49 protein-coding genes, 1 tRNA gene and 1 pseudogene (1 of these 51 only partly in view) are annotated in these 57,671 nt (G+C 54.5%); 30 read left to right on the forward strand and 21 right to left on the reverse strand.

The window, feature by feature from the left end:
* Positions 1–429: 429 nt before the first annotated feature.
* Together OSC10802_RS41240 and OSC10802_RS56635 are read right to left on the reverse strand one after the other, a co-directional pair.
* The gene (locus OSC10802_RS41240; RefSeq protein WP_232731725.1) at positions 430–2,037 is read right to left on the reverse strand and encodes a pentapeptide repeat-containing protein; all 1,608 of its coding nucleotides are present in this window, start codon (positions 2,035–2,037) and stop codon (positions 430–432) included.
* Between the two features lie 7 nt (positions 2,038–2,044).
* Positions 2,045–2,167: pseudogene (locus OSC10802_RS56635) on the reverse strand (pentapeptide repeat-containing protein); the annotation flags it as partial.
* A gap of 383 nt (positions 2,168–2,550) precedes the next feature.
* On the opposite strand from OSC10802_RS56635, the gene OSC10802_RS41245 reads away from it, so the two are divergent.
* Entirely contained in the window at positions 2,551–3,714 is a 1,164-nt protein-coding gene (locus OSC10802_RS41245) for a tetratricopeptide repeat protein (protein ID WP_017718998.1), read from the forward strand.
* An 84-nt stretch (positions 3,715–3,798) separates the two neighbouring features.
* Here OSC10802_RS41245 and OSC10802_RS0122355 read toward each other — a convergent pair whose 3' ends face one another.
* Positions 3,799–5,313, reverse strand: a complete 1,515-nt coding sequence (locus OSC10802_RS0122355) for an Ig-like domain-containing domain (protein WP_017718999.1) — start codon at positions 5,311–5,313, stop codon at positions 3,799–3,801.
* Between the two features lie 267 nt (positions 5,314–5,580).
* Here OSC10802_RS0122355 and OSC10802_RS0122360 point away from each other — a divergent pair, with 267 nt between their 5' ends.
* On the forward strand, positions 5,581–6,165 hold the full coding sequence (locus OSC10802_RS0122360; protein ID WP_017719000.1) for a prolyl hydroxylase family protein: 585 nt from the start codon (positions 5,581–5,583) through the stop codon (positions 6,163–6,165).
* 311 nt (positions 6,166–6,476) lie between these two features.
* On the opposite strand, the gene OSC10802_RS0122365 is transcribed toward OSC10802_RS0122360, so the two are convergent.
* From OSC10802_RS0122365 to OSC10802_RS50655, 4 genes are all read right to left on the reverse strand, one after another.
* Positions 6,477–7,259: a TIGR03943 family putative permease subunit gene (locus OSC10802_RS0122365; RefSeq protein ID WP_017719001.1), complete on the reverse strand. Its 783-nt coding sequence runs from the start codon at positions 7,257–7,259 to the stop codon at positions 6,477–6,479.
* A 413-nt stretch (positions 7,260–7,672) separates the two neighbouring features.
* Positions 7,673–8,704 carry a permease gene (locus OSC10802_RS0122375; protein WP_017719003.1) on the reverse strand — a complete coding sequence of 344 codons (1,032 nt, stop codon included), beginning with the start codon at positions 8,702–8,704 and terminating at the stop codon, positions 7,673–7,675.
* A gap of 91 nt (positions 8,705–8,795) precedes the next feature.
* A complete protein-coding gene (locus OSC10802_RS55785) occupies positions 8,796–8,921 on the reverse strand; it encodes a hypothetical protein (protein ID WP_255349162.1) in 126 nt (41 codons plus the stop codon).
* Between the two features lie 568 nt (positions 8,922–9,489).
* Positions 9,490–9,669: a hypothetical protein gene (locus tag OSC10802_RS50655; RefSeq protein ID WP_155968215.1), complete on the reverse strand. Its 180-nt coding sequence runs from the start codon at positions 9,667–9,669 to the stop codon at positions 9,490–9,492.
* A gap of 346 nt (positions 9,670–10,015) precedes the next feature.
* Between OSC10802_RS50655 and OSC10802_RS0122380 the strand changes: the two genes are divergently transcribed.
* The 4 genes from OSC10802_RS0122380 (at position 10,016) to OSC10802_RS44670 (ending at position 15,848) form a co-directional block, all read left to right on the forward strand.
* Positions 10,016–10,957, forward strand: coding sequence for a GGDEF domain-containing protein (locus tag OSC10802_RS0122380; protein ID WP_232731726.1), 942 nt, complete (start codon positions 10,016–10,018; stop codon positions 10,955–10,957).
* Positions 10,958–11,208: 251 nt separating this feature from the next.
* Positions 11,209–12,582: a sensor histidine kinase gene (locus tag OSC10802_RS0122385; RefSeq protein ID WP_232731727.1), complete on the forward strand. Its 1,374-nt coding sequence runs from the start codon at positions 11,209–11,211 to the stop codon at positions 12,580–12,582.
* Positions 12,583–13,116: 534 nt separating this feature from the next.
* Positions 13,117–14,625, forward strand: coding sequence for a sensor histidine kinase (locus OSC10802_RS0122395; RefSeq protein ID WP_017719007.1), 1,509 nt, complete (start codon positions 13,117–13,119; stop codon positions 14,623–14,625).
* Positions 14,626–15,299: 674 nt separating this feature from the next.
* The gene (locus tag OSC10802_RS44670) at positions 15,300–15,848 is read left to right on the forward strand and encodes a hypothetical protein (RefSeq protein ID WP_017719009.1); all 549 of its coding nucleotides are present in this window, start codon (positions 15,300–15,302) and stop codon (positions 15,846–15,848) included.
* A 417-nt stretch (positions 15,849–16,265) separates the two neighbouring features.
* On the opposite strand, the gene OSC10802_RS0122410 is transcribed toward OSC10802_RS44670, so the two are convergent.
* The 4 genes from OSC10802_RS0122410 to OSC10802_RS0122430 form a co-directional block, all read right to left on the reverse strand.
* Positions 16,266–16,583: a Mo-dependent nitrogenase C-terminal domain-containing protein gene (locus tag OSC10802_RS0122410; RefSeq protein ID WP_017719010.1), complete on the reverse strand. Its 318-nt coding sequence runs from the start codon at positions 16,581–16,583 to the stop codon at positions 16,266–16,268.
* A gap of 496 nt (positions 16,584–17,079) precedes the next feature.
* Positions 17,080–17,706, reverse strand: a complete 627-nt coding sequence (gene rimM / locus OSC10802_RS0122415) for a ribosome maturation factor RimM (RefSeq protein ID WP_017719011.1) — start codon at positions 17,704–17,706, stop codon at positions 17,080–17,082.
* A gap of 966 nt (positions 17,707–18,672) precedes the next feature.
* Complete coding sequence (locus OSC10802_RS41260; RefSeq protein WP_017719013.1) at positions 18,673–19,227, reverse strand: GUN4 domain-containing protein; 555 nt, start codon at positions 19,225–19,227, stop codon at positions 18,673–18,675.
* 232 nt (positions 19,228–19,459) lie between these two features.
* Positions 19,460–20,743, reverse strand: coding sequence for a valine--pyruvate transaminase (locus OSC10802_RS0122430; RefSeq protein ID WP_017719014.1), 1,284 nt, complete (start codon positions 20,741–20,743; stop codon positions 19,460–19,462).
* Between the two features lie 589 nt (positions 20,744–21,332).
* Here OSC10802_RS0122430 and glgP point away from each other — a divergent pair.
* The 6 genes from glgP (at position 21,333) to OSC10802_RS41280 (ending at position 30,253) form a co-directional block, all read left to right on the forward strand.
* The gene (gene glgP, locus OSC10802_RS0122435; RefSeq protein WP_017719015.1) at positions 21,333–23,546 is read left to right on the forward strand and encodes an alpha-glucan family phosphorylase; all 2,214 of its coding nucleotides are present in this window, start codon (positions 21,333–21,335) and stop codon (positions 23,544–23,546) included.
* 710 nt (positions 23,547–24,256) lie between these two features.
* Positions 24,257–24,400: a hypothetical protein gene (locus tag OSC10802_RS53180; protein ID WP_017719016.1), complete on the forward strand. Its 144-nt coding sequence runs from the start codon at positions 24,257–24,259 to the stop codon at positions 24,398–24,400.
* Positions 24,401–24,406: 6 nt separating this feature from the next.
* Positions 24,407–25,720 carry a DUF1565 domain-containing protein gene (locus tag OSC10802_RS53185; protein ID WP_255349198.1) on the forward strand — a complete coding sequence of 438 codons (1,314 nt, stop codon included), beginning with the start codon at positions 24,407–24,409 and terminating at the stop codon, positions 25,718–25,720.
* A gap of 241 nt (positions 25,721–25,961) precedes the next feature.
* Positions 25,962–26,840 (forward strand): S1 family peptidase, encoded by an 879-nt coding sequence (locus OSC10802_RS41275; RefSeq protein ID WP_198525165.1) that lies wholly within the window; start codon positions 25,962–25,964, stop codon positions 26,838–26,840.
* Positions 26,841–28,000: 1,160 nt separating this feature from the next.
* Complete coding sequence (locus tag OSC10802_RS0122455) at positions 28,001–28,870, forward strand: Tab2/Atab2 family RNA-binding protein (RefSeq protein WP_017719019.1); 870 nt, start codon at positions 28,001–28,003, stop codon at positions 28,868–28,870.
* 12 nt (positions 28,871–28,882) lie between these two features.
* Positions 28,883–30,253, forward strand: a complete 1,371-nt coding sequence (locus OSC10802_RS41280) for an SGNH/GDSL hydrolase family protein (RefSeq protein WP_017719020.1) — start codon at positions 28,883–28,885, stop codon at positions 30,251–30,253.
* A gap of 389 nt (positions 30,254–30,642) precedes the next feature.
* Here OSC10802_RS41280 and OSC10802_RS0122465 read toward each other — a convergent pair whose 3' ends face one another.
* Complete coding sequence (locus OSC10802_RS0122465) at positions 30,643–30,846, reverse strand: hypothetical protein (protein ID WP_017719021.1); 204 nt, start codon at positions 30,844–30,846, stop codon at positions 30,643–30,645.
* Positions 30,847–31,122: 276 nt separating this feature from the next.
* Here OSC10802_RS0122465 and OSC10802_RS0122470 point away from each other — a divergent pair, with 276 nt between their 5' ends.
* Positions 31,123–31,995 (forward strand): S-methyl-5'-thioadenosine phosphorylase, encoded by an 873-nt coding sequence (locus OSC10802_RS0122470; protein ID WP_017719022.1) that lies wholly within the window; start codon positions 31,123–31,125, stop codon positions 31,993–31,995.
* A 525-nt stretch (positions 31,996–32,520) separates the two neighbouring features.
* Entirely contained in the window at positions 32,521–33,006 is a 486-nt protein-coding gene (locus OSC10802_RS0122475; RefSeq protein WP_017719023.1) for a hypothetical protein, read from the forward strand.
* Positions 33,007–33,188: 182 nt separating this feature from the next.
* Here the strand turns inward: OSC10802_RS0122475 and OSC10802_RS44680 are convergent, their stop codons facing one another.
* The 3 genes from OSC10802_RS44680 to OSC10802_RS50665 form a co-directional block, all read right to left on the reverse strand.
* On the reverse strand, positions 33,189–34,178 hold the full coding sequence (locus OSC10802_RS44680) for a tetratricopeptide repeat protein (protein ID WP_017719025.1): 990 nt from the start codon (positions 34,176–34,178) through the stop codon (positions 33,189–33,191).
* A 49-nt stretch (positions 34,179–34,227) separates the two neighbouring features.
* The gene (locus OSC10802_RS53190; protein ID WP_198525166.1) at positions 34,228–34,497 is read right to left on the reverse strand and encodes a hypothetical protein; all 270 of its coding nucleotides are present in this window, start codon (positions 34,495–34,497) and stop codon (positions 34,228–34,230) included.
* Positions 34,498–35,133: 636 nt separating this feature from the next.
* Positions 35,134–35,277: a hypothetical protein gene (locus OSC10802_RS50665; protein ID WP_017719026.1), complete on the reverse strand. Its 144-nt coding sequence runs from the start codon at positions 35,275–35,277 to the stop codon at positions 35,134–35,136.
* Positions 35,278–35,979: 702 nt separating this feature from the next.
* Between OSC10802_RS50665 and OSC10802_RS41290 the strand changes: the two genes are divergently transcribed.
* The 9 genes from OSC10802_RS41290 to OSC10802_RS41320 all read left to right on the forward strand — a co-directional run bounded on the left by OSC10802_RS41290 (position 35,980) and on the right by OSC10802_RS41320 (position 46,450).
* The gene (locus OSC10802_RS41290; RefSeq protein WP_017719027.1) at positions 35,980–36,501 is read left to right on the forward strand and encodes a COP23 domain-containing protein; all 522 of its coding nucleotides are present in this window, start codon (positions 35,980–35,982) and stop codon (positions 36,499–36,501) included.
* 254 nt (positions 36,502–36,755) lie between these two features.
* Complete coding sequence (locus OSC10802_RS41295; protein WP_063711964.1) at positions 36,756–38,036, forward strand: tetratricopeptide repeat-containing S1 family peptidase; 1,281 nt, start codon at positions 36,756–36,758, stop codon at positions 38,034–38,036.
* A 337-nt stretch (positions 38,037–38,373) separates the two neighbouring features.
* Complete coding sequence (locus OSC10802_RS44685) at positions 38,374–40,365, forward strand: S-layer homology domain-containing protein (RefSeq protein WP_017719028.1); 1,992 nt, start codon at positions 38,374–38,376, stop codon at positions 40,363–40,365.
* A gap of 132 nt (positions 40,366–40,497) precedes the next feature.
* Positions 40,498–41,124, forward strand: coding sequence for a hypothetical protein (locus tag OSC10802_RS0122510; protein ID WP_017719029.1), 627 nt, complete (start codon positions 40,498–40,500; stop codon positions 41,122–41,124).
* A 407-nt stretch (positions 41,125–41,531) separates the two neighbouring features.
* Positions 41,532–42,191 carry a COP23 domain-containing protein gene (locus tag OSC10802_RS41305; RefSeq protein ID WP_017719031.1) on the forward strand — a complete coding sequence of 220 codons (660 nt, stop codon included), beginning with the start codon at positions 41,532–41,534 and terminating at the stop codon, positions 42,189–42,191.
* 120 nt (positions 42,192–42,311) lie between these two features.
* Positions 42,312–43,490, forward strand: coding sequence for a S1 family peptidase (locus tag OSC10802_RS45445; RefSeq protein ID WP_017719032.1), 1,179 nt, complete (start codon positions 42,312–42,314; stop codon positions 43,488–43,490).
* A gap of 24 nt (positions 43,491–43,514) precedes the next feature.
* Positions 43,515–44,702: a S1 family peptidase gene (locus OSC10802_RS41315; RefSeq protein WP_017719033.1), complete on the forward strand. Its 1,188-nt coding sequence runs from the start codon at positions 43,515–43,517 to the stop codon at positions 44,700–44,702.
* A gap of 15 nt (positions 44,703–44,717) precedes the next feature.
* On the forward strand, positions 44,718–45,401 hold the full coding sequence (locus OSC10802_RS0122535; protein ID WP_017719034.1) for a tetratricopeptide repeat protein: 684 nt from the start codon (positions 44,718–44,720) through the stop codon (positions 45,399–45,401).
* A complete protein-coding gene (locus OSC10802_RS41320) occupies positions 45,401–46,450 on the forward strand; it encodes a hypothetical protein (protein ID WP_017719035.1) in 1,050 nt (349 codons plus the stop codon). The genes OSC10802_RS0122535 and OSC10802_RS41320 overlap by 1 nt, the downstream gene beginning before the upstream one ends.
* A gap of 240 nt (positions 46,451–46,690) precedes the next feature.
* Here OSC10802_RS41320 and OSC10802_RS50670 read toward each other — a convergent pair whose 3' ends face one another.
* The gene (locus OSC10802_RS50670) at positions 46,691–47,131 is read right to left on the reverse strand and encodes a hypothetical protein (protein WP_052334325.1); all 441 of its coding nucleotides are present in this window, start codon (positions 47,129–47,131) and stop codon (positions 46,691–46,693) included.
* Positions 47,132–47,184: 53 nt separating this feature from the next.
* Here OSC10802_RS50670 and OSC10802_RS41330 point away from each other — a divergent pair, with 53 nt between their 5' ends.
* Positions 47,185–47,577 (forward strand): hypothetical protein, encoded by a 393-nt coding sequence (locus OSC10802_RS41330; RefSeq protein WP_017719036.1) that lies wholly within the window; start codon positions 47,185–47,187, stop codon positions 47,575–47,577.
* Positions 47,578–47,871: 294 nt separating this feature from the next.
* On the forward strand, positions 47,872–48,444 hold the full coding sequence (locus OSC10802_RS0122555; protein WP_017719037.1) for a Uma2 family endonuclease: 573 nt from the start codon (positions 47,872–47,874) through the stop codon (positions 48,442–48,444).
* Positions 48,445–48,705: 261 nt separating this feature from the next.
* Here OSC10802_RS0122555 and OSC10802_RS0122560 read toward each other — a convergent pair whose 3' ends face one another.
* From OSC10802_RS0122560 to OSC10802_RS50675, 3 genes are all read right to left on the reverse strand, one after another.
* The gene (locus tag OSC10802_RS0122560; RefSeq protein ID WP_017719038.1) at positions 48,706–49,170 is read right to left on the reverse strand and encodes a hypothetical protein; all 465 of its coding nucleotides are present in this window, start codon (positions 49,168–49,170) and stop codon (positions 48,706–48,708) included.
* 521 nt (positions 49,171–49,691) lie between these two features.
* Complete coding sequence (locus OSC10802_RS0122570) at positions 49,692–49,901, reverse strand: hypothetical protein (RefSeq protein WP_017719040.1); 210 nt, start codon at positions 49,899–49,901, stop codon at positions 49,692–49,694.
* A 316-nt stretch (positions 49,902–50,217) separates the two neighbouring features.
* Entirely contained in the window at positions 50,218–50,481 is a 264-nt protein-coding gene (locus tag OSC10802_RS50675) for a hypothetical protein (RefSeq protein WP_155968219.1), read from the reverse strand.
* Positions 50,482–50,728: 247 nt separating this feature from the next.
* On the opposite strand from OSC10802_RS50675, the gene OSC10802_RS0122580 reads away from it, so the two are divergent.
* The 4 genes from OSC10802_RS0122580 to fba all read left to right on the forward strand — a co-directional run bounded on the left by OSC10802_RS0122580 (position 50,729) and on the right by fba (position 55,180).
* The gene (locus OSC10802_RS0122580) at positions 50,729–52,657 is read left to right on the forward strand and encodes a CapA family protein (RefSeq protein ID WP_026098712.1); all 1,929 of its coding nucleotides are present in this window, start codon (positions 50,729–50,731) and stop codon (positions 52,655–52,657) included.
* A 162-nt stretch (positions 52,658–52,819) separates the two neighbouring features.
* A complete protein-coding gene (locus OSC10802_RS0122585) occupies positions 52,820–53,689 on the forward strand; it encodes an aldose epimerase family protein (protein WP_017719043.1) in 870 nt (289 codons plus the stop codon).
* 68 nt (positions 53,690–53,757) lie between these two features.
* A tRNA-Lys gene (locus OSC10802_RS0122590) sits at positions 53,758–53,829 on the forward strand.
* A 268-nt stretch (positions 53,830–54,097) separates the two neighbouring features.
* A complete protein-coding gene (gene fba, locus OSC10802_RS0122595) occupies positions 54,098–55,180 on the forward strand; it encodes a class II fructose-bisphosphate aldolase (RefSeq protein ID WP_026098713.1) in 1,083 nt (360 codons plus the stop codon).
* A 375-nt stretch (positions 55,181–55,555) separates the two neighbouring features.
* On the opposite strand, the gene OSC10802_RS0122605 is transcribed toward fba, so the two are convergent.
* Together OSC10802_RS0122605 and OSC10802_RS0122610 are read right to left on the reverse strand one after the other, a co-directional pair.
* Complete coding sequence (locus tag OSC10802_RS0122605; RefSeq protein WP_017719045.1) at positions 55,556–56,449, reverse strand: ABC transporter ATP-binding protein; 894 nt, start codon at positions 56,447–56,449, stop codon at positions 55,556–55,558.
* A 208-nt stretch (positions 56,450–56,657) separates the two neighbouring features.
* Positions 56,658–57,431 carry an ABC transporter permease gene (locus OSC10802_RS0122610; RefSeq protein ID WP_017719046.1) on the reverse strand — a complete coding sequence of 258 codons (774 nt, stop codon included), beginning with the start codon at positions 57,429–57,431 and terminating at the stop codon, positions 56,658–56,660.
* Positions 57,432–57,457: 26 nt separating this feature from the next.
* On the opposite strand from OSC10802_RS0122610, the gene OSC10802_RS0122615 reads away from it, so the two are divergent.
* Positions 57,458–57,671 carry the 5' portion of an FAD-dependent oxidoreductase gene (locus OSC10802_RS0122615; protein ID WP_026098714.1) on the forward strand. Its footprint extends 1,766 nt past the window's final position, so only the first 214 of its 1,980 coding nucleotides appear in the window; it begins with the start codon at positions 57,458–57,460; its stop codon lies beyond the right edge, outside the window.

The raw sequence follows: 57,671 nt of genomic DNA on the forward strand, positions 1-57,671 counted from the left end.
AGCCCTTTTGGATTTTGGATTTTGGATTTTGGATTTTGGATTTTGGATTTGGCATTAAAAACCCGGGCATCAAGGGGTTTTCGTCGGGCGAAAAAATACTATCTCCTTCAACTTTGTATTATAGCAGTATGCACTTAGGTTAAAACATTAGACCTTCAGGGGGGCGGGACGCCTGCCCTACGTCTATATCCCAGTAGTAATATGGGTTAGGACAATAGGAGCCGGAGTGCGGGAGTGCAAAAGAGGCCGAAATGTACGAACCTAAGTGGCTGCTGCTATATATTGTTCTAACCAATATGACTGCTGCTATATAGCACTAGGAAGTTAGGTTAGGGATTCCGGCTAGAATGTTCGCTTCCTTACCCCCTAAACCCTAAACCCTAACCCCTAACCCCTAACCCCTAACCCCTAATCCCTAATCCCTAACCCCTAATCCTGCAGTGTGAGCGCTAGCCAAATTGCTTTCCCCACCATTGATAAGCGAGCAGATTGTGTGGCTGTTTTCTGCCACCGCACCAGATTTTCTCCGAAAGTCCGATCTTGCTTCGCCCTGTGGGCAATCACTTGAACAATCGCCTTTTGCTGCAGTTCTTCGGTGGAAATTCCCTGGCTTTTCAGGTAATCCAGCAACCGCTGCACGCTCTCTACAAATTGCTCTGGCGCTTGGTTGGCGAGGATATATTGAATCTGGCGCACCACCTCTTGATACACCTGCTGCCGCTTTCCCGATGTCGGTTGCTCTCGCGACGGTGGGAAGGGGGGTGGCTGCGGGGCGGACGCTGATGAGGGCGCGGAATAGTTCAGCAGCGCCGTGATGTTGAGCAGGCGAAAGATGTCGGCGCGGCGGGCGTTTAAGCGCCGCAGCATCTCCGGGTAAAGCTGCAAAATCCGCCCCGCCACAAGTTTGGCGCTGACAAAATGGTTGGCTTTCAACTTCAGCAAATAGCCATCCTCCCGGGATTCAAACGACTGCACCGTCAGGGTGAGTTCGTGGCTTTCCAGCTCCACTTGAGCCAGCGCAAACACTAAAGCCTGCCAGTTGGGAGGTTGTGGGAAGGAAACTTCCACCACTGACTCCTTGACTTGCCGGTGCTGGCCCAACTCTCCGGGATCAAAATCCCGACCGGCTGGGTAGCGCTCCTTGGGGCTTTTGGTGGCGTAGTTGAAGTCCGTAAAGATGTACCGGCAGTCCACCTTGGAGAAATCGACGAATTCCAGGTGCCAGTTGTGGGTGCAGCAGCCAGTCATTTTCGCGCCATCGAGATTGGTGGGGATCAGCCGGCTCTCCAGCAGGTAGGCGTCTCTCAAATCCGCTTCGCTCAAGGTGGCGTCTTTCAGATACGCCCCACTCAAGTCCGCCCGCCGCAAATCGGCTCCCCGCAAAGACGCCTCACTTAAGTCTGAGCGCAACAGGTAGGCGTCTTGCAGGTTGGCTCGCAGTAAGTGGGAGTTTTTGAAGCTGGTTTTCAGCAGGTAGGCTCCCGTGAGGTTGGCTCGGCTCAAGTCAGCGCTGTCTAGCGTCGCTTCGCTCAAGTCCGCGCCGGTGAGAACCACCCGGTGCAAGTCCGCCTGAGTGAGATTTGCCAGACGCAGATTGACAGCGCTGAGGTTGGCTTCAATCAGGTTGGCTCCAATTAAGAGCGCTTCTCGCATGGAAGCTTCTTCCATGTGGCTCTCCCGCAGATTGGCACCCGTCAGGTTGGCACCGGTGAGGCTGGCTCGCCGCAAATTGGCTTCCATCAATTCCGCCCGCAACAGCTGGGCACCATTGAGTTTCGCCCTTTCCAGATTGATTTGGTCGAGCTTGGAGTCGGTGAGATCGCAGCCGGTGAGGTCGGCTTCTTGCAGGACGGCCCAGTTGAGGTCGGCTTCCTGCAGGGAAGCCATCCGCAGATCCACTTTGCTGAGATTTGCGCCACTCAATATGGCTTGGTTGAGATTGCTGCCGGTGAGCGCTGCGCTGCGGAGATCGGCGCGGCGCTTTCCTTGCGCCGGTGAGCTGGCTGTGCGTAATCGACGCCCAGCTGAGGTTGGCACCGCACAGATCTGAGCCGGTCAGGTCGATATTGCGCAGATTCGCCCCGCTCAGGCTGGCACCGGCGAGGTCAATGTGCGAAAAATTCCGCTCTCCCTGTTGGTAGCGATCTAGAAGCTCCTTGACTTGCATTTTGGCCCTTAGGGCAGTTAGCGATAGCGGATAGCTCTGACAGAACTCAGGCAAAATTAAGCGCCGGCAGCAAGCTGCGGGGAGCGCTGACAGGGCACCCTGCTGTGTGAGTTGGGGACACGCTGTGAGGGCAGTGCCGGTGGCGGCTGCGGTAAGTTTCAATCCCGTTTCCGGGATTCAGCTGGCCAAAGTTCTTGTCCTCCTACCCCCTGCTGAAATCATTGTCGCATTGAAATGGGCAACGCTTGCACAACTGGGATGCTCCGTAGAACCTTGAACCTTACTGCCACCCTTAGCCGCGCTCGGAACGGAAACAAGGGGATATCGCCAAAGTTGACCCACTGTTACAATTGCGGTGGCACTGACTCTATAGATATAGTCCTATGAAGCGCACTCTCAAATGGCTCTCTATTATTACTGCCGCTGTTAGCATTGGCGTTCAAGTGCCCGTTTGGGCTGAGGGCAATGACCCCGCAGCGCAGGCTAAGCCAGAGCCGGCGGCTTCAGACAAACCGGCACCGGCTCAGAGTGCCCCAGAAACGCCGGCGAAACCCGAGCCGGCGGCTTCAGACAAACCGGCACCGGCTCAGAGTGCCCCAGAAACGCCGGCGAAACCCGAGCCGGCGGCTTCAGACAAACCGGCACCGTCTCACAATACCCCAGACACTCCCAAAAAGCCAGAGCCCGCAGCCCCCGACAGACCGGCACCGGCTCAGAATACCCCAGAAACCCCCAAAAAGCCCGAGCCGGCGGCTCCCGACAAGCCGGCACCGGCTCAGAATACCCCAGAAACCCCCAAAAAGCCCGAGCCGGCGGCTCCCGACAAGCCGGCAGCTTCAGAGTCGGGGGATGTGCTGCAGTTGCTGAACCGAGGGCGGTATCTGGCGAGCAGGAAACAGTACGAACAAGCGCTGGCCATTTACGAGCAGGCGCTGAGCCTCAAGCCCGATTCAGCCGCCGCACTGGCAGGCAAAGGGGCGATGCTCGCACAGTTGAGCCGGTATGACGCCGCGATAGCCGCTTTGCAGAAAGCTACGGATCTCAAGGGCGATTACTCTCTGGCTTGGTTCGAGCGCGGCGTGGTGCTCAGGGACATGAACCGCAACGAAGAAGCGGTGCAGGCGTTTGACAGGGCGATTCAAGTCAATAATCAGTGGGGCGGCGAAACGCTTGAAGCAGCTTGGAGTCACAAAGGTTCGGCGCTGTGGAAGCTGGGGCGCAAAGAAGAAGCGCTGGCAGCTTTTGACAGAGCGACTGGCATCAATCCCCAATTTGCCCTGGCCTGGTACAATCGCGCTACAGCTTTATTGCAGTTACAGCAGTACGAAAATGCGATAGAAGCTTATGACAGAGCCTTGCAAAGCAGGGGGGAGTGGGGAATGGATACCAGCCCTTCTAATGCGTGGTACAATCGGGGCGTGGCGCTAGAACAGCTGAAGCGCTACGAAGACGCCATCAATTCTTATGACCGAGCGCTGAGAGTTACTCCCAATCACCTGAAGGCGAGACAGCGGCTGGCTGCTTTGCGCCGGCAGTTAGGGCGCTAGGCTTATTGTGCATTTTAGATGGTGTTTTGGGGGTGCGGCAGGCGTCTCGCCTGTGCTCTCGCCTCTATATCGCTCTGGCGCTGATTAAGGCAGCCAGCGAGGGCGGACACCGATAAAGGGCAGCTGTTCTGGCTGCGTGGGGGTGCCGGCAGTTTCCCCGAGCGGTATAACAGGCAGCAGCCACATGCGACTGGTTTTCACCGTTTCCCCCGCAGACGTGCGCGGACCGATAGTTTGCGACTTGTTTTGCCGGTCGATGACCAGCTGGTCGAACAAAATCGCCAAACCGTCGGGTGCCAGACTCATTTGTATGTCCCGCTGCTGCGGGAGAACAACCAGCGGCGTCACTTTAGCGCTCTTGAGGTCAATCGCCGCGATATAAGGTTCTTCCTGGTACTGCTCACCTTTGAGCAACTGCGTCAGCAAGCAATAGACCGTTGCGCCATCAGGGGCGAACTGGGCGCTGATAATCGAGCCGGTGGTGCGCAGGAGTTCTTTCTGCACGCCCCGGTTAGTCACCAAAAACAGCGAGCGGGTGTAATCCGGGTTAAATTGCACCATTGCCGCCGCAGAATTATCCCTGGCAAAGCTGAGCAACCGGCCAAACTTCGGCAGAAAATCAATCGGTTTTGCCTGCGATTCCTCCTGCGGTTGCAGCGGCACAATCGCCACCCCTTGTCCTTGGGCAATCGCCATAGAATTATTATCCGGCGCAATCAGAAACTCGCCCCCCGGTTGAGTTTCCAAACGTCTCGGCGCGGCGGGCGGCTGAATTATCCAGATGCCAAAATCTTTGCCCGGATTTTTCCGGCTCACCCGCTGCACGGCGATGGTCTTGCCATCCGGCGACAGGTCAAATCTCAGGTTCTGGTAGTCGGAGCTGTCTAAAATCCGCTCAATTTTGCCAGCCTTTTCGGAGCGCGAGCCGGATTTTTCCGGGGAGTTCGGGTGAATGCCGGTGGTCACCGTGTACAGCTGCGCGTCAAAGGAGCCTTTAGCAAACTCCGAGCGGTTTTCAGCAGAAAATAGAATCCGGTCTCCATCGGGATAGGGCTCAAAGTCCATAACCACCTGCTCTGGTGGCGTCAGGGGAACCGGTTTCTGGCCTTGTGTGACATTCACCAGCATTAACCTTCCCGCTTCTTTCTCCTCAACCCCGAGATAGACAAAGGCGCGGTCGCGGCTGCGAAACTGGCCGGTGAAAGGCTCAATTTGCACTTTCTTGCCCGTGTCTTTGCTGTAAATATCTAGCGCCTTTTGCAACTCTAGCTTGTAGGCGGTGCCATAGGCCGGCGGCGCAGTCAGCGTATAGGCCATCCGACGCCCAGCCCAGCTGATCTTACCGGGCAGGGGCGGCTCTATGCGCAGGTTCTCTTCCACACTGGTGCGATCCATCGGGCGGCTGAAGGTGAGGATGAAGCGCGTATCCGAGGCTCCCACTTGTTTATTTCCCCAGCTGAAGTCCCTCACGCGGGGGACAGTCTGGTCTCCTTGCCACAAAAGCAGCCCAATCAGCACGCTCAGCACCAGCATCAGCAAAATGGCCGCGCGGTCGATCGGTTGGAAAAACTGCTTGGAAGTTACATCTGAGCTTGACATCGGCTTGAAAGCTTAAAATTTTGGTACTGTTTTATTAGCCTAGCGGACAGCGCTAGCATTTGACCAGGCGATCCCCTCCCGCCCGTGAACTGTCCTGTGTTACGCTGTTTCTCGGTTTGACTTGCCAGTCAATTCAACGGCTACCTCGCCAGGGGTTGCTCAGCATTCATTCTTCAATGAGTTGCCAAGAGCGGGACTCTCTAATCTATTATACATTCGCACACCCCTCTAAAATCGAATTTTTCACTTCTCAAATCGCTCTCACTCATGGTACAACCCTCTCTGACACATTTAGGTAATGAAATCTTTCTAGTTGAGCGACTGCTCAATCCCTCCCTGTGTGACCATATCATCCAGATTGCCGAGTGCGCCCAGTTTGGCCAAGCCGGAATTGCGCTGGAAATCTCAGACCCACAGCTTCGCAATAATGATCAGCTGCGGCTAGAGGGCAGCTCCCTTCTGGACTCCACCAATGAGCTGTTGCTTGGCGCGGTTGCCATCATTCAAAACCTGCTTTACCAGCACTACGGTATCCTCTTTGCCCACGTCGAGACTTGCTCCATCCTCCGCTATCAAAAAGGACAGTTCTACAAGCGCCATATTGATAACTTACTGCTGCCCAGCCGGCTTGAAGAAGCCGCCAACGGTATCCCAATCAGGGATATCAGTGTTGTCGGCTACCTGACAGAGTATTTTGAAGGAGGAGAGACTTTCTTTGACCGGCAAAATTTGAAAGTAAAGCCCGAAATGGGAAGTGTCTTAGTGTTTCCAGCTTACTACACCCACCCTCATCAATCCCTGCCGGTAAGCGAAGGGAAAAAATATTGCTTTACCACTTGGCTATTTCATTAACTATTGCCTCTCGTTTCCTCTCGTGACCTGGCTCCTGCCCAGTCCCTACAGGGATCTTTTTGTTCAAAGTTTGTAGTTGGGCTAAAGCCCAAAGTTCGTAGTTGGGCTTTAGCCCAAAGTTTGTAGTTGGGCTAAAGCCCAAAAGTTCGTAGTTGGGCTTTAGCCCAAAAGTTCGTAGTTGGGCTTTAGCCCAAAAGTTCGTAGTTGGGCTTCAGCCCAAAAGTTCGTAGTTGGGCTTTAGCCCAAAAGTTCGTAGTTGGGCTTTAGCCCAAAGGTTCGTAGTTGGGCTTTAGCCCAACCGGCTTGAAACACTAATACTCGTAGGGATTCTTGGGTTTTGGAATCTGCTTGAGCGAACTGGCTTCGATAGTGAGCTGGCGCTTGTTTGCTAGCGTTTCGGTAATCATCTGACCTTCGATTTCCAGCCAGGTGTCTGGAGGATAAGCAGTGCGGCTTTGCGGCAACTTCACCGGCAGCCCCACCGGATAAGCGTCTGCAGCGCAGCAGGTGAGGACAAACCGAGCCACCAGCAGGTACTGTTCGGGTAAGTTGGGAGGATGGATGACAAATCCCTGCACTTTCACTTTTTCGCCGGTGTGGTCGTCTGGTTCGGGATAGACATTTAATGTCCGCACCCAGTCAATGAGCGAGCGCTCCTCAGGGCGGGTGGCGGTGCGAAACGTTGGCGGTTGCGGTCGCGTCACAGATAAAATGTCCGTCACTCCCCGGTCAAGTGCGGTTTCGCTGGCAAAAACCTGGGGCGTAATCGCTATCCCGAGAATCGCCGTGACGAGCAGCAAAATACTGCCCAAACCGGGGGGGAACAAACTGATATGCCCGCCGGTGGGACTGACCGGCGCTGAGGAAAATTTGCCCAGTCGCCGCAAGAGTTGCAGCGCCCTCAAAGTGCTGATGCCTATCAAGATAGCACCTGCAGCGACCACCAGCCAAAAATAATTCGGGTGAATCAGCAGGTATAACTTGTCCGTGAGCCAGTATTTCACCAGTAAAATTCCCCAGGCTCCCAGGGCAAAAACATCCAGCCAGGGCAATAAATGGTTATTCGCTTTGTTTGAGCTTTCAGTCGGTTTCATCAGCGTCCACAGGTTCTATATTTACTCTCGCACTCTCTTTCCTTTACACTTTGTAGGGTGCGTTCCGTATCCCCCTCGCACTCTGTATGGTGCTTCTCCTGAAGCGGAACGCACCCTACGAATTCAGTACCGTGGTTCTCCTGAAGCAGAACGCCCCCTATTTTGCACTCTGTAGCGTTCGCATCCCCTAAAACTTTGTGCTGCGGTTCTCCTTCAGCGGAGCGCACCCTACTTCTTTCATCGGGAGCATCCCGTTTTTGCAAAGATGTTACCCTCACCCCCCTAACCCCCCTCTCCCAGGGCGGGAGAGGGGGGAAAAACTAAGAATTCTCCCCTCTCCCCTTGTGGGAGAGGGGTTGGGGGTGAGGGGGATTACAAAAATGGGATGCTCCCCTTTCATCTCGCTCACCCACTTAACTGAAATGCAAATTGAGAGCCAGGGTCAGCAAAAAAGTCAGCTGAGCGGCAAGAGCGAACAAGTAAAACACAGCCTTTCTCTTGAAAACCATCAGCATCAGCCCAACGCCTTTGAGGTCAATCATCGGCCCAAACACTAAGAAAGCCAGCAGGGAACCGCTGGTAAAGGTGGAAGCAAAAGAAAGCGCGAAAAATGAATCCACCGTCGAACAGATGGAGACGACTGCTGCCAGCACCAGCATAGCAACAATAGAAGTCACCGGCCCCTGGCCCAGGGAGAGGATCAGGTCACGGGGAGCAGCGACTTGAAGGATGGCGGCGATGGCGCTCCCCATCACTAACACCGCGCCCAACTCCCTAAGCTCCTGCACTGTATTGTCCAGCAACAGCCGCAGCTTGTCTGGCAGGGGTTTCTTGGCAGTGCTGTAGGCGAGCGAAGATGCCTGCAGCACCGATGGGTCCAGGCGCACCGGCGCTCCAGGCTCGCCCAGCAAAAACGTACCCGACTGCAACAGCAGCGACGGCGGCTCAGCCCCACCGGCAGGCTCGGGTTTGGGCGGGGAATACCTGGGAATGGCGCGAGCCACAGCCGGTTGCAGCAGGGGGCGCAAGTCAGCCTGAGCGCTGAACACCCAGCCAATGATAGTGGCTATGGCCAGGGAAAATACAACCCGCAGCACCACGATCTCCGGCTGGTCCCGAAACGCAGTCCAGGTTGACCAAATCACTATCGGGTTGATTGTCGGCGCAGCCAGTAAAAACCCAACCGCCACGGATGCCGGCACCCCCTGCATCAGCAACCGCCGCGCCACCGGCACGTTGCCGCACTCGCACACCGGAAACAAAAAGCCCACCGAACTGCCGACTAAAGCCCCCAGCAGCGGGTTGCGGGGCAGCTTTTGGATCAGGAAGCCCTCATCGACAAACAGCAGCAGCAAACCTGAAAACACAACCCCCAGCAGCAGGAAGGGGATCGCTTCCACTAACAAACTTAAGAAGATAGTAAAAGCCTGGTTGAGTTGATTCATGCGGGTTAGTGTGAGGAGCCTTACTTGGATGCTCTGTCTAGCCATTTGCCATAACAGCAGCTTACAGAAAATCCGCCCCAAATCCCACCCCTCAGGGTTGGCTGCAGATTGTCCGCCCCATATTCTCGCCGCCACGGCACTCAACGGTGCGGCGGGGGAGTTCTGTCCTTTGGCCCAGTCGCCTCCCGCACGGAGCGCCGGCTATAGCAGTATGCACTTAGGTTAGAACATTAGACCTTCAGGGGGGGCGGACGCCTGCCCTACGTCTATATAGCAGTAAGCATTTAGGAAACCTACATTCCGGCCTCCCTTGCTCCAGAGCTCCCGAAGCTTCTATTGTTCTAACCAATATGACTGCTGCTATATCAACTGCCGGTGTCCCTCCGGCGCTCCTCTAAATCGAGAAGCACAGGGGGTTCCGGGGAAAGGGCGCTTGTGAGCGCCCCCGGCGCTCTTCTTTCGCAAAAAAACTCCCCTGCCGCCTCCCGAAATTTACTGAACCCGCCTGCAGTTGCCTCTACAGCTCCCAGTATAATTTCTTAATAAACAGAACCTCTCACCGCTAGCCCGGACACAGGCCGTTACATGTGGCCCTGCGGCAAATTTTTGTTACCGGCACCTGGCGTTCTCTTAAAGCACCTGTCTGAAAGGCGTTTAGGGTTAACAAAAAGTTAAAATTATCTTAATATTAAATTAGGTTTGAAGAAATAAAAGTTTAAAAAACTTTACAGAACAAAAGAGTAGCTATATCGATGACAGAGCGCCATTTTCAAAAGCAATTCAAATCATTGTGCTAACATCATTAGGAGGATAGGGCGCGCACCTATTTGGAAGTAATAGCGGATCGAGGTGCCGGCATTCTGCCTCTCCCTCACCCCGCTCTGCCGCCAGCGATCTTTTACGCCGGCGTTTCGGGTTTTCCGCCGGCTCAAACGAGCTGGTTTGGGAACAAGCTCGCTCGCCATAGCATTGGAACTCGCAGACTCTCTGCTGCGAGAGAGCCGCAAGATTTTTTGCGGATAGAAGCTTCCCTGAAGATAGCCAGTGTGCTTTTCGAGCAGAATAACGTAAACTTCCGTTACTGTTTATGGTATGCAGCCAACTCTTCAAACCCCCTTACTGTTTATGTTCAATGGGCCGCGCTCCGATTTTACAGCTCCACCTGTCTTAGTGGGCTGCCCTCAAAACCTCCATTTAGAGTCCACCCTTCAAGAACTGCCCCTTTTCGACTGTCAGGTTGAATCTTACCATCCAGGTAGGGAAGTCGCTCGCAGATTTAAAGAAAATCCGCTGCTGTGTGGCGTGATTCTCATGAAACAGGGAGAATTTGCCGGCATGATTTCCCGGCGGCGCTTTTTGGAACACCTCAGCCGCCCCTACGGCCTAGAACTGTTTTTGCAAAGACCCCTGACCTCCCTGTATCGCTTTGCCCAGACTGAGATTTTGATTTTCCCCAAAGATACTTTAATCGTCGAGGCGGCGCGGCAATCTCTGCACCGGCCCGCTGAGTTGCTCTACGAGCCGGTTGTCGTTGAAATGGCACCTCGGGACTACAAATTACTGGACGCACACCAGTTGCTGGTGGCTCAGTCACACATTCACCAACTGGCCACAACCTTGCTCAAAGACCTCTACCAGCAGCTGGAGACAGCCAACCAAGAACTGCAGCGCCTGGCCACCTCCGATGGCCTCACCGGGGTGGCCAACCGGCGCAAATTCGATCAGTACATCGAGCAAGAGTGGCGGCGGCTGAGGCGCGAGGGAGAACCGCTGTCCCTGATTCTCTGCGATGTGGACTTTTTCAAGCGCTACAACGACACTTACGGTCATGTTGCCGGTGACGAGTGTTTGCGGCGGGTTGCCGGCGCTATCAGCTCTGCCGTCAGGCGTCCAGCCGATTTAGTCGCCCGCTACGGAGGCGAAGAATTTGCCGCGATTCTCCCCAACACCGGCGCTCACAGTGGCCTCTATGTGGCCGAAACCATCCGCTCGGCAGTCCGAGCGCTGCAGCTCCCTCACCCCAAATCACTGGCAGCCGGCACCGTCACCGTGAGTTTGGGCGTCTCCTGCATCACTCCCGACTGCGACACCTCACCGGCTCAGCTGATTGCGGCAGCCGATCTGGCCCTGTATCAGGCCAAGCTAGACGGGCGCGATTGCCTGCGCTACGCCAGCGCCACAGCACCTTCCTCCAGCTCTGTGCTGCAACCCGCTGTAGACTGGCAACTGTGGGACACTTCCCCCACTTCTTAACCCTGGAAGCCGGCAGCCCTATTTGTGCCCGATGTAGCCGGTACTACACCATCGGGGAGCAGAGAAATGATACCTTTTTACTTGACAGCTCTCCCCAACAAACAGTTAATTTGGGGTTAAGTTCTAGTTAGGCTGGCCTTAAAGAGTAAAGAATTATTACAGTCAACTTAAATCTCCTTTAAAATGAAAATAATAAAATACCCTTAGAGACAGGGAAAACAAAAAGAAAGGGGTTAGCAGTCATGTTAGCAATGAATCAACTTTCAGGCGAGCTATCAGTCATGGAGGGGAGTCTCAATGCTGGAACTCAAGAGTTACGCTTGGAGTCAACGCTCCAAGAGCTGAAGCTGCACGACTTTCAGGTTGAGTCAGAGCATCTGGGGAAAGAACTGGCTAAGGCTTTTACAGAAAATCCGCTGCTGCCAGGAGTTATCTTGATGGATCGGGGTCAGTTAGCCGGCATGATTTCCCGCCGGCGATTTTTGGAACATCTCAGCCGCCCTTACGGAGTGGAACTGTTTACGAGGAGACCGATTAAAACTTTATATCGCTTTGCCGAAATCGATATTTTGGTTTTTCCCGCTCACACCTTAATTGTAATGGCCGCTCGCCGGTCTTTGCAGCGAGAGCCGGAATCGCTCTACGAACCCATCGTGGTCGAGTTTGAAAATCAGGGTTACAAACTCTTGGACGCCCATCAATTGCTGGTGGCGCAGTCCCACATCCACGAACTGACCTCTCGGTTGCTGAACGAGCAAACCAAAGCCCAGATGATTCAAACCGAAAAAATGGCCAGCTTGGGGCGGATGGTGGCTGGGGTGGCTCACGAGATCAGGAATCCAGTCAACTGCATTGGGGGCAATATTGGATTCCTGTCAAACTACTGTCAAGACCTGATTGAACTCCTGTCAGTTTACCAAGAAGAAGTTGCCGATGAATCTCTGAGTATTTCTCAAAGAAAAGAAGAAATAGAATTAGACTATGTGCGGGGAGATTTGCCGAAAGTGGTGGAAAGTATCCGGGTGAGCGCCGAGCGATTAACCCAGATTGTCAGCAGCCTGCAAAACTTCTCGCACATGGATGAGACAAATCGCAAACCCGCTGACCTCCATCAATGCCTTGACAGCACCCTGTTGATCCTGCGCAACCGGCTCAAATACAGCATTGCAGTCGTGAAAAACTATGGGGATCTGCCGCCGGTGAGGTGCTATTCCGGGCAGCTGAGCCAGGTATTTATGAACCTGCTCAGCAATGCGATTGACGCCTTAATGGAGAAAGCCGAGTCGCAACCGGCAGGCTCGACTTGGAAACCCCAGATTGACATAGCCACGCAAGTGTGCTCCCCACCGGCAGGTGTGACAGCAGGTTCGGATGAACGCTGGGTGTCTATCCGGATTGCCGATAATGGCCCGGGCATCCCGCCTGAAATTCAGCAGCGCATTTTTGACATGTTCTTCACCACCAAGCCGGTCGGCAAGGGCACCGGTTTGGGATTGGCCATCAGCCATCAAATCGTCACCGAAAAACATGCCGGTTTCTTGAATCTGCGCTCGATAGCGGACTCGCAACTAGCCACCGGCACCGAGTTTGAAATTCTCCTGCCAATTTCAGCCGGTTTACCCTGAGCCCTTGGCTTTCTCGCTCAAGCGTGCCGGAAAATCCATTATCCCCGGCAACCCGCAGCAGCCGGCTGCTACTTCAAAGCAACGAGCCAGGGTGACGGATTGGCGAGCGCCCGAATAAATTATCTGAATTCCGCTTGTAGAGTTTTTCACGGTCAGGCGTCTGGCAAAATTCACTGCCGGTTCTCAGCGGGCCGGCACACATCAATGGAACATCCAGAAATAGCATTAAGAAACCATCAAGAAACCGGGTTTCTTTAAGAAGCCCGGTTTCTGGCCAGGTTTATGGCCCGTGACGCCGCCCGCCCGCAACTCCCCTCCGCCAGCAAAATTCCATCGTACCTGCAAGCAGATATAATATTCGGATATAATACCGCGCTCGCCGGTCGCACCCCACACGCGCCCCGCTCTCCGGCGAGCCGGCTGACAGGCATTTCCCAGCTGTCGGGTGCGGCAGGGGGCCCATTGTGCCGGCCTGAGGCACCAGAGAAAAGAAATGGTAGGCTTAGTGAGTAGCTGAAGTGTTGCTGATGCCCTGTGCCAAAGGAATTTGGTTCTGCCTTACCGCAGCCGTCTCTATCCGAGGGGAGCAATCAAGACCTCCGTTTGGAGTCAACCCTCCAGGAACTGCCCCTGTACGATTTTCAGGTCGAGTTAAGCTGTCGGGGCGCTGACGTCGCCCGAGTGTTTGAAAAATATCCCCTGCTCCCCGGAGCCATCCTGGTGGAGCGAGGAGAGTTTGCCGGCGCGATCTCGCGCCAGCGACTGCTAGAATACTTGCTGCGCCCCCGCGGGCTGGAGCTGTTTTTGAATGAACCGCTGAGCGTTCTGTACAGCTACGCTCGCACTGAGATTTTAGTGCTTCCCGAAAGCACGCCAATCGTAGCGGCGGCGCGACAGGCGCTCAGGCGCTCCCCGGAACTGTTGGGGGAACCCATCGTCGTCTTAAAGGAGCCCCAGACTTATCAATTATTAAACCTCCACGAGTTGAACATTGCTTACTGGCAAATCCGAGGCATCGAAACACAGGTGCGGCTGGAGCACATGCAAGCCCAGATGATTCAAAGCGAGAAAATGGCCAGTTTGGGGCGTCTGGTAGACGGCGTGGCTCACGAAATTTTAGACCCAGTGGGTTTTATCTGGGGCAACCTCACTTACGTCTCAACCTATAGCGAGGGTTTGGTGCAGTTGGTGGAAGCTTACGAAAAACTCCTGCCCGCTGTGCCGGCAGAGATTGCAGAACTCAAAGAAGAGATTGAATTTGATTTCTTGCAGCAAGACTTGCCCCGCACCCTCGCCAGTATCCGCACGGGAGCGGAGCGGTTAAAAAAATTTGTCACCAGCCTGCAAAACTTCTGCCATATCGATGAAGTCTATCCCAAGCCGGCGGACTTGCACGCCTGCATTGACAGTGTTCTGATGCTGCTCAAAAGCCGCCTCAGCGGCGAAATTGAAATTGTAAAAAATTACGGCCACCTGCCGCCGGTGACTTGCTACGCTAGCCAGCTCAGCCAAGTGTTTATGAATATCCTCAGCAATGCCATTGATGCCTTAATTAACCAGTCCCTCAATCAAAAATTTGCCGCAGAGTTCAGGGATACAGGACAGAGCTATTCGCCACTCGAAAGGACGCAAAAGCCTCGCATTGAAATCACTACCCGAGTTTGCTCTCTGGGCACCGCCGCACCAGATGGGCTTAAGTCTCGCGCCGTCTCGATTCGGATTGCAGACAACGGTCCTGGCATGTCTCCCCAGCAGCAGCAGCAGATTTTGGCGTCTTTCTCCACACAGAGACGGGCGGAGAAGGAAACCAGTCTGGCGCTGAGTTACTGGATCGTCACCGCCAAGCACGGGGGGCAGTTTTATTTGCGCTCCCGCAGCGTCTTTGAAGCCGGTTCGCGCACCTCTTTCCCGGGAGCGGACTCCCTGTCGCGACACCCCTCAAGAACCCTAACTCGCAGCGTAACCGAAGGAAATACCGCCAGAGCAGGAGAGCCGCAACCCCCCACCGGCACGGAATTTGAGATTTTGCTGCCCTTGGTCTAGGACTCCACCGGTTAGGGGGCGCGGGGTTAGGAGTCAGCCTTTAGGAGTTACATATACCACCTAACACCTAAAACCTAAAATCTAAGACCTAAGGATAGGGATCAGGAGTTGGGAGTTAGATATATAGCAGTAGCCACTTAGGTTAGGACGTAGGACAGGCGTCTCGCCTGTCCCAAAGACCTAGAGGCCCGGCGAACGCCGTACCTACGTCTATACTTCGTATCGAGCGTGTCCTAAACTGACTGTTTATTGCTATACCATCGAAAACCTAACACCTAACACCTAACACCTCAGGTTAGGGGTTGGGGGAAAGCCAATGCCCAATCCAAAATCCCCAATCCAAAATCCAAAATCCAAAATCCAAAATGCCCATGCCCCATGCCCCATGCCCCATGCCCCATGCCCCATGCCCCATGCCCTGCCCCCCACACCCCATCTCCTAGCTTGTCCTTTACATTTCTTAGCAAGTCCTCCGCCGGCATCCCCTCTCTATCCCACAGGCGGCTTTTCTCCGAAAGTTCCTCCTTCTGTCCGGACTGAGTGTAAAATTTGTGTAAAAATACAGATGTCAGCCTTAAAGAATTGCTATTAACCCCGAAACCATATTGACACGGATTGTAGAAGGGTTTAAGGTAGCAATATCTACGTGAAAATACTTAAATGGGGCTTTTGCAGTGTCTTTTATAGAATCCATATCTATTCCGAATAGCCTGTCAGCTCCCGCGTCTGACTTAATCCGGGACTTTGGTTTCGCAGAAGGCTTCCACCAGATGCCGCCGGCGCAGCCGGCATTAATCCAGCTTGATTTTGAGAACTTAAAGGGTTTTGAGCAGCTGAGCGACCAGTACGCTAGCTCGGGCGTGCGGTTTGAGGGTGCGATTGCCCTGCAGCCATCCAACCCCGCTTTTGCGCCCTCTGATGCCTCTCAGGTGCTGATGCCGCTCGTCAACCAGACCGGCATCACAGCCTATTTTCGCCGCCCCGCCAGCAGTGCCGGTGCCTTCGTGATTGGCACCAAACCCGTCGTGCTAGCCGCTTTTGACGCAGATGGGAACCGGCTTCGAGAGATGAACACCGGCGCAAACTACGTTATCTCACCCGCCGGTGAGCTGCCCAAACTCCTGCCCCATCACCGCCTAGAAGTGACCGGCACCGCCATCGCTAAGGTTGTCTTTTACTCCAACGCCCCCTTTATTCTGGATGATTTTTTCTTCTCCCACTGAGCCGGTAAGCCAGAAAACAGGCCCGGTTTGGCCACTAGCCATCCAGTTTTGACAGGAAAGCATCAAATCCGCCGGCAGGCCGAAAAATTACCGATTTACTATATTTCATTTATAGCAGTAGCCACTTAGATTAGGACATTAGACCTTCGGGGCAGGCGGGACGCCTGCCCTACGTCTATAGAGCAGTAAGCATTTAGGAAACCTACATTCCGGCCTCCCTTGCTCCAGAGCTCCCGAAGCTTCTATTGTTCTAACCAATATGACTGCTGCTATACAATACGACCGCAAAACCAGGGGCTAAATGCATCTAATTTGCTTATCTTGCGATAGGCGATCCGCCAGTCAGTCGGGTCGGCAGCGCGTCCCTTCCCAGAAACCAGGTTCAACCTGGTTTCTGGCCGGGCGCTCCGGCTCAAATTACCTGCAGTAGGCGGAGATATCTTCCCCACACTCATCAGCTAGGAAAGACAGCGCCCGAAAGCGCAATCCCACGAATTGCTCGTACAGAGGATTCAGCTTACATAGTGGTGGAATCTGGAAAAGCGTGCGCCCAAACAGCTGAATATCTCGCTCAAAGGGACAGTGGGCTGGGATGATTTTGCACAGCAAACGAGCTAGTTTGGGGCTGTCAATTTCTAGGGCGTCAAGCCACCGGCGCACCCGATGCAGCAGATCGCTCTCACTTCTGTGGGGAGGAGCAATTACAAAAGAATTCTGAAGGCCAGAGAGGGTCATAGAAATCAGCCTTTTTAGAAGAGATTCGGCGGACACTGAACACTCTTGCTTAAGCCGGCAAAAAGCACCCCCGTCTAACCGCCGGTGCGCTGCAAGCGCAACGCCCGATGCCTCCGCACAGCCGGGATGCAATTCCTAGCTCAATGGTTTCAATGTCTGCCCGCTCCAAATTATTTCTCTAGCTACTGGAATTTCGTATATTTAGATACAAAAAACCCCGATTGATGCTAATTCCAGATTCGCCCAATCCGATTTGAGAATCCCTTGACAAAAAAACACTTTATTAGTATAATATTATACCAGAAGTGAGAACTCCAGCCCTCACCCCACCGGCGGGGTAAGGGCTTTGGGAGCATCCCGGTTGTGCAAAGAAACCCAAATGAATGCGACAGTGATTTCAGCAGGGGGTAGGAGGAGAAGATTTTTGGCCAGCGAATCAAAGGAAACGGGATTGAAACAGGACTTTAGTCGTTACGGCCAGCAATTAGGCAGTGGGCTAGCCAGACGCCACCTCCAGCAAACCGGCAGGCGGCGCAACCTCAACCCGACCGGCTGACAAATCCACCACCGGCACAATCTCCTTGACAAACGGAATCAGCACCGTTGCCGGTGCGGCTGGTTTTGGCTTGGGTTTGCCTTTTTTACCCGCCGGTGCCGGTGGGTCCTCCTCCGCAGCAGCGGCAACCGCCTGGGGTGACTCCTTAAGCTTCACCTCCAGCAAATCATTGCCGGCGGGGATAACATCCACCACCGTCCCGATGAATTGGCCGGTCAGCTGGTTGAACACCTGCAAACCCAGCAAATCCCGGACGTGATACTCATCTTCCTCCAAAACAGGGCGGTCGGTTTCTGGCACCAGCAGGACGGCACCCGCCAGCGCCTCTGCCTGGTTGCGGTCCTCAATGCCGGCCAGTTGCAGCACATATAACCCCTTCCCAGGGATATACCGCCCGCCCAGCAACTCAACCGGCTGCGGTTCCCCAGCGCCGGTGCGCCGCAACCACCGGCGTCCGGGCTCCAAAAACCGTTCCGGAAAATCAGAACTGGGATAAACCCGCACCTCACCGTCCAAACCTTGAGGTGCCACAATTTTGCCAATTTCTAGCCAATTGTCATTTGTCATATCATGTACGAGCGCATCAATTATATATATAAAAGTGTTGTAGGGGCGGGTTCACCCGAAACAGTTGTGGCACAACGAAGCGTTGTAATAAACCCGCCCCCGCCCCCGCTCACGGCCAATAAAATCCTATCTCATCTTTTTGAACAGTCCCAATTCAGCATCACCGCCAACCCTTACCTCTCCATGTGAGAGGGAGCGCGGGCGAGGAATTTTATTGGTTGTGATTAACCGGGCGTTGCGCATCAAAAGCATGAAACTGTACGCGCTTTTCTCTTGCCAGGTTGCCCCTAAACGATGACAGGGCAGTCTCCGTGCGGTCCCCGCCCTACAGAGATCACCATCCCGCAATTTTGCAACGCCATTAACCGTATAAAAAAAATAGTGTCCGCCTTTAAAATATTAGCCCGCGCAGGCGGGCTTTGTTTGTATAGCGGCAGAATTCATTCTGCCGCTATACAAGCACACAGCCGGATATTATCCGAGCTAACCGCTAACAGCTGACTGCAGGTAAACTTGCTCGACAACCTTTGCCAAGCGCTGCATGCCGGTTTCAATTTCCCCGTCGGGGGTAATCAGGACGTTGCGCTCGGTTAAATTCAACCCGTAGCGGCGATTAAAAGATGGTGTTGGCGAATGCGTGAGGGGTTAGACCTACAGCTAGTTCCTAGGCGATTATCCAGGTTCCTGGCGATTGAAATCGCGGCTATACAGACGAAGCCCGCCTTCGCGGGCTAAGAGTAGAGCGAGACTCTCACAAGCTGCGCGGTTTTTCCTCCTCCGGGCTTGAGCTGGGAACGAGGAAACTTGGGGGTGGGGTCTTACCCCACATCAATTCGCCAACAGCATCTTAAAATCCCCGACAATAGCGTCAATCAGCGGCTGGTATCCCTGAGACGACCCGTACCGGCAAACCATCTCCCCATACTCGGAGCTGGCCAGAAGCCTGAAGTGCTTATATGCTACAGGTTACAAGTCTCTGCGCGAGAGAAGAGACCAACCCCAGCCGCCGACATCCAAAACCCAGCCAGCCCCCTCCACCAGCCACACCCCCTTACCCACATTCCACCTCCCTCCGCTCCAGGTGTAGTGACAAATAGGGTCACAAGGGAGATGTCCTTTTTTACTATCCTTCAGATTAAATATCAGGTCTTTTTCGTACAACCAATCCAAAAAAAAGAATACCTCCTCTTTTTGTACAAAATCTCCTCCTCTCCTCCAGTCTATTGTATCACAAAACTTCTTGTAAGTATCATAATCAGCGTCCCACCGGCCACCTACACGTAACCAGATTTGCTTTTGAACGGAAAACCCAAAGTGGCCATTTGAATAATGCACCCATAACTGGTCTATCGTTTTCAGGTCCGTGCTGGTAAATTTCAGCCAATCATCACCATCGAGATATTCTTTCTTTTCACAATTAGCAGCCTTGAGGACGAGCAAGCGAGTTTCCTTATCAGCTTCGTGCCATTGACCAGCTGCTAGGAGGTCACGCAGGTGGGTATAGTCTAACACAACTGTCATAAATCCTTCCTCGAAAAATAAGTGTAGGCCCTCGGAATGGGTGACACGGCATCATCGCCGGCGGAGCCAGCGAGCCAATGCCGGTGCCGGCAGAGGACTGTATAGGGTGTGATTGACCGTATAAAAAATAGTGTCCGCAAAAAAAATATTAGCCCGCGCAGGCGGGCTTTGTTGGTATAGCGCCCGAATTCATTCTGCCGTCTGACAAGCATACAGCCGGATATTATCCGGGCTAACAGCTAACCGCTGACTGCTGGTAAACCTGCTCGACAACCTTTGCCAAACGCTGCATGCCGGTTTCAATGTCCCCGTCGCTAGCCGTGAGGCTGATGCGGACGCACTGGTGCTTGTGGGGCCAATCTTCGCGCAAACCGGGGAAGAAAGAACTGCCGGGAACCACAATCACCCCCACCTGCTTGAGCTGCTGGTAGAATTCCCAGTCGCTGACCGGCAGATCCTGCAGCCACAGCCAAGCAAAGATCGCCCCTTCGCCGCGATGCAGCAACCAGGGAAGGTTCTGGGGCATCGCTCGGTCGAGAGTGCTCTCCACAACAGTAAACTTGCTCTGGTAGTAGGGGCGAATCACCCGCTCGGCAATGTCAGCCAGAGCGCCAGAGGCAATGGCGCGGGCGGCGATCGCTTGTCCGTAGCGCGGCGAGTGAATGCACAAATTGGTCTGGAAAGATTCCAGCACCTGAATTAGCCGCTCGTGCCCGATGGCAATGCCAATCCGCTCTCCGGGGAGGCCAGCCTTGGACAAGCTGATGCCGTGGATGATATTGCCGCCGAACACCGGCGTCATCTCCGTGAAGTTGAGCGCCGGGAAGGGAGGGGCGTAGGCGGAGTCAACGATCACCGGCACGTCGTATGGGGCAGCGAGAGCGGCAATTTTTTTCACCTCATCGTCAGTGAGGACATTGCCGGTGGGGTTGCAGGGGCGAGAGAAAATCACGCAGCCGGTGTTTTCATCAATCGCCAGCTGGCTGAAGTCGGGGCGATATTTAAAGCGGTGGTTGGGCGCGTCGGTGTCCAGGGCGGGTTTGTAGGCGAACAGCGCCTCTGGCACCAGGGTGACGCCGCCGTAGCCGGTGTAGTCCGGACTGAGGGGGAGGACAATTTGTTTGAGCTGGCCGCTGCCGGTGTACCCTCCAAAGGCATTAGCGGCGTAGAAGTAGAGGGCTTGACTGCCGGGGGCGATCAGGACGTTGCGGTCGGTTAGGTTCAACCCGTAGCGGCGGTTGAAATCCGCTACAATAGCGTCAATCAGCGGCTGGTATCCCTGAGACGACCCGTACCGGCAAACCACCTCGCCGTACTCCGAGCTGGCCAGGAGTTCTGCCGTGCAATCCCGCCACAGCCCCTCCACCTCGGGCAAAATTACCGGGTTGCCGGCACTCAAATTGATAAACTCCTGCCCGCTACCGGAGCGCAGGGTTTCAATAATGTCTTTCATGATCGCCCGCACCCCGGTCAGGTGGGACATCTGAGTGCCGAATTGTGACAGGGCAGGATTCATAGGAGTCCAGGTTCTAACAGCGCCGATTTTTGAGTAGCTCTACAAAATTATGGCTCACCGGCAGCGCCATTTGCCAGCCCCCCGGCGGAGACGCCGGCAGCGAGTGCGTGCCGCTCTCACGGGCCCAAAGTGCCCCCAGGCTCCTGGAATGGGGGGGGTTGAGCGCTTCACAGCTAGAGCGCGTACCCACTCCGGCTAAGGACAATCTCAGCCGCTAACATCCCTGCGGGCGCGGGCATCCGTGCCGCGCCGCACCTTTAGAGGGGGGAATAGAGGGGGGAAACGCTCCATGCAGGACAACCTGTGCCGCCCCCGAAGGCTGAGTTTTAGCGGGCCGTTAGGAAAAATAGTAATAATTGTTACTAGAGCTTAACACAGGTGAGAGCGGAAAGCTTGAAAGAATGTAAAAAAATCCCGCGACCGCCTTTAGATCCTGTAAATCTGAAATTTAGTCAGCTGGATTGGGTTTTCTGAAGGCGCTGAAGAGCCGGCGACCCGTGCTGGGCGCTTGCGCTCAGTCCGGGCGCGTCTTGCCTGTGCCTTCACCGAAATCAGTGAACAGCCAAAGTATTGAGAAGGATTTCGTCCTATGACAAAAGAGCGTGTGATCGCAGCTGCCGAAAAGCTGGCCCAGAAATTGCCGCTTCCCTTAAAGCGATTGGCAGACTTGGCATACAACTATTGGTGGAGCTGGACAACCGACCATGTTTCGCTGTTCCGGCAGATTAATCCTGATGAGTGGGATCGCTGCGACCACAACCCAGTGGCTATTCTGAAGTCGGCTTCTAGCGAGCGCTTGACCCAGCTGACGGAAGACCCCTTCTATATCAAGCAGGTGAGAGCTCTCGCGGTCAAGTTTGACAGCTACATGTCGTCGGGCGCGACTTGGGCGAGTGGTGTCGCGCCCGAGATTACTCGGGAACACCCGGTCGCCTATTTCTGCGCGGAATTTGGCATCCACGAATCGCTGCCGGTGTACTCTGGCGGTTTGGGGATTTTGGCCGGCGACCACCTGAAGTCTGCCTCCGATCTGGGCGTGCCGATGGTGGGCGTGGGGCTGCTGTACCGCCAGGGTTACTTCCGCCAGCGCCTCAACCGCGCCGGCTGGCAGGAGGAATTCTATCTCGACAATTATTTCGAGAACATGCCCCTGGAGCTGATCTGCGACGAGAAAGGGGAACCCCTGACTGTGGAGTTGCAAATCCGCCAGCGGCAGGTGAAGGTGCAAATCTGGCGGGCGCAGGTGGGTCGCGTGCCGCTCTACCTGATGGATACAGACCGCTCGGACAATGACCCGATCGACCGCTGGCTGACGGGACACCTCTACGGCGGCAACCAAGAAACCCGCATCGCTCAGGAAGTGGTGCTCGGGATTGGCGGCGTGCGCGCCCTGCAAGCGCTGGGGATTGAGCCTTCTGTCTATCACCTCAATGAAGGCCACGCGGCATTTTCCACCCTGGAAGTGGCCCGAAACGACATTGCCAAGACCGGCAAGTCTTTCTACGATATTGAAGCCGGCGTGCGCTCCCGCTGCGCCTTCACCACCCACACGCCGGTGCCTGCCGGTCACGACGTTTTCTCGTCTGACCTGATGGACTCGTTCTTCGCCCACTACTGGCCGCAACTGGGCCTGTCTCGCGAGCAGTTCCTGGCTCTGGGTGCCCGCCGGCTCGGCGACCCCTGGGAGCCCTTCGGCATGACGGTTTTGGCCCTGCGCCTCTGCCGGACAGCCAACGGCGTCAGCGAACTGCACGGTCAGGTGTCCCGCAAGATGTGGACTATCCTCTATCCAGACCGGCCCGAAAACAAAGTGCCCATTGGCCACATCACCAATGGCGTCCACGCCCCGACATGGACTGCTCCCCTGCTCAGCGACCTCTACACCGAATACCTGGGGGCGGACTGGCAAAGCCATCTCGCTGACCCGAAAATGTGGGCCAAGGTAGATGAGATTCCCGATCGGGAAATCTGGTGGCGTCACCAAGTTCTCAAGGAGCGGCTAATAGCATACACCCGCGCTAAAGTCAAGCTGGCGCGGCAGCGTCGCGGCGAATCGCAAGACTTCGCCGACGCCGCACAGGAACTGCTAGACCCGAATGCGCTCACCATTGGGTTTGCGCGGCGCTTCAGCCCTTACAAGCGCGGACACCTGCTGATCCGGGATGCGGAGCGGGCTTTGCGGATTTTCGGCAATGCCGGTCGTCCGGTGCAAATTATCTTCGCCGGCAAGTCTCACCCCCGCGATGAAGAGGGCAAGCGGATTATTCAGCGGCTGATGGAGTGGTGCAAGCACCCGTCGATTCTCAAGCGGGTGGCGTTTATTGAAGATTACGATATCTACACCGCCCAAAAACTGGTGCAAGGTGTGGATGTCTGGCTGAATAACCCCCGCCGCCCTCTGGAAGCTTCCGGAACCAGCGGTGAGAAAGTCTGTTTTAATGGCGGTCTGAATTGCAGCGTTCTCGACGGCTGGTGGTGCGAGGGCTATAAGACAGATGCCTTGGGCAAGGCTCTCAATGGCTGGGCAATCGGCGAAGACGCCCACACTAGCGATCAGGAGCTGCAAGATCGCATTGATGCGGAATCTCTCTACCGGCTGCTCGAAGAGGAGATCGTCCCCCTCTTCTATGACCGAGATGAGAATGGCATTCCCGCCGGCTGGATTAAGATGATGAAGGAGTCGATTAAGACGAATTCGCCCCTGTTCAATACTGACCGGATGATTGCGGATTATGTGGTTCAAGTGTACGCCCCCGGCACCGCAACCACTCTCAAACCTGTCCTAGCCGCCATGCCGGTGTAGGTCTGGAAACCCGGTTTCTCAAATAAACCGGGTTTCTTGCCCTTTGCCGGTGCCCTGGGGTGCACTCCCCCCGCTCCCAAAGCGTGCCGGTGCAATCGTTCCTAAATATCGGGATTTTTTAACAGGGCAGGTTTAAGACCTGCCCTTTTCCCTTCAAGCCTGCTGGCACAGCCGGCTATATAGCAGTAGCCACTTAGATTAGGACATTAAACCTTCAGGCCCGGCGGACGCCGTACCTACGTCTATATCCCAGCAGTAATATGGGTTAGAACAATAGGAGCCGGAGTGCGGGGGTGCAAAAGAGGCCGAAATGTACGAACCTAAGTGCATACTGCTCTAGCAGCAGTCCTATTGGTTAGGACATCAGTGGCCTAGGGATAAAAGGCTTAGGACAGGCGTTCCCTCCGAGCCTACTGTCCTAACCTAAATGAATCCTGCTATATAAAAAGATATAAATTCCGTTAAATTGCTTGTTTTAATCACCCCGCTCCCACAGGCGGCAAGACGCGATTCCAGGTCTGCAAGAGTTCCTCCGCTGTCAGAAGTGATTGGACGCGATAATGTCAGGGATAACAAGACGCGATTCCGCCTTCTATAAGAGATCCTCCGCTGATGGTTGCCGCAGCTAGCAGCCGGAGTTGTAAAGTTTTGTAAAAATTTAGTCCCCTTCGGACAGGGCAATTTATAATAGCAATATCCAGGCAAATATTATGGTGACAGCCATGAAATACGCTTATATTTATCGAATTTTAGCAGCCACTTTGGCTTTTTCTGGCGCTGCCTTGCTGGGAGAGCGAGCCAGTGTGGCGGTGGGTGAGGGAGCGGTTAAACACCAGATTGATATTTTCCCGTAACAGGCGATCGCGCAGCAACGTACTGTTTATGTTAACCCGCAGTCGGGGGCAGACTCAGCGGGTGCCGGCCAAAGTGAGGGAAGTGCCTTTCGCACCATTAGTTACGCCCTGCAACAGGCCAATTCTGGGACGGCGATCCAGCTCGCTCCAGGGCAGTACACAACCGAGACATTTCCGATTCAGCTCAAATCTGGAGTGATTCTCAAGGGGAACGAAAGTCAAAAAGGTCAGGGAGTTGAGATTGTCGGCGGCGGCGATTATCGCAGCCCCGTCTTTTCCATGCAGAGTGCCACAATCGTGGCAGCGCCGAACAGTCAAATTCTCGGAGTTACGATTACCAATCCCAACACCCGAGGCACCGGCATTTGGGTGGAAGACGGCAATCCGGCGATTCGGGAGAGTAGCTTTATCAGCAATAACCGGGAAGGGGTTTTTGTTGCGGGGACTGCAGCCCCCCGAATTGAGAAGAATATCTTTCGCAATAACACCGGCAACGGCATTGCCGTAGCGGGGCAAGCTCAAGGGGAAATCCGGGAGAACAGTTTCGAGAATACGGGGTTCGGTCTGGCCATTGGCGGCAGATCGGCTCCTGTCGTGGAGAACAACCAGATTCGCGGCAACCGGTCGGGCGTGGTGGTGACCCAGAAAGCCCGTCCAGTTTTGCGGGGGAATACTATCGAAAACAACAGTGACTATGGGATAGTGTCTTTGGGTCAAGCGCAGCCGGATGTGGGAAACAATACTGTGGCAAGCAATGGACGCAAAGATCAGCAAACAGTCACAGTAGCCCAGGGCACGGCTGCCAATCCAAAGGCACCGTACTTTAGCTGCGTCAAGGCAGAGGGGAGTAGCTTCGCAACGGTCGCTTTTCGGGAGAGTAATACCAGCCCGCAGCCTTTGGTTAATTGGAGCCGCGTCATAGAAACGAGCGGAGAAACATTTACGCCAGAGAGGCGCTGTCAAGAGGTTACGGAGCGCTTGAACAACATGATAGTTGCTAACGGGATCAGCTCTTGGGCGGACTTGAAGTTCACCGTCGGAACGGTAAACAGTGCCAATGTGGTGTGTTTGGTGAGCGGAGCGGAAACTTGCAGCAATAATAATATGGTCTTAACCCTCACCGGCGACAACGCCAAGAATCCGCAGATGGCGCTCAAAGCTGTGCTCAGCTTTGGTACTGCCAGTGCTGGCGGAGGGCAAGGGCCACTTCTGGAATCTTCTGATGATGGCGGCGGAGAAGCTTCCGTCTCGCTGGCAGAGGTAGAGCAAAAATTGCAGCCCGACTCGGCTTTATGGTTTGTGGAAGGGGGCAGTCAGTAAAAATCAGTGTCTGGCTTTTGCGAACTCCCACCCAGCCGAACTGCGGTTGGGGGTGAATTCTTTTGGGAAGGCGGAAGACAGAAGACTGATTCTGGCTTTCTTCTTTCCTGCGGAGGAATCGCTTTTGGGGGAGAGGGGGAGAGTTTTCCTCCGTCTTAACTTAATAGACGGTAGCCCCAAAAGGACTATAAAATCGAAAAAAACCAATCCAGCCCTTTCTCCTTGATTTCCATTGATTTCCATGTGGTTTTGCTCACTATTAACTGTAACGCTTCTTGTGGGCGGGGAATCGCTAGCCGCAACGCCCAGCTCCGCCCCAGCTGAGATGCCGGTCGCACCGGCATGCGAACCGGCAGCGGGGCGAGAGTGCGCGATGCCGGTGGGGGAGTTGGTGCCAGAAATTGCCCGCCAAATGACGGTGCGGATTTTAACGAATTCTGGTGCCGGTTCTGGGGTGATTGTGGAGCGTCAGGGTCAAATTTCTACAGTGCTGACCAATCATCATGTCGTGGAGAGCAGCCCGGACAGTCGCTATGTAGTTTTGACCGAAGATGGGAAAGAATATCCGGGCAAATTGCTGCCCTCCGAGCATTTTGGAGATCTAGATTTAGCGCTGGTGCAATTTAGCAGCGACTTGTCTTATCGCGTCGCCCAGATGGGAGATTCTCAGGCGCTTTCTGTGGGCGAGCGAGTGTATGCGGCGGGGTTCCCGAATTGGCAATGGATTAATTCGGCGACGGTCGAGAACACCAGAGACTGGGGGCTGAAGGCTTTTCGACTGACTGCCGGTCAGGTAGAAATGCTGTCGGAGCGAGCCCTGTCTGGAGGATACCGGCTTGGCTACACCAACGACATTGAAAATGGCATGAGCGGCGGGCCTATTTTAGATAAAAATGGCCGGCTGATTGGCGTTAATGGGCGGTTGAAAAACCCCTTGCAAGGTATTAAAGTGTTCGTCTTTGCAGATGGCACTCAACCCTCGCCAGAACTGTTCGAGCGGATGAAATCCTTGAGTTGGGGGATTCCTCTGGTCGGGTGCGCTGCGGACAGTCCAGGCACCCCCGGGGTGCGGGAATGCTTCCAAATGGGTCATTGGCAGGCGGGCGGTGAGGGCCAGTAGGGCCATCCCAAGGGAGACTCTCCCTGCTGCGGTTCACCGGGCTCAGAGAGCCAGGGGAATGGATATGCTGTTACGCTTTTATAGCAGCAGTCATATTGGGCATGGACATCAGTGGCCTAGGGATAAAAGGCGTAGGTACGGCGTAGCGCTTACGCGCCGCTGCGCTAACGCCGGGCCTCTTAATATAATGTCCGCGCCCTAACTGGCTAGTGCTATAATATGCTTATTGAAAAAAGGAGGCAGAGCCTCCAGAGGCGCGTTCCCAAGCTCTGCCTGGGAACGAGGGATAGAGATGGATAGCATAAATTAAATGCGCAATAGCTTGTGCCAGAACGGCCACCGGCAGCCTGCAAAAACTCACCCATCCTGCCGCACCGGCAGGAAGACCGGCGGGTGTGTGATTGGAATGGCGGTTGAAAAATATGCCTGAACATGTAGGGGGATTCTAGAAAGCAGCTGTGTTAAAGAAACCAAGTTGCTTCTGAACCCCGCTCCTATTCATATAATTTGGGAGAAAAATATGCCTGCCAGTGCAAGGGGATTGAGTGCCGCACTAAGCTCTACAAGTAGGGAGCTGTGCTAGAAGGAAGGCACCCTACTGCTTTTGTGTCTATATTCGGGCGATTTAAACTCTCGCAAGGGCTTTTCTTTCTCTCGCCGGCGCGGGCGTGCGGAACCAGGCGTTAGCGAGCTTCTTTAGCTAAGTGGCACAATCGCGTTTCTAAACAGCTAGAGTACCGGTTCAACTGTTCCCTAAATTCCAGGCGAAGATTTTGAGCGGTTGAGTGCGGTCGGCCCGCTTGAACCGGGACGGTTGGTTCTATCTGGATCTTCTGCCCCTGTCCCCCTCTGCCTCTCAAAGCAGGGCAGAGCCTGTTAAGGTGAAAGTGTCCCCCCAGGGGTGCCGGCGGGCTTTTTTCTGATCTGCTAGAGTTTCATCTGATATAAGATAGATTTTGGAAAATGTCATGCAGCGCTCGCGCTCGCCGGGAAAAGCTCGTCAAGGCGAGAACTGCCGGCAGAGAAATGTGAAGAGATCTATCAACGGGTGCGGATTTTACGGAGAGCAACTGACAGGTGGCGCTCCTGCCTGGGCGGGGAGAGCCGGTGGCATGTGAGCCGTCCTATCGTAGGCTGAGGGAAGGTCTAGGTACGACAAGATGCGCGTTTGGCAAGCAGATTTTTACCGGCGTCCTCTCAAGGACGAAGCGGCAGGGCAGTTGTGGGAGTTGCTGATCTGCGACTCCACCGGCACGTTCAGGTACAGCGCCCTGTGCCCGCAGTCGCAAGCCAATCCCGGCTGGCTGGCAACTCAGCTGCAGCAAGCTGCCGGTGCGGCTTTCCCCCCACAGGCGGAGGGGGCTGGCAGTCAAAACCTGCCCGATGCGATCCAGGTATTCCGCCCCCAGTCGCTGAGTTTAATCGAGGCGGCGGGGAAAAGACTGGACGTGCCGGTGCAGCCGCAGCGGCGCACCGGCACCCTCAAGCAGTGGTTGCGGCAGCGGGCGCAGGACTATCAGAGCATGAGCGAATATACTGGGGAAAGTTACGATCCCCTGGCCATTGACAGAGCGCCGCCGGTGCCCCTGCCCGAAAAACTGTGGGGGGAACGCTGGCGCTTTGCCACACTGAAAGCCGGCGAGATTGAGGGGGCGTTTGCCGGTCGCCCCATCCCGGTGCTGGAAATGCCAGACTCTCTTTTGCCGCTGAATTTGGGGCTGGCATCAGCCGTGCCGGTGCCCGGAGTGGTGATAGATGGCGGGCGTCAGTCGATGCGACTGGCTAGATGGCAGCAGGACGTCCGCCCTGCGGCGCTCAATTATATTGCCGGTGCTCCCGACGGGCTGGTATTGGAAGCCGGACTGGCCGACCGCTGGGTTGTGGCCACCTTTGAGGATAGGGAAGTAGCGGCGGCAGCAGCGAGTTACGAACAGCGCAAGCAGCTGAGTCAGGGATTGCACTTTTTGCTGGTGCAGCCGGATGAGTCGGGAATGACGTACAGTGGTTTTTGGTTGTTGTGTGAGGATTGAGCAGTACAGCCAATGAACAGATGGGCATTCTGTTTAGCGCTTCTCCCTGCGTGGATTGCAGTCATTAAGCTGACTGGTGCTGAGCTGCACGAGCTGCAGCCCAACACACCGGCAGTTGGGACTTTACTTGCGTCCGAGGGTGGCGGCGCGCCAATATTTTCTTACCCCACTTTTGGGAGCACCCTGCTAGACAAACAACTGGAGCTGTACCTGCGGTATTTGGAAGTGTACGGGCCACCAGATATCCTGATTGTGGGCAGTTCTAGGTCTTTGCAGGGCGTAGATCCGGTCGTTTTGCGGGACGGTTTGGCGTCTAGCGGATATGCGGATCTGAAAATCTTTAACTTTGGCATTAATGGGGCGACAGCTCAAGTCATCGATCTGCTGCTGCGGGAAATCTTGAGGCCCGAACAGCTGCCGAGAATGATTGTGTGGGCGGATGGGGTGCGCGCCTTTAACAGCGGACGAGCAGACCGAACTTATAACGCCATCGTCGCTTCCCCCGGCTACCAGCGCTTGTCCGGGGGAATTCGTCCCGCCCTGCAGCCGCCAGGCAGCAGCATAGCGCCGGCAGTCCCTGCCCGCCCCGCAGCGGCACCCCCAGCCACCCTCGTCGAGCCGCTTCCCGCAGCCAGCCCCGAGCCGGCAGTCCCAGCCAGCCCCGAGCCGGCAGTCCCAGCCAGTCCCGAACCCGGTCGCCCGATAATTGACCCGATCAATTTCCGCCCGCAAGTGCCGGCAGGACCGGGCAACTCCGCCACCGGCACCGCTCGCATCTCTCTGCTGGCCAACTATCAGCCGGCCCGGGACAGCGCCACATCTTTGCCGATAGATTTCTCTTCATTTTCTCCGGGCCCGTTTTCTGGGGGGAGCTTCGCTGACGGAATAGCGGTTGGGGGACAGCCCGATGCGAAGCCGGCAGCGGCAAAAATCGGCCTGTCTGAGAGGGACGTGGCGCTGACTGGGTTTAACCCCATCTCCACTCGCTTCAATCCCGCGACTTACTACGATCGCTTTCCCAGAGTTCCGGGCGAGTACGACGGCGACTATGCCTCTTTCAACCTGGAAGGGGAGCAATTTACTGCCCTGCTCTCTGTCGTGGATGTGGCCAAGGCCCAAAAGATTCCCCTGGTTGTGGTTAACCTGCCCCTGACTAAGGAGTATTTAGATCCGCTGCGGCTCAAATGTGAGCGAGAATTCCAGGATCGCATGCAGCGCCTCGCCCAGCAAGAGGGATTTCTCTTCCGCGACCTGTCGGGCCGGTGGCTCAGCCAGAATGACTATTTTGCTGACCCCAGCCATCTCAACCGTTTTGGGGCAGAAGCTGTCGCCAGGCAGCTCGCCCAAGACCGGACACTTCCCTGGCCCACCCCAAAGCGCTAAAAAGTTTGGCATTTAAAATGCATAATTACTGCGCAGTGATAGAGCTTTTGGCGAAACGCTGCGCCTTGTTTTGCGGGTTAATAAGGCAATTTTAATGTAAAATAGAATTGCAGTTTTTTCCGCTATGTCCTAGGTGAGGGATCGGTAAGCCCACATAATTTAACATCGCATGGCCCCGCTCAGAAACCAGGTTTCTCCTGCGAAACCTGGTTTTTTGACGTTTCGTTTTGTCCGCCGATTTATCCTGGTCGCTAACATCGCAGGCGCTCCCGGCGGGCATACCCTCAATCTGTGGTGCGGCGAGGGGTGTTAGGAATCCTGCCCCCAGAGTGAGGTCAGTATTTTTTGATACAAAAAGTGCCGGTGGCGAGTGGCGTTCGCCTCTGGACTCAATCTACAATCCTAATCAGTCCCCGTTGCAGCCGGTCGAACATCACGTTAATTTGGCTGTGCTCATTTTCGTTAAAGGAGTCCTTAGAGAGCAGTGCCGCCATGAGCAAGCGCTGGTCAATGCGCGTGATTTGGCGAAATGCCAAGATTCGCTCAACGATTGTTTCGACTGAGAGTTTGGGTAAAGTGGCCTGAGCTTGCATGGGTCTCTAAAAACTCAAATGGTATAACAGAACGCCTTGTTTCTATTATTTAAACTTCTGTAAAGCTCAGAAGTGATTGCCGGCAGAGAGGGAGTGTGACATTTTTTTACCCCGACAGCGATCCTTGTCATTGACACAGGAGCGAACTTCTAGATACAATGGGGCCATCCTTTGAACCACAACTTCTGCCCGAGGGCAGATTCCCCACAGCACCAGATGCTGCGTGATTTCCCGCTACAATAGCTTGGCGCAAGACCAAGCTAGAAGGTAGAAAGAATGGCTCAAGTAAAGATTGGCATCATCGGTGGCAGCGGACTCTACAAGATGGACGCCCTCAAGGATGTGGAAGAAGTGCGAGTTGACACGCCTTTTGGCCCGCCTTCGGACAACTTGATTTTGGGAACTTTGGAGGGGACGCAGGTGGCTTTCCTGGCCCGCCACGGGCGCAACCACGCTTTTCTGCCAACGGAGTTGCCGTTTCGGGCGAATATCTACGCCATGAAGAGTCTGGGGGTGGAGTATTTAATCTCGGCATCTGCGGTCGGATCTCTCAAGGAAGAGGTAAAGCCTCTGGACATGGTGGTGCCCGATCAGTTTATTGACCGCACCAAAAATCGGGTTTCCACCTTTTTCGGGGATGGGATTGTGGCTCACATTGCTTTTGGCGACCCCGTGTGCCACCGGCTGGCCGGCTTGCTGGCGGAGGCGGTGGAGAGTTTGCAGCTGCCAGAAATCACCCTGCACCGAGGCGGCACCTATGTCTGCATGGAAGGACCGGCATTTTCTACTAAGGCGGAGTCCAACCTTTATCGCAGCTGGGGCGCATCAGTGATTGGCATGACGAATTTGACGGAGGCAAAGCTAGCCCGGGAGGCGGAAATTGCTTACGCCACCTTAGCTTTGGTGACGGATTACGACTGCTGGCACCCAGATCATGACAGCGTGACCGTGGATATGGTGCTGGCCAACTTGCAGCGCAATGGGGTGAACGCTCAAAAGGTGATTCAGGAAACAGTGCGGCGTCTGAATCAGAACCCACCGGCTTCCGACGCCCATTCGGCGCTCAAGTATGCGATTCTCACGTCTTTGGATAAAGTGCCGGTGGCGACCAAGGAAAAGTTGGCTTTGCTGTTGCGCAAGTATTCGTGATCGCTGCTGCCGTGCCGGCAGGATGAGTCCCCCACAAGGGGTAGGGGTGCGGCTGCGCCGCGCCCTTTTTGATAGAAAAAACGGGAGCGCGACACAAAGCGATGAGCGTCACCCCCAGGGGAAGAATACTTACAGACCACGCGCAAGAGAGCCTGTAGCGTCACGGCTTTAAAGAGCCATTCGATTGAGTGGACGATATGATGGAAAACTGTACGCACCAGACCGAACAAAGGGATGGAGCTACAGTGTACATCCAGCGGACACCGGGAATAACGAGAAGGTATAGCAGTAGTCATATTGGTTAGGACACTAATGGCAAGGCGTCAGGGGCATGGCGCATAGGGCATGGCGCATGGGGAAGACTCACAGCAATGCCCAATGCGATGATGCCCAATGCGATGATGCCCAATCCCCAATCCCCAATCCCCAATGCCCATGTCCTAATCTAAGTGCATACTGCTATATATAACTGGGTAATGTTTACCCCTCACCGAACGCTAACAAGAACATGCAGGAGGAGAAAAAATGAGCGGGCAGTGCTTTATTGAAACCGACGGATATCAAATTTGGTTCGATTTGAAAAGCGTGGACTCCCAAAAAAAATATATTGATGCGGTTGTCGAATTCCGCTCAGATCCGCGCCTTTGCGAAGTATCCGTGAAGTCCGTACCAACGTTTCTTGCTGTCAGCGATTTGCCAGAACTTGTAAGGTATTTCAACCGGCACATCGCCCGTTTGCAAACCGATCCGGATAGCGAATCTGATACGTTTCTAACTTGGGAGCTCGGCTTTCAGGTTCAGGCTATATCAGGAGAGGTGCGCTCGCCAACCGACGGAGAGTTTGGCCTTCGGTTTATGGTCAATTTAGGGATGAGCCATGAAGAAGCTACTCGAACTTATTTTGGCGGTGAAGCAGAGGTCACTCTCGAACAGGTTAAAAGTTTCACATCATCCCTTCAGGCGGCGCTGGCAGAACTCGGCTGTGGGGAGCTAGAGCGTCAAAGTAGGTGAAAAATAAATAATGGGCATGGGGCATGGCGCATGGCGCATGGGGGAATATTTACGCGCTGCGCTGGCGCGCCCGCACGGAACGGCGAGCAATCAGCAGTGCCCAATGCCCAATGCCCGGCAACCGCCGCCATGCCCAATTGCCCAATTTTTCACCCAACTTGCCGGCATTTAAACCGCTGCGGTCATTTGGCAGATTCAGCCATTAGCTCTTGGAACCACTCATTGTCGTGAATCCCGTCAAAATCAGAGGTTGTTTTGGCAATTTCTCTTTTTTGAGGGTTGATTTTGATGGCCCTTTTCAGGTTCTCTACTGCGGACTCAATATTGCCTTGCACTGCGTAGCAGCGAGCCTTTTCATACCAAGCGTCAGCGTAGTCAGAATTAATGCGCAGGGCTTGATTAAAAGCCTGGATTGCTTCGTCAAAGCGCTTCATCTTTGTGAGAACAACCCCTTTGGCACAACAAGACTTAAAGTCTTCAGGATCGGATTGAATCGCTCTGTTATAAAACTCAATCGCATCCTCATAACGCCCTTCCAGCAAAAACTCGTTTCCTTGCTGGGAATACTGCTCAAAAACATTTTTCAGCAGGTCGCCTGTTTTAGTTTGAGCGTTCAGGGACTCTTCCAGGGTGTGGCGAGCCTCTGAGATGACATTTTGAGCGGCCATAGCCATTGAGATCAGCTCTTTTAATTGGGCAATATTTTCCCCTGACATGCTTGGCTGTGGCGGATGAGGGACCTCTGCCCCGCTTGGCAGTCCTGGCCCGATTGCTTTCTGGATCTCTGTTTTTATCTCGGGGACGAGTTCTTGTTTCACCTCCCCCTTGATCTGAGTGGCCAAACTCCGCCGCAACAGCCAAAGGCTGATAATTCCTGCTATGGGAAACAGGATCAGGAGAAACAGCAGGGCGTTCAAAAGGCCGGTCGTGAAGCCAAAGGAGCGGTTCACTTCCTTTTGCACTTCCTCTCGAATCCGGTCGTTTTGTCGTCGGTTTTGCAGTTCCCGGCGTTCCGGCTGCGACAGGGGTGGGTTGGCAGAGGGCGTGGCTTTGGGCGACGCCGCTGCTGGAGGACGGGCGGTTGGCGCATTAGACTGCGCTTGCACTGTAGCCGCTCCCACAGACAGCAGCACGGTTGAGAGTGCGAAGGCAACTTGATTCTTTATCTTCATGGAACTTTGACCTGTGCCTCTAGAGAATTGAAAAGCTGATTTTCTCGAATCACATCCAAATCTGAGTCCGTTTTGGCGCGCTCCCGACCGGCGACTGCACCTGTGCCGACCGGGCGCTGCCGGTTTCAATGGCCAGCTCGACATGAGCGGGCGCAGCGCATGCCTTGTTATACCAAACATCGGGACCAGCGGGCGGACGCCTGTCCCAGCGGGACATCGCTCCGTCACACCGGCACCCCACGCATACCTGTGGCCGGCACCAGCCACGAGAGCGCCTGATAGCAGCCGGCTTGTCAGCCCCCGCACCGCTTTCCGCCATGCCACTGCCGAGATTATTCCAGATTGGCAGACCCTCTGGCTTGAATTCAACTGCTTTTTCATAAGATTTCCCCGCCTCTTGCTATCGCTGCCATTTTTCCAGGGCTGTGCCTCCATTGAGCGCCCATACAGTCTGGTTTCTGTCCACCTGGCTGGAGGCTCTCTCCTATTTTATATAAACTCCGTTTAATTCATCTTTTTTGTAGAACTGCGTTTACTTCTGCCGAGCTATTCATTATATTAACTAATAAAACGTAAATAATAGCGCTTCTCAGTGTGAGGCGGCACCGCTGTATCCCCTAGAAGGCCACCTCTGCCGAGGTCAGCCACAGGGGCGGCCCCTACGCCAATGCCCATGTTAGGGGTTAGGGGTTAGGGGTTAGGGATTAGGGATTAGAGGAAAGCCAATGCCCCATGCCCCATGCCCCATGCCCAATCTCCAATCCAAAATCCAGGCATCCAAAATCCGGGCATCCCATGCCCAATGCCTAATTCCCCATGCCCAATGCCCAGTTGGTTGTTCCGCTTTCGTCGTGAACGCGCCGTGTGTCTGCCGAGATGCAGCCAAAGAGAATGGCAACCCGCTGCCGGTGAGTATCGGGTCTTTTGACGTATTATCTTCAAATTCTGGTCGCTGTCAGTGACACAAATCACCGCACAGAGCGATCGCTGTTACAGCACCCCGATTTGTTCCATCCCGCAGGTTTTCCGGCAAACATTTCACGCGCTCCGCAGCGCCCCAAGGCTCGCCAACCCTGCCACTGCCGCTGGCAAGTAGCATGATATTCGTTGGATTGCTTTTAATTTATTGTTCTGGCCGCACCGGCGGGACACTTTCGCCGGCAACCCGCACCCCCTCCCCAGGGGCAAGGGCGAGCTTGGCGCGGAAACCGATAAATGATAGCGATTTAACCAAAATTTAGATTAAAGCCCGCTTCTGCTGCCGGCTAGGCACAGCCAGAGTGTCCCGGGTGGCGGCTTCCCTTGGGCACCGGCAGCAGCGGAACGGCGCTCTGCTACAGCGCCTTTCCGGCGCAAAGAATCTCTAGCAAAGAATCTCTACCGGCACTCCGTGCTGGCACAGAGTGCCGGCAGGCCGCACCCCCGCCCTCTCAAAGTTCCACCGGCAAGGCAACTATGGCAATGGACAGTAAGTTTAGGACATTAGGACAGGCGAGACGCCTGTCCTACGTCCTGCGGGTCTTTTTCCCGGCCTTTTCCTGCAGGATTGCCCTCAGAAGAGTAACAAAGCTTTACTAAAATTTACTAAAAACTGTTGCCAACTTTTTCCCGGCACTTTTGAGGGGAAGTTAGGATTAAAGAGGAGAAGATTTCTTTTTTCGCACACAGTTTCACGGCTATAAAACTCAATAATACTATGAAACTGCGGTAACAGACAGCTATTCTGGCGGCAGTCGGGCTGGCCCTAGGGGCGACCGCCAGCCTCCCCCCGCCCAGTTGGGCGCAAGCCAAGCCTAAGTTTGTGTGGGAGCCCAACGGTGCCGGCACCCCAACCACCTATGCCATTCTCCAGCGCTACGGGCGTCTGGTGCGGGTTCGTGCGATCGTGTGGTTTTTCCGGGAGGCGGAAAAAACCCCCTGTCAGCGCTGTTGGGAGACGAGTGCCAATTTCCAAGAAGCATACCGGCTGGGGATTCTCAACTGCATCAACGCCGGCACTGTATATGGGCAACCCGTCATCTGCACCACCAGCACCTTGGGGGGCGACTGCCAGATCGCCTTATTTACCCTCCGGTATCAGCAGGATGCCGCCCAAGTCCTGCAACGCCTGCGCGGCGTCCGCAAAGGAGCTGCCGGTCCGCTGCTGGAAAGTTCAGCAGATGAGCCAGAAAGCGGTGCTGTCGATATGAACCTGTTCCTGAAAACAGCACCCGCCGAGGAAGTACCTTACCCCACCCCCCAACAGGCCGGTGCCACACGAGGGCCAGATTTGCCTCCCTCACCGCCCAACTCACCGCCAAGCAATAGCGACTGGCTGTTTTAACCGGGCGAGAGGAAATTCGGCCCTCACCAAACAGCCGGTGCCGGTGAGGAAACTCGGTCAAAATTAAAAGCACAACGCCTCTACTTTTGAGAATCTGTGTTATAATAGTATATCGTTGAAAACCCAGACCTTGAGATTTGATCCCAAGGCGGCTGAAAGGGCAATGCTCTTTGAGTGGCGAAGGAAAGCTGTTTTCCCCGCACAGCGCCGGGGCGTTGCTGACTGTAGCGTTCAGTCTCTTAGAGGAGTAGATAATGAGATTCTATTATGGACTGCCGGCAGCGCTCATCGGAGCGGCAATCGTGATAGTGCAGCCTCAAGTGGCTGCAGCATTTAATCCAGATGAAGCCAAGGAAATTGCCAAAGAAATTACCGTTCTAATTCCTGAGACATTGGCTGACGGCAAGGAGGCGAACGGCTCTGGGTCAATTATTGCAAGAGAGGGTAACACTTACACTGTCCTCACAGCCTATCATGTGGTGTGTAAAGACCAAAATGACCAGTGCCAGAAGCCTCGCAATCAACTGAGGGCTGTCACTCCAGACGGTGAAGAGTATCCGCTAAATTTCAGTACGGTAAGAAAAATCCCTGGTGTGGACTTGGCGGTTTTTCAATTCACCAGCAACAAAAATTACAGAGTTGCAATACTGGGCAATTACGAGTTGACAGGAGATCAGTTTATTTTTGCTTCGGGATGGCCAGATCCAAAATTAAGCGGCGATAGCCAGCGCAAGCGCCATTTCAACATTGGGAAAGTTATCCCCCAGGAAATCGTACCTTTGCTAAAGATATTTGAAGCTTCTCTGGGATACGACCTGCTTTATACCAGCATCACTTATGGGGGCATGAGCGGCGGGCCGGTGTTAGATACCGAGGGGCGAGTGATTGGTGTTCACGGACAGAATGAGGGAGAGCGAGTGGACGACGAACAGTCTGGGGGGGGGAAGGTTCGGCTGCCGATTGGATTTAGTGCCGCTATTCCTGTCCGCACTTTTGTGAGTCTAGCCCCGCAGGCAGGAATTCAGGGTAGCTTTAGAGTAGAAACGTCTCCTCCAACTCCCGTATCGCTGGAAAAAATTGGGGAAGAATATTATGACAATTTGGATTTTCCAGATCCCGACGAAAAAAATGCCTTAGTCTGGGCTAACCAAGCCAATAAAATGTGGAGGTTAGGACAGTTAGCGCTCGCCTACGGTTCCTATGAAAAAGCGCTGGAAATCAAGCAGAACTTTTATCAAGCTTGGTATGGCAAAGGTTTGGTGCTCACCTACTGGAAAAAGTTTCCAGAAGCGCTGCAAGCTTATGAAGAAGCCCTGAAAATCGCTCCCAACTCCAACGCTCGGCAGTTGCGAGACAAACTGAAGCAGTACCTGGATGGGACAGCCTCCCAAAGCCAGCCACCGGCACCGGCTCCAGGAACCGCCCTCCCAGAATCCTCAGCGCCGGCCACCACTCCCTTGCCGGCGCAACCGCCACAGCCCCAGCCGGTTCCCCCTCCCCAGCAACAGCCACCGGCACAGGAGCCGCTTTGGTGATCGGGGAAGAGGTGGGGTGCGTTCCCTCTCAGGAAAGGCACCTCAATCGGGAAGAGTGAGATAGGGAACGCACCCTACGAGTTACTGCGCCCAAGATAGGTATAAACGGTGTGCGGGGAGGGGGAGCCACCCTCGTTTCAGGCGGATGCGCAACAGCCGGGGGTAGGGTGCGTTCCCTCTCAGGGAAGGCACCTGAATCGGGAAGAGTGGGATAGGGAACGCACCCTACGAATTACTGCGCCCAAGATAGGTATAAACGTGACAAATTGGTTTACTATAAAATAAATTTTCAGAATTTGCCCAATCTCCGTGTGAGGAATGAGATGTGAGTGGAGCCATGAAACACGCCAAAACCAGAGCCTGCCTCCTGATTAGTTCCCTGTTAAGCAGCGCTGTCTTATACAATACAGCTAGCTACGCCACCCCTGAAACTGCTGTCACGCCCAGACCCCAAATGGGTGAGACACCCCCCCCAGAAGCACCGGCACCCGCTATAGCCGGTGTGGCACCCAGAACGACGGAAATTTCCCCGCAGCCGGCACCCAGTACCGCGCCGGCTGAGGCGAGCCCGTTTCCTAGCTGGCTGCCGGCAGCAGCTGAATTGCAACCTGCTTCCGCCCCCGCACCGGCAGTTCTTGCCGCCGAAATAGCACCGGCTCCAACCGGCTCGGACCCCCCAGCAGCAACGGATTCGCCGGCATTTCAGACATCCCCACCGGCACAGGCGCAGCCCGCTGACACCGGCACGGCTGAATTGCCGGCTGCACAGATTAACCAACAGCCCGCCGAATTGGGAAAACTTTCTTTGGAGCCGGCACCGGCTCCCACAGCAGCACAGTCAGCGCTGCTGCTACAAATACAAAAAAGCGCGCACTCCGCTAACTCTATTTTACCGCAACCGGCACCAGAAATAGCACAAGGAATTGTATTTCCTGACGTGAGGGGGCACTGGGCGCAAAGCTTCATCGAAGCTCTAGCAGCGCGGGATATTATTCGCGGATTTCCCGACGGCACCTTCCGCCCTGACGAACCAGTAACGCGGGCGCAGTTTGCGGCAATGGTTCGCAAAGCTTTTCCGAGAAATCCCATTCGCAGCGCCGTTGAATTCGTCGATGTGCCCAGCTTTTACTGGGGGCACACCGCCATTCAGGAAGCCTACAGTATCGGGTTCTTAGAAGGCTATCCGAACCGGGTTTTCCAGCCGGATCAAAATATCCCTCGCGGTCAAGTTCTAGTTTCTCTGGGAAACGGGCTGAATTTGACAGCAAAAGCTGACCCGAGAGCGATTTTAACCGCTTCTTTTCAGGATGCCGGTCAAATTGCCAGTTACGCCATCAACAGCATCGCCGCCGCCACCGAAAATCGCCTGGTTGTGAATTATCCGAGTGTCGCGTTTCTCAATCCGAACCAGATAGCCAGCCGGGCGGAAGTGGCAGCATTTATCTACCAAGCCTTAGTCAGCGCGGGAACAGCGCCGGCACTTCCAGCCTCAGACATTGCCACCCAGTATATTGTCGGCTACCAGCCGCCGGTGGCGCAACAGCCACAACCCCCGATACCGCCCAGACCGCAACCCACAGAAACGGCTGAAGTCTTGCGCCAGCGGTTTCGCCTCCGAGAGCCGGCAACCCTGCAAGCGCCAACCGTTAGCGCTGTCTCCACACCGGGTTCCAGTTCCGGTTCCCCCACAGCTTTCGGCGCGAGTTGGGGTCGGGGTTTTCTGGGAGCTGGCTTTCAAGAAAGAACGCGCTATACTAACGACGCAGATGGCAGCATTTCCCTGGGGATTGGGTTGGGAGACGCCAAAAAAACAGTGGGGGTGGAAGTCACTGCTGGGGTTTACAGTCTGTTTGGCGACGATTCTTTCCAGCGCGGAGGCATCAGCTTCAAGGCGCACCGCTTGCTCCCGCAAAACTTTGCGGTTGCTGTGGGGGTGGAAAACGCGATTATCTGGGGCAGTACGGATGCCGGCAGCAGCGTTTACGGTGTGGTAAGCAAAATTTTCCAGCTGCGAGAGAACCCAAGAGAACCCTTCAGCCAGCTTACCGCATCTGTGGGCTTGGGAGGCGGTCGTTTCCGCTCGGAAAATGACATTAACAATGGTGAAGACTCTGTTAATGTATTTGGGAGTGTCGGTTTGCGCGTCGCTGAGCCGGTGTCTCTGATTGCCGACTGGACGGGTCAAGATTTGACCATAGGCGCTTCTATTGTACCCTTCCGGAATGTTCCGCTGGTTATCACGCCAGCTGTTGCCGACATTACCGACAATGCCGGTGATGGTGCCCGTTTTATTCTCGGTGTCGGGTATAACTTTACCTTTGGGCGATAACTTCTCCCACCTGCGCTAGTAGGGTGCGTCTCCGGGAACGCACTTTATGTTTAGGAAGGAGGCAGCTCCTCCTACTTTCGTTCCCAGGCGGAGCCTGGGAACGAGAGCAAACGAGAGCAATTTGTCAGTTTAATGAAGGAGAAAAAAGTGGTCAAATATTTTTCCGCTCATTTGAATGCCGGGCTGGCTTTAGGGGCTTTCCTGATGGTTTTGCAGACGGCATCCCCCGCACCGGCTCAAAATGGCAACCAGTCAGATGGTACCAACCCAATTCCCACAACGAGCGATATTGCCGGTGGGGCTTTCACCACAACAACAGGAGCGGGGGAAACCCAAACTGTATTTACAGGTGGCGCTACCGCCCAAACAAGTGTTAACCAAGCCGCTGCCACTGTCAGCACCCAGCTGAGTGCCGGCAGCATAAGTGCGGTTTCAGGCGGCTCTATTTCCGCATCCGCACAGACTGCTGTCTACAATATCCTGACGGCAAATGCTGATGTGGGCGCTAGCCTTAGCACCGTGGCAAATGCTCTCACTTCTGCGCCCGGAGCACCGCCGGCTAGTGCTGTGCAAGCTTTGTTGGACGGTTTGCGAGGTTTGTTGAGGGGCGGCAAGGTAACGCCGGCTAAGTTATTATCGGCAATTCGAGCTTATAATGCTACAATTGACGCTAGCAATGCAGCGTTTTTGTCTAGCCCTCCCGCTGAATTGCTCGCGATTCAGGCGGCGCTGTCTAAATTGATTGCGGCGGCTGGGTGATATAGCAGTAGGGTGCGTTCCTTATCCCACCGGCATCGATAGAGGTGCGTTCCCGTTCGAGGGAACGCAGCCTACCCCTGGGGATTTGTGTGTAAACCGCAGCTCCCGGGACTGGGGGCGGGCACAATGGACCACCCACCGGCAACTGCCCCCACGGTGTCCCGCTCCCTCTCTCCCCGCTCCCAATCCCAGTAAAATTCATCTGTTTTGTCGCTAATTACACTGCCTGTGGGAAGGTGCGTGTTGGCCAGGTTCAGCAGGTTGACCCTCAATATTACAAAATATTAAATTTTTCAAAAAAAAAATTTTTCCCCGGCGTATCGAGTTTAACTCGATACGCCGGGGAAATTTACAGGCTGTCAGCCAGAAATTGACCCTCTTCTTATTTACTGGGACAGTATTCTGCCATGAAATTGCAATCCCTAACAACCATTTTAACAGCAGCCGCGCTGGCCATCGGTGCGGCAGCCTCCTTGCAGCGACCCAGCCAAGCTCAAAATACCACTTTCCAATGCGGTGTTTGGGTGAATGGCCCTAATGCGGGCGTGCCAGTGACCTACGCCAGCACGCCACGGGGAGTGGTTCCAATCATCAACTGGGTTTCCGATCATTTCAACGATTCGGGCTACACGCCGATGCGACGCTGCCTGGAAGTAACCAGCCGGTTCCAGAGCGCCTATAACAACGGCACCTTGAATTATATCACCACAGGGGTAAAAAATGGCCAGCCGGTGGTGTGCGTTACCAGCGCCAGCAACGGGCCCTGCAGCAGTATTTTATTCACCCTCAAGCCGGGAACGGATGCCAGTCGAACCTTGCAAGCGATCTTTGACATCCAGAATATGGGTGCGGCGGCGGCTCCCCTGTATGAATCCGATTCAACCTATATTGACATGAAGGCTGTCCTCAGCTCAGGTCGAACGGTGGAAGGAAATCAGATAAATGCGGCAGGAGACAGCAGCGCCCCTAGCGCCCCCGTGGCTCAGCCAGCTGCACCGGCAGCTGCGCCGAGCGTGACATCGCCTGCAGCACAGCCGAGCAATCCCGGGAGCGGCAGAACGTGGTAGGCACGCTCGCGTCCTCCCCGACACTCTCGTTGAGGGCGGGCCAAAGGCCCGCCCCCTTGGCGGGGGAGCGAAGAGTTTGATAAATTCCCCTGACAACCAAAGAGAATTAAAGTGACAGCAATGAAGAAGTGTGGCTTGCTGATCGGAGTTGCTTGTCTGGGCAGCGTGTTTGTCGCTCTGCCAGGACAAGCGGTAAATGAATGCGTGTCAGTGCCGGTTTTATCTGAATCCCAGGCGGCAGAAAGGACCCCCCAGAAAACGACAGCCAGCGCACAGCAGCTGGCGAAGCTGGCGCAATCGATTACGGTGAAAGTGCTGTCAGGACATAGCAATGGTTCGGGGATTCTGATTCAGCGCCAAGCACAGGTGTATACCGTTTTGACGAACGAACATGTACTGACTTTAGGGGCACCCTATCGCATTCAGACGCCAGACGGTCGGAGTTATGAAGCCGAGGTGCTGAAAACTGTTTCCTTTAAGGGAAACGATTTGGCGCTGTTGCAGTTCAGCAGTGCTGAGAACTACACCCTGGCATCTCTGGGAAGTTTATCAAGTGTGGCGGTGGGCGAGCCAGTGGTTGCTGCAGGGTTCCCCTTTGGTGCCAGCGCCTCTGGAGGGAGCGGTTTTGTGGTGACAGCCGGCCAGATTTCCCTGTTACCTGAGAAAGCCATACCGAGAGGATATCAGATCGGGTATACCAACGACATCCAAAAGGGCATGAGTGGGGGGCCGGTGCTCAACAGTAAAGGTCAGGTTGTGGGCGTAAATGGCATGCACGCTTATCCCCTATGGGGCGATCCGTATGTATTTGCCGATGGTTCCAAGCCTTGCCAAGCGACGCGGGAGGTAATGAGCCGGTCGAGTTGGGCAATTCCTGTGGGAACATTTATGCGATTAGCTGCTAATTTAGGGCTTCCTCCTCTCAATTACCCTGTAAGTTTGCCGCCAGTTGCAGCGCCAGACAGTTTTTCTGAACCGGCAGCCAGAGTGTCAAATGGCAACTTAACCAGCGAGGGTTTTTTAATTAAGCCAAATCCTAGGCTAGAAGTGCCGGCTGCAGGCATCCCAAACCGCAACGGGATCTCAGCCCCTGCGGCTCCCAATCGGGCAAATCCTGTGCCAGAAATAGCAGCGCCGGCGGTTTTAAGCACTGATGGCTTCTGGATTCAGCCGGTCACTGATGCCAGTTTGGTCAATAAGGTGCCAGAAACGCAATCGCCGGCGCTTTCCTCCGGCAGCCCCACACAGCCAAACATCGCTCCCAACCCGTCCAATAAAAATGCCAACCCCATGTGGTGAAAGTTATCAATCTGAGGTTCAATTATGAGATTTCCCTATGGACTTCCAGCAGCGCTGATTGGGGCGGCAGCAACTGCCGCCATCATTAGCCCTCAAATGGCCTTTGCCTTAACAGCAAAAGAGCTGGAAAATCTGTCCCAGCAAATTACGGTTTTAATCGAGCGCAAAGATGCGCGGTCTAGCTCTGGTTCGGGAGTGATTATTGCCAGAGAGGGCAACACTTACTACGTCCTGACTGCTTATCATGTGGTGGAAAAAACCGAGACTGAATATGGGATAAAGCCCAGTGATGGCAGCGAATATAAACTGGACTACAGTACGGTTAAAAAACTGCCAGGGGTTGACTTAGCACTCTTGCAGTTCACCAGTGAGCGAGATTACCGAGTGGCAACTTTAGGTGATTATGACCTGCTCTCGCAATTTGGGAAATCAGACGTCGTTTTTGTGTCTGGGTGGCCAGCTGGAGAGCGGCGGGTGTTTAATCCGGGGCTGCGCATAGATGAAACCCTCGCGCCGGCGCTGGCCAAAAAATCTCTGGATCAGGGGTATGAACTGCTGTACACCTCCATTACTTATCCGGGAATGAGTGGCGGGCCCATTTTAGATGTAAATGGGCGATTGATTGGGATTCACGGACAGTCAGAAGGAGAAAAAATCTCGGAAACTGAGGCGGGGACAAATAATTTCCGCGTCAGGTTGGGGTATAGTATGGGTATCCCGATCAAAACCTTCCTGACTCTGGCCCCGCAGCAAGGGATAGCGCTGCAACTCACCAAAGAAAATACCCCTCCTGTCAAATTAACAGAGTCAGAAATAATTGCTTCCGTGGAATCTTTGATCCCCCAGCCGCCGGCAGATAAAACAGCTGACGACGCCAGGGCGTGGGTGAATTATGGCAATGAACTTTGGCGGCTATCTAGCCTTTATAATGACGCCGGCAACCCGCGAGCGGTAAAATTGATGGAAACCGCCGTCGCTGCTTATGATAAAGCCGTTGAACAAGCGCCGAAGTTCTATCAAGCGTGGTACGCGCGAGGGAACGTGCAGGCTGACTTGGGCAAGTTAGACGCCGCGATTGAATCTTACGAGCGAACCCTTGAGCTGTTTAACTACGAGGGGGCGCTTCAAGAGTACAAAAATGCTCCAGAAACCGATGACTATCAGACCAAGAAGGCGCTGGCAGCCAAGCTGGACTTTTATGCGACTGTCTGACGTTACAAAGGCTTGATGCTGTCCAAATTGGAGCGATACCCCGAAGCCATAGCAGCCTTTGAAAAAGTGATTCAGGTCAAAGAAGAGGTTAAAGAACAGGACTTTGTGGCCTGGGATTTGCGCGGGCTAGCGCTCCTGAAAAATGGCGCTACTGAACAGGCTTTCAAATCTTTTGAAAAGTCGCTGTCAATCAATGGTAATTATCCGTATGCCTGGATTCACCAAGGCGAGGCGCTCGCGAAAATGGGACGCCTGGACGAAGCGGCGGCTGCTTATGACAGGGCGATTCAGATTCAGCCCAACTTGTACACTGCTTTCCTGCAACGAGGCGAGGTGCTTGGGAAAATCTTACAAGACAGTCAGCAAGCACCGGAAGCCTTAGACAGAGCGCTTGAAATTAAGCCAGACGATGCTAGCGCTTGGCACCGGCGAGCCTTTGCATTCTTTGGCATGATGCGACGCCAAGACGCGCTCTCTAGCTTCGACCAAGCGATTGAAAACAACAGTAAAGACGCAGCTGCTTGGGCGGCGCGCGGATTGACGCTGGTTGCAGAAAACCGCTATCAAGAAGCCCGAGCCGCCTTTGAAAAGGCACTGGAAATTAATCCGGACGCTCAGGAAACTCAGGAAGTTATAGAAATCCTCAAACAGATAGAACAGCTAGATGACTCTCAGTCAGGGTTGGGAGGCAAGAAGTAGTGAAACCAGAGCTAAGCCGGATTTTCATTGTTAGCTCCATCTTGGGCATTGGGGTTCTGCACAGCACAGCCGGTGGTGCCAACCCCATCACTCCTCTAGCTCCAACTTCTTCTGCAGGGGAAGTCCTGGAAGAGGATACCAATTTGGCCAATATACCCCACACTTTTGAGAATGAAGGCGTTGCGCTGCAACTCGCAGACACCGGCTCGCCGGTAGCGCAACAGGTGACTCCTGTAGAGCCTCCCCTTCCCGAACCCATTTCGCCCCAGGAAAGAAGGAATCTCGAACAGCAGTGGCTACTTCCCTTGCCACCCAGCATAGAAATTCCAGTTCCCCAAAAAAGGCGAAGGGTAACTCCTGGTGTGGCACCGGGATCGAGTCTGATCACACCTACGGGTTTCGGTAGCCGGCGGGGTCAAACTTTCGCAGGAGCTAGTTTTCAAGGCCGAACCCGCTCTAGTGACTCGTCGGATGGGGGCATTTCGGCAGGGTTTGGTTTGGGAGATCCTCAAAATAGCGTGGGTTTGCAAACAACAGTTACAGTTCTCGACCTGTTCAACAATAGAAGCGACGATGACGGTTTTGCGAAGCGCGGTGCCATCAGTTTTAAAGTCCACCGGCAGCTGCCAGAAGATTTTGCCGTCGCAGCCGGCATCGAAAATGCTATTGTCTGGGGTTATACCGATGCAGGAACCAGCGCTTACGGTGTTGTCAGCAAAATTTTCCGGCTGAAACAAAATACTGCAGAACCCTTCAGCCGAATCACAGTCTCCTTGGGATTGGGAAATGGTCGGTTTCGCTCTGAAGAAGACTTCCAAAATGACGTCAGCGCTATCAATGTGTTTGGCAGTGTGGCTGTGCGCGTAGCCAGACCAGTTTCTGCAATCGCTGAATGGACGGGGCAAGATTTGGCCTTAGGCGTTTCTGTCGTTCCCTTCCGGAACGTTCCGCTTGTCGTCACGCCCAGTTTTGAGGACATTACCGGCAATGCTGGAGATGGTGCCCGGTTCAGGCTGAGTGTCGGTTATAGCTATTCTTTCGGTTTTTAGTCTTAGCAACCGGGTTTCTCTCGGACAGTAAACCCGGTTTCGCATTCAGGCTAAGTGCGGATTCCAGGTTTTGTTCTATTTACAAGCAGGTTGACTCCACTACAGTTATGAAGGTTCAAAGTATTGCATTGAGTTTAAGTTTGGGGTTTGCCGGTGCCTCTGTGATCCTGCTGACAGCACCGCCATTCCCAGGTTGGGGAGAGTCGAATTGTTCAGATTGTGGTACTAATGGTTCAGATATCATGCCTGAACCAACTCCCAGTCCCAGTCCCAGTCCCAGTCCCAGTCCCAGTCCCAGTCCAGCTCCCCGCCCAACTCCTCGCCCAACTCCCAGTCCAACTCCCAGCCCAACTCCCAGCCCAACTCCCCGCCCAACTCCCCGCCCAACTCCCAGTCCAACTCCCAGTTCAGAACCGATACCCCCAGTACTATTCCCACCGGGGGAACCCACCTCACCGACAATCTCAGTGGAATCGGAACCCTCAGTAATACCCCCACCGCTACTCCCACAGGAAATTCAACTGATACCCCCACCGCCACTCCCACAGGAAATTCAACTGATACCCCCACCGGCATTCCCAGAGGAAACCCAACAGGAAACCCCACAGCCATCCCCACAGCCAACACCGACACCCGCACCAACTCCTCCAGAGGCTCCCCCAGTGGAAACAGGAGGATCATCCAACTTTACGGGGGTTGGGGGCTCTCCGATTTCAGTCTCACCCAGTCCAAATTTGGGAGATAGCAACCCCACCTCAACCTCTGGCGGCAATGATATCCCACAATCTGTTCAGGCGCAATTAGCGCTTCTTTTAACCGGCGATCCGACAAACAAGTCCTTGTTTGGAGATCCCCGCCTAAACCCACTGCTGAGTGCTTTAGCAAAAGGGGGATCTGAGGAAACAATTGTTCTGCAATTAGCCAAAAGCTTACTGGGACTTTTTCGAGGAGATAAAGTCGATCCAAAGAGATTATTAGCAGCGGTTGCCGCTTATAACGCTTTCATTAAAGCCAGCCGTGCGGAATTTCTGAAGACCCCGCCTCCAGAACTGATCGCGATTCGAGAAATCCTCTCTCAATTGGTTGATGCTGCGCGGGCTGCAGACATTGCCCCCGGGAATAATTAGATAGCGACAAGCAGGGTAAGATTCATCTCTTCCCCTGCCTCAATTTCCTCTCATTACAGTACCGAATCTCCCATCATATTATAGCAGTAGCTACTTAGGTTAGGACGTAGGACAGGCGTCTCGCCTGTCCCTATCCCTACTCCTAAGTGAGATGCCCTGTCCTAAACTGACTGTTTATTGCTATAAAATCAGTAAAACCCTGATTTGCCACTCCCATAACGGGATGCTCCCGCAACCGAAATCCGAAAAGTATGGTATAATAAAGCAAAATCTAGTAATCCGGAGCATTCCCAAATGATTGCCACCCCAAATAAGTTCTACATCTCCCCAGAAGATTACCTAGAAGGTGAGCGGGTAAGTCCCATCAAACATGAGTACCGGCGCGGGCACGTCTACGCAATGGTGGGCGCAAAGAAACCCCATGTCATTATTGGTGGGAATTTAGTAAGGTTGCTGGGAAATCATCTCATGGATACGCCTTGCCTCGTCTTGCCCTCAGATATGAAAGTCCGGCTAGAGGCAGCAAATTGCTATTACTATCCAGATGTGTCTGTGACTTGTGACGAGCGGGATACAAGCTCGACTGAAGACTTTATCCTGTACCCCTCCTTAGTCATTGAGGTGCTATCTCCCTCCACAGCCGCTTTTGACAGAGGCGACAAATTTGCCGACTACCAAACCCTATCAACCCTGCGGGAATATGTGCTAGTCAGCCAAACCGAGATGAAAGTTGAGTGTTTTCGCCTCAACGAGTCGGGGATGTGGGTTTCTCAAACTTACGGAACCGGCGATGAAGTTTACTTTGCCGGTGTGGACTTTAGGTGTCCGATTGCCTCAATCTATCAAAAAGTTCCCGGAATTGTGTGATAAGCGGTTAGGCAAATAATGCTGCATGCCGTCGAAAGGAGGTAGAGCCTGTAGGGGCGGGCAATTCCGCCCCGGAACGAAGGAAATTCCCTAAAAACATCCCCAAATCCCCTAATCCCGGCTTCCCTTAAATCCCCAATATTATTTCAAGAAAAGATTAACCCTCCCTGAGGGGGGGGAGGGCAGAACCGGCACAGTATAAGGGCGGGTTTACAGATATCCTTCACTACCAGAAAACATCTCGGGTTAACCCGCCCCTACTTAGAGAACCTTGTGGGTGTACTCGTGCTGCTTCACATTATCTTCCACTCTCACAATCCGCTGAGAATTCAGCACCCGCTTGCGTTCCAAAGAGTAATTAAAATCATCGCGCTTGCTTCCCAGAGGAACGTGAGATTGAGCTTGAGGCCGGCTCTTGTAAGTGCGTGCGGCGGAGAGAGCGCGGAAGGAAAACTCATCGCAAAATTGCGCTTCCGCTGGGAAGTCAGCCGGCAGTTGCGGGGTGTCGCCGGCTAGCACCGCCCCCAGGGTGGTGCCGCAAACCATTTGATAAGACGTGGGAATGCCTTTCACAATCGCTTCCAGAGCTGCCGAAGGGATAGGCTCCACAACTTTCACTTGATGGACTTCGCCATCTTCTTTGATAAAGCAAGTGGCCAAGCCAACAGCCAGATAGTCATCCGCAGACAAATCTGGCGCATTGGGATAGGAGATCGCAGTTGCCATCGAAATCTTTCCGCTTAGTAATTAAGTCACCCGCTCATCCTACCATTTCTGCCGGTGCGTCCCGATGCCGGTTTGTGGGGGTGGGGGAATGGGGGGGGAATTTTCATTTTTCGCTGTTAATGGCATGGTTTCGGTTGGGCATTAGCCCAACTGCGAACCTTTGGGCATTAGCCCAACTGCGAACTTTTGGGCATTAGCCCAACGGCAAACGGACTCGGTTCGGCGTTAAGGATGCGTCCGCTCACAAACCGGCTCTCGCACCCAGTTGGGAGACATCAGATCTGCGCTCACACCGGCATGACTGCCGCTGCGCCAGATCGGGATCCGCGAAGTGGCCAGCCCGCAGGGCTGCCTTGCCAGCCATCCTTTCTTCCAGATGAACCCGCGATTGAGTGCAATTAAGCTATTGCGCATTTAATTTATGCTATTCACCTCTATCTCTTGTTCCCCAGCTTTTAATGTCAGCGCGCCTCTGGAGCCTCTGCCTGTTTTTTCAATAAGCATATTAAAAGCGTAACAGCTTACACGCACAGTGGACGGGGAGCCTCAAACACTGCCCCGCGCCCTTCGCGCTGAATGAAACCGGCATTGACGGCTTGGCAAAGGGTAGCCAGCGCCTCTACATCTTCTGAGCGATACCCCCTGACGGCGAGTACCTGGCGAATCAGTCCCTCAGACTCGACGCTGAGGCAACCCGTTGTAAATGCAGACTGTACCAGGGTGCGAATCATAACACCTCAAGCATCCAATGCGTGTTAGCTCCCGTCTTTACTATTCACCATTTTTCGCGCTAGCGCACCGATCTAGATCCGCCGGCACCGCGATCGTAAAGACTCAGTGAAGGTGATAAAAATCACTGACAAATTGCACCGGTACTGAGTAAGCGGAAACGGGCTGCGATGGCTTCTCTGAGAGCAGATTTATAAAGAAAACCTTAAGACCTGTGGGCGTCTTTGAGAGTTAGAGTTTCAGCTCTCAGGCTCACCCTGGCCACCAAAGACCTGGAAAGCTTATCCTGTAAAGGTTTGGCGAAAGTTCACACAAACTTTATAAATTCGCTGGCAGGGCTGCCGGCGTGACTGGGGCGAGAGGGGCCGGTGGCCAAGACAAATGGCGCTGGGCTTTTGCCGGCCCTCCTTTGAAGCCCCCTCTGGGGCGGACGTAGGACAGGCGGGACGCCTGTCCGGTCAAAAGCCCGCCTGTCCAGCATGGGCCGGCAGCGTCCCTGCGAGCGAGCGGAGCGGGCAGAGGTTCCAGCGGCGTGGAGTTGGGGACTGGTGCGGGCGTTGCAGCAAGATAAGATGATTTCACCAAAACCCCATCTCTTTCTCCCCCTCCCCGCTTTTCGGGGAGGGGGTTGGGGGGTGGGGTTCAAAGATCCGGTGCAATGTGCAACGTCCTGGTGCTGGGAATATCACGAAGACTGCTCTCGGCTTTCCAAAGGATGAGAAATTCCGCAGAACTGCCCTGAGGGCAATGCGTTCCGGCAGCAGAAAACTGAGATAAACTTCAATTTGATTGCAGTTGCAAGCTTAGCGCGTGTGGAGGAGCGAACAGGATGACGAGTATGTACGGTGTTTTGGAACCGTCCGTAGTGGATTTAGCGCGGGGGGGCAATTACCGAGCGCTTGCCTACTGGATTAACACCCACCTGCTGCCCCAAGGGATCATCGCCCGCGTAGAAGACGCTCGGGCGGGATGCCTGCAAATCTTAGTGGAGTTGCAACAGGGGCAATCGCGCGAAACCATCGTCAAATCCATCTGCCACCAGATTTGGAGGCTCAACTCAGACGTTATAGACGGCGTGAGCATCATGGCCCGTCTGGCTGGACACTCAGATATTCTCTGGAAGCAGTCAGTCCGCATTGTCACCCCTGCCAACCAGCAGCGCCCTAAGGTGCCGGTGCAGCCAAAGCGGGCCCACAGGCTCTCACTGGCTTCCGGGGACACTTTTAAAATGTTGCGCACCCTGCTGGTAGTGGGGACAGCAGTAACATCCTTTATCCTGGGCTATTGGTTTACTTCCCGCAGCACCCTGTCTGCCAAACTGGCTTCGGCACCCATCCCCTCACCGGCGGCGACTATACTGACCCATCCGATTCGCCCCAAAGAAGTTAAGGCGGCTTTGGAAACAGTGCCGGTGAAGTACCTCAATCCGGCGATTAACCCCGATGACCCGGAGGTGACTCTGATGTTTGCTGGGGATGTCACCCTCTCGGACTCGTTTGCAGATGTGGCCGGCAGCGATTACAAATGGGCCTTCTCCCAGCTGGAGGAGTACCGCAAAGCAGATGTGGCGATGGTCAACCTGGAAAATCCCCTCACCGGTGCCACCACAATGCGACCCGGGAAAGGGTTGAATTTCAAACCCGATCCGAAATCCGTCGAGGTGCTGGCCGCCGGAGGTGTGGACATCGTCAACCTGGCCAACAATCACACGATGGACTATGAGGCGGAGGGACTCAAGGAAACCCTGGAAACCCTCGACAAGGCTGGGATTCGCTACGTGGGAGCAGGTCGGGACCTCAAAGAAGCCCGACGCCCAGAAATTATCGAGGTCAAGGGGCAGCGGATTGCCTACCTGGGTTATTATGACCCCAATTTTCACCCCGCAGACATTGGGGCAGCCGGCACGAATCCCCCGATCAAAGATCAGATCGCCGAGGATATAAAGGCGATTCGCAATCAGGTAGACTGGATTATTGTCAATTATCACTGGGGTGTGGAGCTGGCAGAATATCCAGAAGACTGGCAGAGAAAATTGGCTCAGTTCACCATTGACCAAGGGGCGGACGTGGTAGTTGGCCACCACCCCCATGTGTTGCAGGGTGCGGAAATTTACAAGGGGCGACCGATTGCCTACTCGCTGGGGAACTTTATCTTCGGCGGCAATTCCCGCAGCGACTGCGACACGGCGGTGTTGAAGGTGTCTCTCAAAGGGAGAACAATGAAAGTGGAGTTCCTGCCGGTGGAGGTGAGGCAGTACCAGCCAAAGGTGGTGAAGGGCGAACGCGGGGAGAGCATTCTCAACCACATTCAGGAGATTTCCAACATCTTCGACCGGCCTATGAAATCACCGGCGATCCTCAACACTCGCCGCCAGTCAGCGGACACAGCCGCTCCCCCTGAGGCGTCACCGGCATCTCCCTCTTTCGCCGCGCCGGCTGAGAGTCCGGTGCCGTCCGACACCCAGCAGATCCAAATGCCGGTGTTCCCCCCGGATCTGATTCTGAAAAACAACTTAAAGGACGCTCAACAGCCCCAGAATGGGAAAGAGGGTGACTCGTCACCGCAATCTGGCCCTGCAGGGGAAGGTAAGAGTCACCCCTTTACCAAGGAATCGTTTATTAAAGAACCCTTGCCCACCCCCCCCCCACAGCCAGCACACCAGAGCCAGCTGCCAGCCACTCCGTCCCCATCCTTTACAGTGTCCAGTGTTAGGCACACTGGCCGCTATAAGGCGATTCAACTGCCGGTGCTAGCATAGACTGGGCTGTCAGGGCATGGGGCATGGGGAATCGGCCATCGGAAGAAGCAACAAGCAAGCATCCCCCCCTGGGCCTATTCCCACTGCCTGATGCCCGCTGCCCGGTGCTCCCGTCGCCGCCGCCACCAACCACTAACCACTAACCACTAACCACTAACCACTGTGTTTGCGATCTCAGTCAAACAGCAGCAATACAAAACCTACTTGCTCACCGACTCGGCAGCTGAGTCAGTGCTGGAGGTCGTTCCAGAGCGGGGTGGGATCATCACCGGCTGGACGGTACAGGGTCGGGACATCCTCTACATGGACCGAGAGCGGTTTGCCCACCCAGAGTTGAGCGTCCGGGGTGGAATTCCGATTCTGTTTCCTATCTGCGGCAATTTGCCAGACAGCACCTACACTCACAATGGCCAGACGCACAAACTCAAACAGCACGGCTTCGCCCGCGATCTGCCCTGGGAAGTCAGCTCACAGGTGACGCAAGAGTGCGCCGGCATCACTCTGGTTCTGGAAAGCAACGACATCACGCGCGCCGTTTACCCATTTGACTTCAAACTGGCCTTCAGCTACGAGCTCAAGGGCAACGTTTTGGAAATTGTCCAGCGCTACACCAATCGAGCAGCGGAGCCGATGCCCTTTTCCACCGGCTTGCACCCCTACTTTTTGGCTCCCGACAAGAGCCAGCTGCAGTTTGAGATCCCGGCGGTCCAGTACACCAATCAAAGAACCCAAAACACCCATCCCTTCACCGGCAGCTTTGACTTCAGTGAGGACGAAATTGATTTCGCCTTTTGCCAGCTGACCGGCTTGGCGGCCACTGTCACCGACCACAGCCGCCGGTTGCGCCTCACCCTCAGCTACAACTCCCTCTACGCCACTGTGGTCTTCTGGACGCTCCGGGACAGAGACTTCTACTGCCTGGAACCCTGGACCGCCCCCCGCAACGCCCTCAACACCGGCATGCACCTGATTCGCTTGCAACCAGGGGCCACTCTCCAGACCCTAGTGCGGATCAGCGCAAAATTTTTTTAAAAAACCCCTTGACGCTTCCCAGTACAGGTGCTACTATGTTTAATTGTGTGCGGAACACAAACGCACCAGGGTCGCTAACTCAAAGGTAGAGTACTCGGCTTTTAACCGATTAGTTCCGGGTTCGAATCCCGGGCGACCCATATTTAAAGGGCACTGGGCATGGCGGATGGCGCATGGGGCACCGGCCATAGGGCATGGGGCATGGGGCACCGGGCATTGGGTCAACGATCGCTGACCCCCTAACCCCTAACCCCTAACCCCTAACCCCTAACCCCTAACCCCTAATAAGAAATTTTATTTTTAGAGACAGTGCGCTAAGCGTCGAAAAATATCTTAAGATTATCCTAAGAATTCGGCTTGTCCAGACCCAACTGGCTGACAAACACCAAGAACTTAGGAGGATCATCTATGGCGCTTGTACCTATGCGGCTGCTGCTGGATCACGCGGCTGAGAACGGCTACGGCATTCCTGCTTACAACGTTAACAACATGGAGCAGATCCAAGCCATCATGCAGGCTGCCCATGAAACCAACAGCCCCGTTATCCTGCAAGCTTCCCGTGGCGCTCGCAAGTATGCGGGCGAAAACTTCCTGCGCCACCTGATTCTGGCTGCGGTAGAAACCTACCCCCACATCCCCATTGTCATGCACCAAGATCATGGCAATGAACCGGCCACCTGCTACTCTGCCATTCGCAACGGTTTCACCAGCGTGATGATGGACGGCTCCCTGGAAGCCGACGCCAAGTCTCCCGCCAGCTACGAGTACAACGTCAGAGTCACCAGCGAAGTGGTGAAAGTCGCCCACGCAGTCGGCGCTAGCGTTGAAGGCGAACTGGGCTGCCTGGGTTCTCTGGAAACCGGCATGGGTGAAGCAGAAGACGGTCACGGTTTTGAAGGCAAGCTGGATCACTCCCAACTGCTCACCGATCCCGACCAAGCCGTTGACTTCGTGGAGCAAACCCAAGTGGACGCTCTGGCAGTGGCCATCGGCACCAGCCACGGCGCTTACAAATTCACCCGCAAGCCGACCGGCGAAATCCTGGCCATCAGCCGCATCGAAGAAATTCACCGCCGCTTGCCCAACACCCACTTGGTGATGCACGGTTCCTCCTCTGTGCCGGAAGACCTGATCGCTCTGATTAACCAGTACGGCGGCGCTATCCCCGAAACCTACGGCGTGCCGGTCGAAGAAATCCAAAAAGGCATTCAAAGCGGCGTGCGCAAGGTGAATATCGACACCGACAACCGTCTGGCGATCACCGCTGCAGTGCGGGAAGCCCTGGCCAAAGATGCCAAGGAATTTGACCCCCGTCACTTCCTCAAGCCGTCTATCAAGTACATGCAAAAGGTGTGCGCCGATCGCTACCAGCAGTTTGGCACCGCCGGCAATGCCAGCAAGATCAAGCAAGTGTCTCTGGATGAGTATGCCGCCAAGTACGCCAAGGGCGAGCTGAAAGTCGTGACTCAGAAGGTGACTGTGGCTGTCTAATCCAATTTTGGACGCCCGCACTCTCCTTTCCCCCCCCGAAGTTTGGGGGGGAGGGCTAATCTAAAAAATCTAAAATCTCAAATCAATTACCGGGTGGCTGAGAAGCTGCCCGGTTTTTTGTCAGCCGCGCCAGAAACCGGGTTTCTGGAACAGCGTTTGCATCCTACCCGAAAGCTTGATTAAGAAACCCGGTTTCTTCAGGTTTCTCAGCCCCCCACCAGAAACCGGGTTTCTGGAACAGCGTTTGCATCCTACCCAAAAATTTTATTCAGAAACCCGGTTTCTTACGCCAGAAACCGGGTTTCTGGAACAGCGTTTGCATCCTACCCGAAAGCTTGATTGAGAAACCCGGTTTCTTCCGTTTATTACGGTTTCTCAACCTCCTAGCGTCACCTCCACATAGATATGCTCCAAACGCACCGGCATCCGAGAAATAGAATCCAGAGGCACCCCATCAAAACAGGCGATCACTTCCTTCAATTCCAGCACTTTTGGCAGCCAAAAAGCCAGATCGCTCCCATAGCGCCGGTGAGCGAATCCATACTGACGCGCCCGCGCAATAGCAGCCTCTTCATCCGGCGTTTGCACCACCACAATTTCCGCCGCTGGAATCCTTTTCCGCAACTCCTCCAAACTCCCCTCAGCCACAATCCGACCTCGTTTGAGAATCCCAATTCGCTGACAGAGGCGCTCCGCTTCATCTAATAAATGAGTGGTCAGCAGGACCGTAATTCCCTGACTTTTCAGCCGGCGGATTAAATCCCAAATCTCGTAACGCGCTTCAATATCCAACCCAGTCGTCGGTTCGTCCAAAATCACTAACTTTGGCTGGTGCACCAGCGCCACTGCGATATTCAGCCGGCGCTGCATCCCCCCGCTGAGCGTTTCCACCGGACTTTTCGCCCTATCTGCCAACCCAACAGCCTCCAGACAAGCCCGCACCTGTTCCTGCCGGCGCTTGCCATTCAAACCATATATTTTAGCATAAAAATTGAGATTTTCCTCACAAGACAAACTTTTATAGAGCAAATTCTCCTGCGGCGCGACACCAAGTAGCGATTTGGTCGCCTTAGACAGGGGCTGATCGTTGATAGTGATTTTGCCGCCATCCGCCTGAAGCAAATTGCAGAGAATATTGATAGTTGTCGTCTTTCCCGCCCCATTCGGGCCCAGCAATCCGTAAATCTCGCCCGCCTGAATCTGCAGCGACAAATTCTGAAGGACTTGTCGCTCTTCGTAAGACTTCCACAGTTTTTCAATTCGCAGCATGAAGAAGTTGTTAGTGGTTAGTTGTTGTCTCTCGTTGTCTCTCGTTTCCAGGCTGCCGCCTGGGAACGCCTGTTGGGAGGCTCTGCCTCGCTCTGCACAATGCTGTTGCTCTGCTTATATTGCGGTTTTCAGTTGGATGAAGTGCGCGCCAGAAACCCGGTTTCTTTAAGAAACCGGGTTTCTCAGAACCTCACTTAGATGAAAAAAGCTACAGCCTCCTTTCAGCGCTCAACATGCGCCGGTAGGAGAGCCACCCACCGGCAACCATAAACACAGCGAACCAGCACAAAAACGAGAAGTGGGACTCAATATCCGCCAACTCCTTGCCACCGGCAGCCACCCCCAGCAGCGCCTCATTCATGTGGTAGATGGGATTGAACCGAGCAATTTCCAGCAGCGTCTTAGGAAACAGTGACGCCGGCAGAAACGCACCCCCCAGAATCAGCAGGGGCACCCCAAACGCCGCCACCAAGGCGTTCACATCCTCAGTGCGGCGGGCAAATTGCGTACCCAAAACAAAACCCACACCCACATAAGAAATTATACTGAGTAATATGATCAGCCCTCCCAGCAGGAGAGAGCCCTGAAACTGGGCTTGCCAAAATGCCGCGATTGTGTATATCAGGAGCGCTTGACCGATGCCAATGCAGCTGTGAGCCAGAAAAATCCCTAAAAAGTACGACGTGCCACTGAGAGGGGAGATAAACAGGCGCTTGAGGGTTTGCTGCTCTCGCTCAGCCACCACGGTGGCTACGCTGCCACCCAGACAGCTGAAAAATAGCGCGGCACCCACTAAAGTGGAAGGTGCGGCGCTTTCAAAAGCCTTATCCACTGACAGCTTGGCGCGTTCTGCCAAAATAAACCCGTTCAGCAACAGGACAGAAATTGGAAAAATACACCAAAAAATCAGGCTGCGCCGCCGCCGCAACAGTTCAATCAGGATGCGCTGCGCTACTGCTATGGTTTCACGCCAGTATTTCATCGTGTGAGGAGTTAGCTGATTAGTTCATGAGTCAATTATCACGGTACGCGCTTTCGCAATCAATCTCCCGACGCACTCTATTTAAAATGTTTGGTGTCGGTGCCGCCGGCGGGTTGCTGGGATACTCCCGGTTCACCAAACCCCAGCCAGCGGTTTTTCAGCAAGACACCCTGGATTTGCCCCGCTTTGCCAACCGCCCAATCAGCGTTGCTGTTATTGGGGGCGGGCTGGCTGGGCTGG

The sequence above is a fragment of the Kamptonema formosum PCC 10802 genome (genome assembly GCF_000332335.1).
In the GTDB taxonomy this organism is placed as follows: domain Bacteria; phylum Cyanobacteriota; class Cyanobacteriia; order Cyanobacteriales; family Oscillatoriaceae; genus Oscillatoria.

Bases quoted from the DNA above. Each gene is read 5' to 3' on its own strand.
- OSC10802_RS41245 (WP_017718998.1), top strand. From the start codon at position 2,551: ATGAAGCGCACTCTCAAATGGCTCTCTATTATTACTGCCGCTGTTAGC.
- OSC10802_RS0122355 (WP_017718999.1), bottom strand. From the start codon at position 5,313: ATGTCAAGCTCAGATGTAACTTCCAAGCAGTTTTTCCAACCGATCGAC.
- OSC10802_RS0122360 (WP_017719000.1), top strand. From the start codon at position 5,581: ATGGTACAACCCTCTCTGACACATTTAGGTAATGAAATCTTTCTAGTT.
- OSC10802_RS0122365 (WP_017719001.1), bottom strand. From the start codon at position 7,259: ATGAAACCGACTGAAAGCTCAAACAAAGCGAATAACCATTTATTGCCC.
- OSC10802_RS0122375 (WP_017719003.1), bottom strand. From the start codon at position 8,704: ATGAATCAACTCAACCAGGCTTTTACTATCTTCTTAAGTTTGTTAGTG.
- OSC10802_RS50655 (WP_155968215.1), bottom strand. From the start codon at position 9,669: ATGGCGAGCGAGCTTGTTCCCAAACCAGCTCGTTTGAGCCGGCGGAAA.
- OSC10802_RS0122380 (WP_232731726.1), top strand. From the start codon at position 10,016: ATGAAACAGGGAGAATTTGCCGGCATGATTTCCCGGCGGCGCTTTTTG.
- OSC10802_RS0122385 (WP_232731727.1), top strand. From the start codon at position 11,209: ATGAATCAACTTTCAGGCGAGCTATCAGTCATGGAGGGGAGTCTCAAT.
- OSC10802_RS0122410 (WP_017719010.1), bottom strand. From the start codon at position 16,583: ATGACCCTCTCTGGCCTTCAGAATTCTTTTGTAATTGCTCCTCCCCAC.
- rimM (WP_017719011.1), bottom strand. From the start codon at position 17,706: ATGACAAATGACAATTGGCTAGAAATTGGCAAAATTGTGGCACCTCAA.
- OSC10802_RS41260 (WP_017719013.1), bottom strand. From the start codon at position 19,227: ATGACAGTTGTGTTAGACTATACCCACCTGCGTGACCTCCTAGCAGCT.
- OSC10802_RS0122430 (WP_017719014.1), bottom strand. From the start codon at position 20,743: ATGAATCCTGCCCTGTCACAATTCGGCACTCAGATGTCCCACCTGACC.
- glgP (WP_017719015.1), top strand. From the start codon at position 21,333: ATGACAAAAGAGCGTGTGATCGCAGCTGCCGAAAAGCTGGCCCAGAAA.
- OSC10802_RS53180 (WP_017719016.1), top strand. From the start codon at position 24,257: ATGGTGACAGCCATGAAATACGCTTATATTTATCGAATTTTAGCAGCC.
- OSC10802_RS41275 (WP_198525165.1), top strand. From the start codon at position 25,962: ATGTGGTTTTGCTCACTATTAACTGTAACGCTTCTTGTGGGCGGGGAA.
- OSC10802_RS0122455 (WP_017719019.1), top strand. From the start codon at position 28,001: ATGCGCGTTTGGCAAGCAGATTTTTACCGGCGTCCTCTCAAGGACGAA.
- OSC10802_RS41280 (WP_017719020.1), top strand. From the start codon at position 28,883: ATGAACAGATGGGCATTCTGTTTAGCGCTTCTCCCTGCGTGGATTGCA.
- OSC10802_RS0122465 (WP_017719021.1), bottom strand. From the start codon at position 30,846: ATGCAAGCTCAGGCCACTTTACCCAAACTCTCAGTCGAAACAATCGTT.
- OSC10802_RS0122470 (WP_017719022.1), top strand. From the start codon at position 31,123: ATGGCTCAAGTAAAGATTGGCATCATCGGTGGCAGCGGACTCTACAAG.
- OSC10802_RS0122475 (WP_017719023.1), top strand. From the start codon at position 32,521: ATGAGCGGGCAGTGCTTTATTGAAACCGACGGATATCAAATTTGGTTC.
- OSC10802_RS44680 (WP_017719025.1), bottom strand. From the start codon at position 34,178: ATGAAGATAAAGAATCAAGTTGCCTTCGCACTCTCAACCGTGCTGCTG.
- OSC10802_RS53190 (WP_198525166.1), bottom strand. From the start codon at position 34,497: ATGGCGGAAAGCGGTGCGGGGGCTGACAAGCCGGCTGCTATCAGGCGC.
- OSC10802_RS50665 (WP_017719026.1), bottom strand. From the start codon at position 35,277: ATGCTACTTGCCAGCGGCAGTGGCAGGGTTGGCGAGCCTTGGGGCGCT.
- OSC10802_RS41295 (WP_063711964.1), top strand. From the start codon at position 36,756: ATGAGATTCTATTATGGACTGCCGGCAGCGCTCATCGGAGCGGCAATC.
- OSC10802_RS44685 (WP_017719028.1), top strand. From the start codon at position 38,374: ATGAAACACGCCAAAACCAGAGCCTGCCTCCTGATTAGTTCCCTGTTA.
- OSC10802_RS0122510 (WP_017719029.1), top strand. From the start codon at position 40,498: ATGAAGGAGAAAAAAGTGGTCAAATATTTTTCCGCTCATTTGAATGCC.
- OSC10802_RS41305 (WP_017719031.1), top strand. From the start codon at position 41,532: ATGAAATTGCAATCCCTAACAACCATTTTAACAGCAGCCGCGCTGGCC.
- OSC10802_RS45445 (WP_017719032.1), top strand. From the start codon at position 42,312: ATGAAGAAGTGTGGCTTGCTGATCGGAGTTGCTTGTCTGGGCAGCGTG.
- OSC10802_RS41315 (WP_017719033.1), top strand. From the start codon at position 43,515: ATGAGATTTCCCTATGGACTTCCAGCAGCGCTGATTGGGGCGGCAGCA.
- OSC10802_RS0122535 (WP_017719034.1), top strand. From the start codon at position 44,718: ATGCTGTCCAAATTGGAGCGATACCCCGAAGCCATAGCAGCCTTTGAA.
- OSC10802_RS50670 (WP_052334325.1), bottom strand. From the start codon at position 47,131: ATGATCCTCCTGTTTCCACTGGGGGAGCCTCTGGAGGAGTTGGTGCGG.
- OSC10802_RS0122555 (WP_017719037.1), top strand. From the start codon at position 47,872: ATGATTGCCACCCCAAATAAGTTCTACATCTCCCCAGAAGATTACCTA.
- OSC10802_RS0122560 (WP_017719038.1), bottom strand. From the start codon at position 49,170: ATGGCAACTGCGATCTCCTATCCCAATGCGCCAGATTTGTCTGCGGAT.
- OSC10802_RS0122570 (WP_017719040.1), bottom strand. From the start codon at position 49,901: ATGATTCGCACCCTGGTACAGTCTGCATTTACAACGGGTTGCCTCAGC.
- OSC10802_RS0122580 (WP_026098712.1), top strand. From the start codon at position 50,729: ATGACGAGTATGTACGGTGTTTTGGAACCGTCCGTAGTGGATTTAGCG.
- fba (WP_026098713.1), top strand. From the start codon at position 54,098: ATGGCGCTTGTACCTATGCGGCTGCTGCTGGATCACGCGGCTGAGAAC.
- OSC10802_RS0122605 (WP_017719045.1), bottom strand. From the start codon at position 56,449: ATGCTGCGAATTGAAAAACTGTGGAAGTCTTACGAAGAGCGACAAGTC.
- OSC10802_RS0122610 (WP_017719046.1), bottom strand. From the start codon at position 57,431: ATGAAATACTGGCGTGAAACCATAGCAGTAGCGCAGCGCATCCTGATT.